Genomic DNA, 57,671 nt, shown 5'->3' with positions numbered 1-57,671 from the left:
GCGAGCTGCTACCGCATACGCAGCCACATAAGCATACCTTTCCACGCCGTAATCGCTTAGTTGCAGGACTCAGCCTCGCGACGATTGTCACTGAAGCAACGATTCAAAGTGGTTCGCTTATTACTGCGCGCCTAACCTCTGAGCAAGGCAAGCAAGTCTTTGCGATTCCAAGTCATATCGATAATAATAATGCTGAAGGCTGTCATCACTTGATACGTGAGGGCGCAACTTTAATTTATCATCCGCAGCAAGTCCTCGAAGATATTAACAGTCAATTAGGGTATCAAAGCCGTAACTACAATTCATCTGATAACGCAGAACTTAATATTGAGCAAGAAAATCTTAGCCAAAGCTCTCATTCTATAAATACAGACAACATCTCTATCGCCGCTGTTGGTCACGCGCCGCAGTCTAACCTCAAATCTTCTTCCAATGCTATCGTTATTCCTGAGCATTTAACGCAGGTTTATGAGCATCTTGACTGGCATGGGCAAGATTTGGATGCATTATTAAGCACTACTAACCTGACGCCACCGCAATTGATTGGGCAACTTATGGAGCTTGAATTGTTAGGGGTTATCAGTGTGCAAGGTGGGCGTTATTTACGGGTCTAGAGTTATGTTTTCTTTACTGTTAAGCTCCTCTATTTGCTAGTTTTTGAGTCTTTAGCCGAAAAGATTTTGGCAGTTTTAAACGCTACTTTTCGAGTCTTTCCGTGTCCTGTGTTATTATAAATGCTTAAATCTCTATCCTCTCGAAGCATTTAAACCATGAAAGAATCCCTGTCATTTATTACTCATTCTGTCGTTCAAGCTGCTCAGTGGCTAAAAGAAGGAGAGTTACTTGCTTATCCAACCGAAAGCGTCTGGGGTATCGGCTGTGATGCTTATGATAAAGCAGCAGTCCAGCGTATTTTAGATATTAAGCAGCGTCCACAAGCAAAGGGCATGATTGTGATTACTGATAGTGCAGAGCGTTTAGCGCCTTTATTAGATGCTTTAAAAGATCGTCAGCGCCAGCAAATCATCAAGAGTTGGCAGGCAGATAGTGACAATATAGCGCTACAATGCAAGCAAGCCCATACATGGTTATTGCCCATTCCGAGCACACTTACCACAACCATTCCTTCTTGGATAACGGGCCAACATCAGACTGTCGCGGTTAGAGTTATCGCCCATCCTACTATTCGTCAGTTGTGCCAGCAGATGGTTAGTGCTGATAACCCATTTGGGTTATTGGTTTCCACAAGTTGCAACCCGTCTGGTCATCAGCCTGCCAGTACCTTTGATGAAGCCTATGCTTATTTCGGCGAGCAAATAAGCTACTTGCAGACTGAAACGTTAGGTTATACGTTACCGAGCCAAATCCGTGATGCCACCACAGGTCTAATCGTTCGTTAGGGGGTAGCAATCATTCAAACAGACAGTATTACTACTTAGTTTCACTATTGACAGAAATAAAAGAATAGCGCACTATGAGTCAAGAAGGTAGTTATAAATTATAGAAAATAGTGAGTAGATATCAATCATGAAACTAAATCCTGTGACCGAAAAGTTTATCTTACATTGGGGCGAAATGGGTTCGCAATGGGGCGTTAATCGTACCATGTCACAAATTCATGCATTGTTATATATCATCGGTAAGCCGTTAGATGCTGAAGAAATTACCGAAACCCTTGGTGTTGCTCGCTCTAATGTCTCAAACAGTATTAGAGAATTACAAAATTGGGGATTGGTACAAAAGGTTTCGATATTGGGCGACAGGCGTGATCATTTTACGACCAATACAGATGTTTGGGAGCTCGCACGTATCATTGTAGTTGAACGCCAAAAGCGTGAGCTGGATCCAACAGTACAGTTTTTACAAGAACTGATGGATAGTCCTGAGTTTGAACATGAAAATAGCGCAGTAAAAGCACGTATTCGTGATACCCAAGAATTCGTTGATACAGTCACCACTTGGTCATCTGAGATGCTTAGACTACCGACTAACGCCCTTAAAAAAGTTTTGAAACTAGGCGCGAGTATAAAAAAGGTCCTAGGGTAATCTAACTATGTAAAAATAAAAATTTTTCAGTATATATTTCTGTTTTGACAGAAATTAATGTAAGTATGTAAGGCTTATATAAACCCCCTTTATTAGCAGTAATGACAAATGGATGTGTGAAATGAAAGCAAATAAAACACATAGTAATAAAAAGCAATCGATCAAAAATGCTGTTAGCTCAGTAGAGTGGCAAGACTTACGCCAACTGACTCGCGGCCAAATTGCTTACAACCTCATTTTGCCTTATCCGTTTTTATTGCTGTCGTGGTGGTTTGCCAGTCAATCTTGGTATGTAATGGCGTGCGTCGCGTCGTATCTATTTTTTGCTGCGGCCTTTCGCCAAGCTCACGATGGCTATCATCATAGCTTAGGTACGGGTAAACGTACGACTACCGCCATATTGCTGTTGCTTAGTGTGCTATTGATGACCAGCTTGCATAGCATTCGAGCTACTCATATGGCGCATCATCGTGACCCTCTAGGCGATAGTGATATTGAAGGCAGTTTGGCAAAAGTGTCATGGTGGCAAGCGATGTTAGGCGGCATAACCTATCGGCTCAATATCTATCGTCAAGGATTGCGTCTAAGCAGCCGTCGCAATCAAAACTTGGCTTGGTTAGAGTTTGGCTTAATTGCATTAGCCGTCTTAGTTGCCCTTGTATTGACCGCGCTTACTATCCCAACTCTTGCTATGTTAGCGCAAGTGTTGATGTATCACCTACTGACCATGATGTTGGCGAATGCTAGTGTTGGAATCATTGCTGTTTGGGGTGTGCATCATGATTGTGATGAAACGATAGCCCGCACTGAGCGTAACCCATTGGTCAATATATTGACTTTTAACTTACTCTATCACGTAGAGCATCATCTATTTCCTGCTGTGCCATCCAATCATTTACCTGAGCTAGCCAAGCGTTTAGATGCAGTAGCGCCACACCTAACCAAGCAGCATGTATTGCCCAATATATCTGCTGTTATGAACTTTATAAATAATAGATGGAACAAACTAAAAGATAATTATCACCATAGCAACGATAAGAACGGGTGTCCTATTCGTAAGCGTTTTGCATAATAGGCAGGCTATATAAAACTGAGATAATTAATTATCTATCAATTATTCATAATGAATTCACCACCCACTACCGTAGCCATATTTATACTAAGTTAATCATTAACTTTTATAGGATAAATATAATGAAAATGAATGACAGGGTTGATGCTTATCCTTATTTACAAGTCATTATCTTATTTGCAGGGATTGGTAGTGTTATTGGTGGGCTAATTGTAGAGTTGTGCGTTTTATTGATATTTAGAAAAGTATACGTACATCTTTTTTAATTGGATTTATGACATCCGAATTTTACATGGGCTCAATTGTCATCTATTTAGGCATAAATTCATGGATGGAAATGGGAGTTTCGTTCGCTTTTATGTTTATCGTAGGTCTGTTCGGCGCTGTGAATGCTACTATCGCCAGCTGTATGGCTTTACCAAAAGTATGTAAAAGTGGTTTTGATATAACATCCGAAAAGGAAGAGGATAGTTACAAAGGATTAATTTTAATTGAATGATAAGCAAAAAATACAGGGAGTAGGGCATGAATATTCTAATCAGCGGTGGCTCAGGATTCTTAGGTAGCGCGTTCAGTGAAGCCATTATCAAGCGCTATCGAAGTGAGAATAAGGAAGTGCATATTACGTGGCTGACCCGTGATAGTAATCAGCCACATCCTATCGATATTAAGATGATGACTTATGATGAGCTGACGAAATCTAATCAGAGCTTTGATGTTATTTTAAATCTAGCGGGCGCAGGGATTGCAGATAAGCGTTGGAGCGCTGCACGTAAAGAACAACTGCTTGCCAGCCGTGTACAGCCTACCGAAGCGCTACTTGCTTTTATAGCGCGTAGTAGCACTAAACCTAAATTATTGGTTAGCGGTTCAGCGATTGGCTGGTATGGCGCTCAAGGTGATAAGCCTTTAATTGAGAGCAGTGATTTTAATACTGATTTTTCGCATAAATTATGTGACGATTGGGAACAGTTGGCATTGAAAGCTACCGATTATGGCGTTCCTGTTGCTATCGTGCGCACCGGTGTCGTTATCCATCCTGAGGGCGGCATGGTTAGTAAGTTATTAACACCCTTTAAAATGGGCGTTGGCGGTCAATTGGCTAATGGTAAGCAAATCATGAGTTGGATCAGCCGTGAAGATTGGGTAAGGGCAGTGTTATTTATCATCGAGCAGCATCTCATGGGTCAGCAGCAAGCTCAGTTAAATAATACGAGCAATACTTTAAACACAGCAAGCGATACGCCAGCCGTGGTCTATAACTTAACCGCGCCTAACCCTGTGACCAATCATACTTTTACCAAGACGCTTGGCGCGTGGCTGCATCGTCCGACGTTTTTTACTTTACCAAAATTTTTATTAAAATTGATGTTTGGTGAGATGTCGACCTTGCTGATTGATGGGCAAAAAGTATTGCCACAAGCGCTACTCAATGCAGATTTTAAATTCAAACAGCCAACCCTTAAGCAGGCTTTAGAGCAGCAGGTATAAACTTATCTGATGGATTGTTTCACATGAAACAATCTATTCCTGAAAAAAACCATTTCTTGAGCATATTCTTTTAAAACCTTTGTCCAGTTTCAATAAAAAATGATGCTGTCTATAACAGGTAAGAATATGGGCGTACTATAAGCCCGTCTTTGTCTGATTCAATTTTATTATGTGGCTTTTTATCATCCTTACCCAGCTGCTCGCGATGATGAGTAGCGTGATATTTTACTGGTTCATCAAACCAAAACAGCGCTTGCCTAAAATTGGCCTAGTCTTAAGCATTTTTGTCATTAATAATGCTTTTCTTATCTACGGACTGAGTGAGTTTTGGCACGAGCGCTTCCATGCCTACTTGGTTGCCAGTATTTTACAAGGCTTTATGTTCTATGCAGGCTTAATAACCGCTGTCATTACCCTAGTTTATCTCTATATCCTAAAGCAAAAATACCATCCAAAGCTCATGAGAGCTGTTGCTGCTGTGGTTTATGCTGGTCTTGTAGGTTTAGCAGTATTTAATGCTTATTCGCCTGTCGTACATCACTTGGAAGTAACGACAGATAAGCCACTCAATAAACCAATGCAGATAGCTTTGGTGTCTGATACTCATTTAGGTAGATGGTTTGGCAATCGGCAGATAGATAAGATGGTGAAGCTGATAGATGCCCAAAGTCCAGATGTGGTGGTTATCGCGGGCGATGTCATGAATGATTCCACTGACTCTTATGACAATACCAATATGCATGAGCATTTATCAAAACTAAGAGCGCCACTCGGTGTCTATGCTACTTTGGGCAATCACGATTATTCAGGTAATCAAGTTGCCATTGCTAAAGCAGTCGAGCGGGCAGGCATTCAGGTGATTGATAATAAAAGTGTCTGGTTGGATGACTCAGTATTGCTGATAGGGCGTTCAGATGAAACCGATCCTGCACGCCCTGCCGCCACAGAGTTACTTAGTGAAGTGAGGGCGTATAAACCGGTGATATTTTTAGAGCATAGCCCGGCCGATTTAGCACAAATCAAAGGTTTGCCCATTGATTTGCATTTATCAGGGCATACCCATGGTGGGCAGATATTTCCTTTAACGACATTGCTAAAATGGTTCACGCCACTGGTTTATGGTGCCAAACAACTAGAAGGCACGCAGTTTTTGGTGACTTCAGGTTATGGTATCGGCGCTGTGCCATTTAGATTGGGTACGCGTTCTGAGATTTGGCTAATTACTTTGACAGGTCAAGCTGATTCATAGTAGCTGATTAATAGTAACTAGCCGTTATGGTTATCCGTGCTTTTTATCTATCTTTTTCCAATTGTCAGTTAATGCTAGCTTTTAGCTTGTTTTAATAGCTACCCGTATTTAGCCCGTAACCCACAGCCATTATTCAGCTATTCACGCAGCCACTAACTCTTGGGTGCTGATGATCTCACGTACAAAGCTAGCAAAACCATTAATAATATGATGCGTTTCTTGTCCAAGCCCTTGATGGACGCTCATAAAATGGATAAATCCATGTGGTGCGCCATAGACAGTATAGGTTTCGACCGCAACACCATGGCTTTCTAACTGCTTAGCATAAGCAAAAGCTTCATCGCGCAAGACATCTAATTCGGCCGCGACGATATAAGTAGGGCAGATATGGCTATTGTCACCGAGCATAGGTGAAGTCAAGATATGTTGGCGCGGTAACGGGCTGTTTTCCAAACACGCGGCATCGAATACCGCCACATCGGCATGATCTAGTAATAAACCCTCGCCATATAATTCCCAGCTAGGATAATCATTTTCAACATCCGTCACAGGATACAGAGGCATTTGCGCCATTGGCGATGGCACGCGCTGCAATATCTCAAAAGTTTTTTGCCCATTAATGCCCAAATCTTGCCATGCTTCTGCCGTTGGGGTGATGACTTGTTGAGCAACCATGGTTGATAACTCGCCGCCCGCACTATCACCTGCCAGTACAATACGCGATGGCAAGGCGCCAAATGCTTGGCAGTTTTCAGCCAACCATCCATAAGCAGCAATACAATCTCGTAGCGCTGTCGGTGCAGGATATTCAGGTGCTAGGCGATAATCAACACTGACCACTGGCCAGCCCGTTTGCTCACAGACGGCATGACAAAATTCATGATGGGTGTCGACATCACCGATACAAAATCCACCGCCATGAAAAAACAGCATCACAGTTTCATCAGGATTGCGTTTCGGTTTCTTTTTAAAGCCAAAGCCTGTTGCACTTACTTGTTTTTGATAGCAACGAATGGTCATGTCGCCATCATCAGCATTGGCAATGGTTTTGTCTGCCCACTCTACGGTATGGCTATCTTTTTTGGTAAAGGGTTTAATACTGTTAAATAAGGTAGAGCTTGGCTGTTGCCAGACGGTTGGCGCTTGCATCGCAACGACGTCGGTCGCAAAGCGTTTGCGCAACTCGACCATGTCTAAAAGGTGTAATGGCGTTTTAAGCTTGCTATTGACTGCAAGGATTAAGCGTAAATGGGCATCAACATGCTCGTATTGCTTAGCGGTCGGTCCATCCAAATAGCCCACTAAGCTTTCTAATACTGATTCTGGTAAGCAGCCGATGCCTTTCATAGCGTAATGCAGTAGGTGCGGCTGATAGCTAGTCATTAGATTATGATAAAGCACCTTATCTTTGATGGATAATGGCTTATCAACACTATCATCAGCGCTGATTGCAATCTCTGCATTCTTTATTGGCAAAGTCTGTAAGTTTTCTGGTTTATGATTGTTTAAAGAGCTATCACGTGCACTTTCAGGCTTTTCTTGAGCCAAAGCGGTCAGGTTAAGTGACCTCACTGCTTTATTAAGTAAGGTGTTGATTGATAATACTGTTGAATTAGGCATAACACCTCCTATAAATGATAGATAATATTTGCAGCCATCATATGATAAGTGGAAATAAAGTTGAGTATTCTTTGGTAATGGTTTAGGAGTGAATAGTAATTTATTTGGAATAACTGACGGTGTTTTGTTGGTTTTGTTAGCGAAATTAACCACTTATTGACGATAAGCGTAAAGGTAATGCGGTCATTTTAGGGCATAGTTGGTAGGTATTATGCCGACATTAATGAATATCGAGAAAAATTCCTTAGATTAGGCTTGAAATTTGCCCTCATCACCTTTATCAAGCAGCTATCAGAAGAGGTTAAAAAAGCGATTGCTAAAAATCCGTGAGTGATAAAAAAGTGAGTGATAACGGCTAGATGATTGTTAAAAGCCGATAAACCTATTAAGTAAGCAATGGAGAAAAACACAGTTTGGCTAGCCAGTAGCCGATTTATTGCGTTTTTCAATCCATCATTATTATGTTAACAACCCCATTAATAATTATATCCCTATTAAGGAGCTATCATGAGCGAGCACAATAATAACCACGAATCTAATGAGCAAAATATGCCACACGACAACGTTTCGCACGATAATGTCGAACACGACGACAGTATTTTAAATGAAACCTTGCAAGAATTTGATCCACAAAATAATTCAGGTGCAGAGAGCACAATTGCAAACGATATCGATTTAGATACGTTTAAAGCGCGTATCGCTGAGCTAGAAAGCGAAGTCAAGCAAGCCAAAGAAGGCACCGCTCGCGCCAATGCCGAAGCGTATAACGCGCAAAAACGCATGGAACAAGAAGCCGATAAAAGCAAAAGATTTGCCCTGCAAAAATTCGCCAAAGAGCTATTAGAAGTAGTCGATAATTTAGAGCGCGCTATCGAAAACGCTCATGCAGATGACCCTGTTACCGAAGGGGTAAGATTGACTCATAAAGCGTTGTTAGACGTGTTGAATAAAAATGGCGTTGAAGTCGTCGAGCCACAAGGCGAGAAATTTAACGCTGATTTGCATGAAGCGGTCGGTATCGATGCCGATGCGCCAGCCGATACAGTAGGTACGGTCTTGCAAAAAGGCTATAGCTTAAACGGTCGTCTGTTGCGCCCAGCGATGGTACGCGTTGGTCAGTAGCAATCAAATATAGAAGATTTAAGGTATTAGTATTTAAAAAATAAGTCTTTAATTGTACTAAACCCTATTATTAATGGGGTTTTACACAAAAAATCACACAAAAGGCAATATTTAGCAGTGGATTGACTTGAAAAAACGAAGCCTTAAACCGATATAAAGCAACAAGTGACCGACTAGATGTCGATAGTTTTCATAATCTAGGGTCTGATGATATATATATTTTTATTTAAAAATAAATTAGGAGCAATTAATTATGGGTAAAGTAATTGGTATTGATTTAGGTACAACTAACTCATGTGTGGCAGTGATGGAAGGTGATAAAGTTAAAATCATCGAAAACGCTGAAGGTACACGTACCACGCCATCGATTGTCGCTTATAAAGATGACGAAATCCTTGTTGGTCAGTCAGCTAAGCGTCAAGCGGTCACCAACCCAAACAACACCCTATTTGCCATTAAGCGTCTGATTGGTCGTCGTTTTGATGACAAAGTCGTGCAAAAAGACATCGGTATGGTGCCTTATAAAATCGCCAAAGCTGATAACGGTGATGCGTGGGTCGAAATCAACGGCAAAAAATTAGCGCCACCACAGGTTTCTGCTGAAATCTTGAAAAAAATGAAAAAAACAGCCGAAGACTATCTTGGTGAAGCCGTTACTGAAGCTGTTGTTACTGTCCCAGCTTACTTTAATGACTCACAACGTCAAGCAACCAAAGACGCCGGTAAAATTGCGGGTCTTGATGTAAAACGTATTATTAACGAGCCAACCGCTGCAGCACTTGCTTATGGTATGGATAAAAAGCAAGGCGATAGCACCGTTGCTGTATATGACTTGGGTGGTGGTACTTTTGACGTATCAATCATCGAAATCGCTGATGTCGATGGCGAACAGCAATTTGAAGTACTAGCAACCAACGGTGATACATTCCTTGGTGGTGAAGACTTTGACTCAGCGCTAATTGACTTTTTAGTAGCCGAATTCAAAAAAGACCAAGACGTCAACCTAAAAGGTGACTCTCTTGCGATGCAGCGTCTCAAAGAAGCGGCAGAAAAAGCGAAAATTGAGCTATCAAGTGCCCAAAGCACGGAAGTGAACTTGCCATATATCACTGCCGATAGCAGTGGTCCTAAGCATTTGGTTGTCACTATCAGCCGCTCAAAACTTGAGAGCTTAACGGAAGAATTGGTACAACGTACCATGGGTCCTTGTAAAACAGCTCTAGAAGATGCTGGTCTAAAAATCGGCGATGTCGATGACGTTATCTTGGTAGGTGGTCAGACTCGTATGCCTCTGGTACAGCAAAAAGTACAAGAGTTCTTCGGTCAAGAGCCACGTAAAGACGTTAACCCTGACGAAGCAGTTGCCGCTGGTGCTGCGATTCAAGGTGCGGTATTGTCTGGTGACAAAACTGACGTCCTATTGCTTGACGTAACGCCATTGACGCTAGGTATCGAAACAATGGGCGGTGTTATGACGCCAATCATTGAGAAAAATACCATGATTCCGACTAAGAAATCACAGGTATTCTCAACGGCAGAAGACAACCAACCAGCAGTCACCATTCAGGTTTATCAAGGTGAGCGTAAAATCGCTAACCAAAATAAACAGCTTGGCCGTTTTGACTTGACCGATATTCCACCAGCACCACGTGGTCTACCACAAATCGAAGTGACTTTTGACATCAACGCTGACGGTATCATGAATATCTCAGCGAAAGATAAAGGTACTGGTAAAGCACAAAGTATCCAAATTAAAGCGGATTCTGGTTTGTCGGACGAAGAAGTCGAACAAATGGTGCGTGATGCCGAAGCGAACGCTGCTGAAGACGAGAAATTCGCTAACTTAGCACAAGTTCGTAACGAAGCAGATGGTCGTATCCATGCGGTACAAAAAGCACTGAAAGACGCCGAAGATAAAGTGACTGAAGATGAAAAATCAACAGTAGAAACGGCTATCTCTGAGCTTGAAGCAGCTGCTAAAGAAGACGATCATGACGAAATCAAAACCAAGCTTGAAGCGTTAGACAATGCCTTCTTGCCAGTTAGCCAAAAGATTTATGCAGATAGTGGTGCAGGCGCAGAAGGTATGGATCCAAACCAGTTCCAACAAGGTGCGGATAATGCTGGCAACAGCAGCCAAGCTGATGACGACGTCGTCGATGCTGAGTTTACTGAAGTAGACGAAGACAAAAAATAAGCCATATTAAGAGCTAAAACTGACGTCTGATTTATCATAAAGAACGCACCTTTCGAGGTGCGTTCTTTTATTTTGCAAACTTAGCTCGGGCTAATGAGTAGGAAGTATTACCCAAAACTGATGGTTGTAACAAAAGATTTCATATATCAGCCTTTGTAACCCGAGTGCTGACAAACACTTGCAAAACTTAACTTTCTTACCATTAAACACTGACAGAGTCTTTGACATAGTTTGTTACTATGTATACATCGTTAGCAAACAAGGCGATATGGCTAAAAAAGCCCACATAAATAAATAACTTGTTTGTCCAAATTGATTTTAAGGAGCTACATATGAAAACTCTACAAAAAACTCTACTTGCACTAGCCGCTGGTTCTTTAGTAAGCATGGGTGCGCAAGCAGCTGTATCTTATGGTAACGGCTATACTGGTCAACCATACGTCGGCGTAAAAGTTGGTCAATTTGACTTAGACGTAGACGGTGCTGATAAGCCAACAGCTTATGGCGTATACGGCGGTTATAACTTTGATCCTAACTTCGGTATTGAAGCTGAATACGTAGGTTCAGATGACGCTGATTACTATAACGGTGATATCGACGCTAAGTCTTATGGCGCATACGGTACTTATCGCTATCAGTTCCCTAACACTGGTTTATATGCCAAAGGTAAGTTAGGTGTGGCTAAAACTAAGGTAGAAGGTAACTATTTAAGTAGTAATAGCAGTCGTAACACCTACTCAGATAGCGATACTAGTCTAGCTGGTGGTGTAGGTCTTGGATATTCAGTGAACCCTAACTTCAGCGTTGAAGCTGAGTATGACAAATTAGGTAGTGATGCTGATCTTATGACCGTTGGTGCACAACTTAAATTCTAATTATTTGAATCTTAAGTTCTTTAATTAGCAATAGCTTGAATAGTTAGTAAAATAAAAAACGATCACTTCGGTGGTCGTTTTTTTATGCGAAAAGAAAAAGTGCTGTAAGCGTCATTAAAAAAACGAGCATTACTAAAATTGTTCTGTTAGTATTGCGCGTTCAACAATAGTCTAACTAATTTGTACGCCTTGTAATACCCATCCAGACTGCATTTTAGTTTATTTAACAGGAACATATATGAATACTTTACAAAAAGCTTTGATCGCATTATCAGTTGGTTCTTTACTGAGTGTGAGTGCTCAAGCAGCAGTTAATTATGCAGGTCAGCCGTATGTTGGTGTTAAAGTTGGTAAGTTTCTGGTAGATACTGATGGTTTAGATGATCCTACTGCTTACGGTATTTATGCGGGTTATAACTTTGATCCTAACTTTGGTGCCGAAATTGAGTATGTAGGCTCTAGTGACACTGATATTGAGACGGGTGTTAGGGGTGTTAATGCTGAATACAACCTTAAAACTTATGGCGCCTACGGCACCTACCGTTATCAATTCCCTAATACTGGTCTATACGCTAAAGGTAAACTGGGATTTGCTAAAGCTGAGATTGATGTTTCTGCCAGCAATGTTTTAGGAGGCTCTGTTAACGAAAGTGATAGCGACAGCGGTCTTGCTGGTGGTATCGGTTTAGGTTATAACTTTAACCCTAACATGAGCCTTGAAGCTGAATATGACTATGTTGCTGAAGATATTGCGCTATTAACTGTTGGTGCACATTTCAAATTCTAGTATGAGTTTAGAGTTTGAGATTTTTAAAGTTAAATCAGTTAAATAAATAAAAAACGATCACTTCGGTGGTCGTTTTTTTATGCGTATAACTTTTAAGGCGCTGTTTGATAACAAAATGTGCTACATTGAAAGCTAGATTGGCAAGAATAGGGAATATGACAATAATGGAAATGCTTTGGATGATTCAACCTTGGCACTGGCTCGTATTAGGCTTTGTGCTGCTGATCGTCGAGATGTTTGTGCCGACGTTTGCCAGCCTTTGGTTTGGGGCAGCCGCTATTATCGTTGCCGCCCTCTTATGGTTAATACCTATCCCTGTCTCCGTCCAAATCATTATTTGGTTGGTACTTTCGGCTATCTTTTTAGTAGCGTGGTTTAAATTTATCAAACCCTTGTCTGTCGATCGCACCAAAGCGGGATTGGGCGGCAGTGTGATTATCGGTGAGACTGGTATGATTATCGTCGCGCCGCAACCTGAGAGAGCTGGTATGGTACGTTTTAGCGTGCCTATCGTTGGTGCTGCTGAGTGGATGTGCCGTACCAGAGGCGAGCAAGTAGCGGTTGGTGATCGGGTGATAGTGACAGATATCGTCGGTAATGAGCTGATTGTCAGTACGATGACCTCGCAAGCGGTCATTAATAAAAATAGTTAAGCAGAATAATAGGGGTGGAACATGGAAAGTTTTAGTATTGTGATGGTGGTATTGATTGCATTGGTGGTATTTACAGTGTTTAAAGGGGTGCGCATTGTCCCACAAGGGTATAAGTGGGTGGTGCAGAGACTGGGTAAATATAGCCAAACCTTAGAGCCGGGACTCAATATTATTATTCCTTATGTTGATAATGTCGCTTATAAAGTCACAACCAAAGACATCGTGCTTGATATTCCCTCACAAGAAGTTATTACCCGAGATAACGTGGTAATTATCGCCAACGCTGTTGCTTATATTAATATTGTCCGTCCTGATAAAGCCGTTTATGGTATCGAGGATTATGAATACGGTATTCGTAATTTGGTACAGACGTCTTTGCGCTCAATCATTGGTGAGATGGATTTGGACAGCGCTTTATCAAGCCGTGATGAAATCAAAACTAAGCTAAAACACGCCATCTCAGAAGATATTGCTGATTGGGGTATTACCCTGAAAACGGTAGAAATCCAAGATATTAACCCTTCGCAGACCATGCAAGCGTCAATGGAAGAACAAGCGGCGGCAGAGCGTTTACGTCGTGCGACCGTGACCCGTGCTGATGGTCAAAAGCAAGCGGCTATCTTAGAGGCTGATGGTCGTTTGGAAGCCTCACGCCGTGATGCTGAAGCGCAAGTGGTATTGGCGAAAGGTTCAGAAGAGTCTATTCGCCTTATTACGGCGGCGATGGGCAAAGAAGAAATGCCGATTGTGTACCTATTGGGTGAGCAATATATTAAGTCGATTCGCCAGTTAGCAGAATCGGATAACGCAAAAATGGTGGTATTACCCGCTGATATTTTAAGCACTATTAAAGGCATGGTTGGCGATAAGCTTAAGGTTTAATCAAACATGTTTTAAGCTGTTATAGAAGTAACTCTTAAAAGTAGCCAACGAGTAAAAATAGTCAGTGAGCGTTTTACGTGCTGGCTATTTTTTTAACTTTAATTTGTCCGTAATCATGTCAGTGATTTTTTAGCGTACGATATTTTTGTTGTTTAATAATAAAAATACGCCTATAAAATAAATGTATAAGGAAAATAATAATGACCACGAAAGATATAAATGCTGTAATTATTGCTATAAATGAATTTGCGCAAGGTAGCCCATTGCCTTATACCGTACTTGATGCGACGCATATTAATGCCGCTTATCCTGAGCAGAAAGTAGAGATTCGTGGCGGCGGCTACGGTTCAGATGCGGCGGCACATCCAACCAATGCCAATCAATTTTATGCCCTTACCGATCGTGGTCCTAATGCCGATTTTGATGGGATTGCTGGTAAGGGTAAGCAGTTTCTTGTGCCAAATTATACGCCGTCTATTGGGTTGTTTGAATTGCAAGCTGGCGGCAAAATTATCAAAGTAAAAGAGCTGCTGCTGAAAGACAGGCAAGGCAATCCCATCTCTGGGTTACCGAATCCAAAGGCACTGGGCGGCACCAATGAAGTACCTTATGACGTCAATGGTCAGCCGATGACCGTTAACCCAAATTTACCTTTTGATGCGGTGACCAATCCGATTAAAACCGATATCAATGGTTTAGATCCTGAAGGGCTAGCGGCGCTGCAAGATGGTAGTTTTTGGGTCAGTGATGAATATGGCCCACACCTTGTGCATTATGATGCCAATGGGATAGAGATAGCCCGTATCAATGCTTTTGCCAATGATGAGCGTAATAATGTAATTATCAATGGTAAGCAGGTTCTGTTACCGACAGAATTTACCAAGCGTCGTGCCAATCGTGGTATGGAAGCATTGACGATGACGCCAGACCAAACAACACTGGTCGGTATCATGGAGTCCTCTATGGACAATCCTGATAAGTCAGGGCGTTTGTCTTCTTTGGTGCGTATGGTGACGATCAATTTGGTTTCGGGACAAATAGCCCAGTATCTATATCGATTAGATAAAGCGGAGCACGTGACTTCTGGCATCGCGGCCTTAAGTAGTCATGAGTTTTATCTGATTGAACATGATCGCAAGTTCCCGCTACAAGATAAGTCAGCGCAAAAACTAATCTACAAAATAGATATCGCGCAAGCAACAGATATCGAAACTATTTTAAATGATGAGAATGTTAAGCAAGATGAAACGCTTGGCTTGCTAGTCAATGGACAAACGCTTGAGCAGTTGATTGCAGTAGACGAAAAAAACTGGCAAATGCTTGAAAACATAAACATTACGCCTGTTAAAAAAGCCTTGGTTGTCGATGTGTTAGCTACTTTAGATTATCCGCATGATAAGCTTGAAGGCTTATGGTTACGGCAAGATGGCTCATTAGGTTTGCTTAATGATGATGATTTTGCCATGACTGATTCAGAGGTCATCAACCCAAAAAGCACGGTTGAGCAAAAGTATCTCGATAAAGATAAAACCATTGAAGATGCCAATCGCTTATATATCGTCATGCCGACTGAATAGAGTAGCGTGATTTTTCGTAACTATTTATTCTTAACTATTTATTCTTACTACAGACAATAAAAAAGACCTCATACAAGTGAGGTCTTTTTTATTGTTAAATATTGACTCAGTGTATTTTAGATGACTTTAGAGAAGCGGTTTTTATGTTTTTTCTCAAGGTATTCATCAAATACCATAGCGACGTTGCGACCTAATAAACGACCTCTGGGTAATACGCGAATACCAGCAGCATCCATATCAATCAAGCGATCCTGTTGCATCTCACCCAACTGTTGGATTTCATCGATAAAGTAGGTAATGGCGTCAATACCAAATTTCTGATTGATATCTCGAAAATCCATATAGTCGTGACAGAGTAAATTCATAATCACGTATTCACGTAAGCGATCTTTAATCGAGGTCTTAATCACATTGACCGCTGGCATGACGGTTGGATTATTACGTGCTGCGTCGATATTATCTTTATATACCTGCAAATCGGTGTGGTTTTGTAAGATATAGCTGCTATTAGCATTAGAGATTTGACTGATTGACGAGACCCCAAAGCCCAATAAATCGCAATCGCCCATGATGGTATAACCCTGAAAATTGCGATGTAATTTGCCTTCGCGCTGGGCGATGGCAAGCTCATCATCAGGTTTGGCAAAATGGTCAATACCAATATATTGATAACCGGCTTCGGTTAAGGTATTGATGGTATTGCCGAGCATCGTAAGTTTGGCGGCTGGCGTCGGTAAGTCCGCTTCTTTAATCTGGCGTTGAGATTTAAAACGCTCAGGCAGATGGGCATAGTTAAATACCGATAAGCGATCGGGTGCCATCTCAATAATGCGGCGTACCGTTGTATCCAAAGTTTCAGGCGTTTGATGCGGTAGGCCGTAAATTAGGTCGACGTTGGTAGAATGAAAGCCCAGCGCACGCGCCTCAGCAAGCACATTTTCAATAAGTTCAGCAGAATTTATACGGTTGACGGCAATTTGTACTTTTTCATCTAAGTCTTGTACGCCCAAACTTACGCGGTTAAAACCCAAGTTGCGTAGTACTGTTAATGTTTCGTCTCCCAGCTCGCGCGGGTCGATTTCAATAGAGTAATCGCCTTGGTCTTCTGGCAAAAATTCAAACTGGGTCTGCAAAAACTCCCACAGTTGTACCAATTCATTATCTTGTAAAAAGGTTGGCGTACCACCACCGAAATGCAGCTGTTTGACCAGTGGTTTTTTGCCGTCTTCTGGTGTTTGTAATAAGCTACGTTTATGCTTAATTTCCGCCATCAAATATTCTAAGTAATCACCAGCATCGCTATTTTTTTTGGTGATGATTTTATTACAAGCACAGTAATAGCAAAGGTGCCGACAAAACGGAATATGAAAATACAGCGATAATGGCGCATGGGCTTCGCGCTCTTGTAGAATCTTAGTCTCGAGTCCTGCTGGCATCGGTGAAAATTCTAAAGCGGTCGGGTAGGAGGTATAGCGCGGCCCAGAACGATTGTATTTATTAATAATCTCTTCATCGAATGCTGGCAGCTGCTTACTGGTGATGCTGCCACGGGTACTGGCATACGGATTGTCCGGCTGCGTCACAGGGCGTACCGTGGTCGGCTGCTCGCTGGCATGAGCGAAAGACGTTTGGTCGCTATTGATATCGGATGGTTCTGACATGCGAGATTCCTCGGTTTAACTGTATAAATCGCCATTTAAGTAATGAGCAGTATAACAAATCATTGGTTATAGTGGCATGGATGGCAAGTTTTCGTATATACCCATAAAGTTGTATTGTTATCTGGAATAAAAAAAGACCTCAGGATTGGCCTAAAGTCTTTTTTATTAAACTTAACGATTTGGCTATGACTACTCTCTTAATTTAATCACCTCACCAACGGCTTTTTGGGAGATTTCGCTGCTGCTGAAAGGCACACGAATCCACTTTTTAGCTGAATAACGATGCGTCTGATCGCGATGATAAGGGCGCGTACTATCCCCTGCTTGTGAATAGGCAAGCAGCGCCTCTACGACAGGACCTTTAGCATCAAAAGTCACCGCTTGCATGTAGGTTGGCCCATTATTAATAATATAATTACCAACCTCATTGACTCCTTCACCTCGGGCAGCGTTAAAGATACCTTCGCTACCATAACCACCATGCATAGGGATACGCTGATTATTCTTGCCAGCATCTAGCACATATTGCAACTCACCTAAGCTGGCATCAAGTGCAATGCCTTTATTTTGGAAATAGGCAATCGCATCGCCCAAGGCTTGGCGAGTTTGTGGCGTAATTTTTAGCTCGCGAGGCGTATTGACAGGGTCTGCCTCGTTAAATGGCACTTCAAATGCGGTATTTGTGTATTCGCTAACACCAGCCTTGCTCCAAAACTCTCTAAACACATGAGCGCCTCGGCTGTCGATATTGTTGCGACGATCCCAATTACTCAGGATGCTACAAGCTTGTTTGGCATCGATAGTTCCGCCACCTGTCAGAGGTAACATAGCGTTGGCGTTACAGTCCGCTAAGACATCATCGAGAACCAACTCGGCAGCATAGCTACGGTTGCCATAAACGACGTCTTGCATATTGTTTAAGGTAAAGGTAGTGCCACCCAAGCCATCTGAGTTATCAAGACGGTCTAATACTTGCTGAAATGCCATGCGTGTACGCAGAGAAAGTGGCACGCCCTCTGGGCTAGTTGCACTAGGGAATGGCGTTAAACGACGACGTAGCAGTGGTGAAAACCCTGTTAAAGGCTCATCTAAGTTGCTCAACCAATAAGTATCGTTTGAGTTAAGCACATAATCGTCACGAATCAAGAAAGGCAGATTTGAGCGTCCAAAAATACCTGCTTGCGGCGAATCGGCATCATTACCCCATTCGCAATCAGCCTTGCTACCATCCAATGCTGGTAGACCAAAACTGACGATAGCTTGTAAATAAGGCTTACCAGCAGTACAGCTATTTAATTTATCTGCGGTGACATGCGGCACGGTTGAGATATCAGCATAAAGCGCTTTACCATAGCGGTCGGTGGCAATGGTATTAACAAATCCTAGCCCAACCATATCTTGCATTTTATCGACCAAATCCTCGACACTGGTGGCTTTATTCATGCTGCGCCATTGGTTTAATGAGCGGGCATTTTCTGCGGCGGCATCACGGATAGTAAAGGCGATATTATTTGCGCCCCAAGGTGGCAGTAAGCCATTGACTTGATTGACGGCTATCATAGGACCAAAATGTGACGAGTAAATAGATCTTACCAGCGTCTTATTATCTGGCAGTTGGATGGTGACGTTATCCTTTTTAATATCACGTTGCTCAACGACGCCTTCACTATTGGTATAGTTGTACTTCATTGGGTCGCCATCTACTAAGCTGAGCTGATACAGGGTAAAACGCTTGGCGGTAGAAACCGTATGGCTCCAAGCGACGTCTTTATTGAAGCCAATGTTAGGGAAAGGCTGTCCTTGCTGTCCTGCTCCCATGACATCAAGCTCACCTGGCATCGTCAAATGAAACTCATAAAAGCGCTGTAGACCATCCCAAGGCTCATGGGGATTGCCATAAAGGATACCGCTTTTGGTGCCAGTGACTTCGCTACCAAAGGCATAAGCGTTGCTGCCGCCATCAGTCACATTGATGGTTTTCATATCAAAATCAAAGCCTGAGGCCAAATCCGCTGCCGACTCTGGCGATAAGTCGCTCTCTGGTTCTATAGAAAGCGTACGCATACGAGAGCTACCCATGATACCTTTTTCGACTGAAGGCGCCGCAGTGGCGATAGGCGTGACAAAGTTTGATAGACCACCGCGCAAATTGGCCTTGCCGTAAAGCGCTAGCAAATCATCGGTCGTGATTTCGCGAACCCATTCAGCACCAGCACAGTCAGGATCGATATTGTCGACGCCTTTATCACGTAAATAGCGGCTATAGCCCGCAGCATAGCCTGCTACCGCATCCAAAACCTCAGGCTCTTGTGCATCTAAAAACTGTTTACGCTTAGCGTCTGAGTTATACCAGGTATAAAAGACATCACTATCAACATCGCCTTGATCACCCAGATAACGCATACTCTCGCCCTTAGCGATTACGATTTCGCGCGCCAGTGAGCAGATATTGTCTTCAGCAAAGGCATAGCCGACGCCATAACCCAAGCCTTTATAATTCTTGGCAGTGATGTGAGGTATCCCAAACTCAGTGCGCTGGATATCCGCCGCATAGCTGTCATCGTTATCTATATTGCCATTAAAATTATCGTTATCCGAACAACCAAACAATCCCAACGAGACTGCCATCGTTAATAGCGTGAGTGTGTGTACACGCCGATTCAGCATATTGATGCTCATAAGCTTACCCATCCATGGTTAATTACGATTTTATAAAGCGTCGACAAAAACCACCATCAAGCTTTATATGTCAATAAATTCCTTTTATTGCCATGCTTTTTTATGCCTTATATTGCATTTATTATGCGTGATGATAGATAAGATAAATTAAAAAGCATTTATCAATCATATAACACTTTCAAACCTCTATGCTAGCGAATAAACCAACGGATTTAATGGCTGATATTTGGCTTAAAGATAGCAATAAATGACCTTTATCTATTTAAATAATAGGCTAGGAACAATACTGTTTAAACAGATTAATAAATAATAAAACACGACATTTGCGCACTGATTAATAATACTCTATTATCGATAAATATCTATATTAGGAAACGCTCATGTCGTTTGCCCAAGTCTATACGCGCTCAGTCGTCGGACTGCATGCCCCGCAGGTGATTATCGAGGTGCATTTATCACAAGGCTTGCCAGCGTTGACCATTGTCGGTTTGCCCGCTGCTGCCGTACGTGAAAGTAAAGATAGGGTGCGCTCGGCGATTTTGAATTCGGGATTTCAATTCCCTAATCGCCGCTTGACGATTAATTTAGCACCAGCAGACTTACCAAAAGATGGTGCAAGGCTAGATTTGCCGATTGCCATCGGTATTTTAGCGGCAAGCGGGCAACTTGAGCCAGAAGTACTATCAGGGTTTGAGTTTATCGGCGAGTTGGCGCTCAATGGCGAGCTGCGGCAGGTAAGTGGTAGCTTGGCGGTTGCACGGGCAATGAAAGCAGAGTCACTAGTGGCAAAGTCTGCAACAGCTGATGAACAAGCGCCGTGCCAGTTACAGCAATTACGGCAATTACGGCAATTAATAGTACCGATTGATAATGGCGCGGAAGCCAGTCGTGTTGAAGGCATTGAGATATTAGGCGCTCAAAGTCTAAAAGCGGTTTGTGACCATTTACAATCGCTAGCCGACCCAAGCGTAACCACCGAGAGACTCGAGATAGTCACGCCCAGTCCGGCGCAGCAGCATATTGGTTATCAGGTAGATTTGGCGGATGTAAAAGGTCAACATCACGCTAGGCGGGCGTTAGAGATTGCCGCCGCCGGTGGTCATTCACTGTTATTTACCGGGGCACCCGGTTCGGGCAAGACGTTAATGGCGTCACGCCTACCGACTATCTTGCCTGATTTGAGTGATGAGGATGCATTAGAAGTCGCCAGTACCTATTCAGTAGCAGACAGCGATTATGATTATGGTACGCGGCCATTTCGCCAAGTTCACCATACGATATCAGCTGTTGCTTTGGTCGGTGGTGGTTCTCGTCCCAAACCTGGCGAGATTACCCTTGCCAATAAGGGCGTATTATTTTTGGACGAATTACCAGAGTTTGACCGTACGGTGTTAGAAGTATTGCGTCAGCCGTTGGAGGCCAAGCAAATCACCATTAGCCGTGCCAACTCGCAGCTTACTTTTCCGGCAAATTTTCAACTAGTGGCGGCGATGAATCCTTGTCCGTGTGGCTATGATGGCGATGGCTCGGGACGATGTCGCTGCCGACCGGAGCAAATTAAGCGCTATCAAGATAAGCTATCAGGGCCACTGCTTGATCGCATTGATTTGCATATTACCGTGCCAGCACTGCCAATAGCTGATTTGCAAAATGCTCAAGCTGGTGAAACCTCGGCACAAGTGCGAATTCGGGTTGCTGCTGCGCATAAACAACAATTAAAACGCCAAAAAAAGGTCAATAACGAGCTGAGTCCTAGCGAGATTGATAAATATATTCAGCTAGGAGAGGGCGAGCGGCAGTTATTACAGCTCGCTCAGCAACGTCTTAATCTATCTGCCCGTGGCTATCATCGTGTATTACGCGTCGCGCGTACCATTGCTGATTTGGCTGATAGTACTGATATTACCAGCGCCCACGTTTCTGAGGCGCTGAGTTATCGTAGTAAGTAGCTTGCGTGATGTTCAATTATTCTTAAAGTTCAATTATTTATAATCTACTTTTTTAAAAGGTATTTAACCAATGCCGCAAAGTCATCAAATGCTGCGGTAGGATTGAGCTCGCGAATATCTTGCCCGTAGTTATAACCATAAGACAGTCCAAGGGTGTCTATATTGGCATTTTGTCCGGCTAATATATCGTTTCTAGAATCACCAATCATCACCGCTTGTGCTGGAGTCACATTCAACGCCTCATAGACATGCAATAGCGGCGCGGGGTCGGGCTTTTTATTGGGTAGACTATCTCCGCCCAGTACTTCAGAAAATAAATCCTGCCAGCCAAAAGACTGCAATATCTTAGGGACAAAACGAATCGGTTTATTGGTCACTAATGCCAACGTATAGCCCGCGGCTTTGAGCTTTTTTAGTCCGCTATCGACATCTGGATAAGCGACGGTTTTGCTACCGCTAATATTTTTATAAGCGTCAAAAAATACCTGCTCGGCGTGATCGGCTTCCTCGACCGTTAACTCACCGTCTAATACTTCTATTTTACCCACCAACGCGCGTTCGACCAGCATTCTTGAGCCATTACCGACCCAGTTACGTATGGTGCTAATCGGATAGGTCTCTTTGCCAAGCGTGGTTAGCATGGCGTTCGTCGCATCAGCCAAATCTGGTACGCTATCAATCAATGTGCCATCAAAGTCAAAAATTAAAAGCTGCTTATCCATTATTTCTCGCCTTTCGGGTTATCACGTCTGTATCTTACTTAGATTTATGTTTTAACCATAGCATAAGAAGCCATTAAAGCGCATGCAAAGCGCGTTTTTGCTCGATTATTTAACCTCTTTATAGCGCTCACGGTGTGCCGCTTTCATCTTTAGATAGGTTTCATTTTTACGGCACTCATCCCATTTTTGTTTAAAAATACGCGCAGATTCTGCTTTGATAGGGTCTTCATTTTGCCGTGGTAATTCTTCGCGTCCATGCGCGCCGCTTTGGCCTTTTTTATCATCGGGCACGGGTCCCTTATACTTTTTGCCGCCTTTATGATTGGCATAGCGGCGGGCGCGGGTATAGCCCATTTGGATAAATTTGCGCGCCATATCCGCACCAACAAAGTCATCAGCTGCCAAATAATCTAAAAACATCTGATAAATACTCTCGCTACTCTCAAGCGCAATATCAGGCGTCGCAAAGCGCCAGTGCGGCAGGATTTCGGACTTATAAGGCTCTACCAATAACACGCCTTGCTCACCGCGACCGACGCGATACAGCTCAGGCTGCGCGCGTAAGTTTAGGTTTTTATAATCCAAATCATAATCAAACTCTCTCATGGCTTTTACCTATTGCAGCTAATTGGTTGTTTTAGTATAGAGAGCATTTGCACTTCAAAAACAGCCTAAAAATGTTATGTATTAGTGTGGGTATCAGATGTTATTGATAGGTATCCCTGTAATGTTTATCAAATTTTAAGCATAAAAAAAGCCCCAAACATAAATGTTCGGGGCTTTTTAGAATTCTTAAACGAATGGTGGCTCGAGGCAGGTTCGAACTGCCGACACACGGATTTTCAATCCGTTGCTCTACCGACTGAGCTATCGAGCCGTCTTCGTTGAGGCGCTATTAAACTAAATATCGGCGTTACTGTCAAGTGGTTTTTGCATAATATGCGATAAAAAGGCATAAATAGTCAAATATAAGCCAAATTCAAGCTTTTAACCTCACATTTAATCCTTAACGCGCAGTAGCTCATACTCGCTCATGATACGATGAATATCGGCATCGACTGGGACAAACTCACGGACGCCTTTTTTCACTTCGGCATCATAGACCAGTTTGATAAATTTAGCATCGATAGCGCGACCTCGATTTTGGGTGTGTACCGTGAGATATTGCAAGCGCTTGGCATCAGTTTGTCCATCATCAAAGCAGGCAACGGCAGCGATAGGCTTGTCATTAAACATACCGACATACAGGGTTTGACCACGCTTAAAGCCTTGCTCAACGAGATGTAGTACTTCTGCGCCACTTGGCTGGTTCTCATCGCTGTCATATAAGGCGTGCAGGCGCTCGGATAGTTCGTTTTCACGCGCAGGCTTTTTAATCAGTGGCGCATCCAAGCTGTTGATGGCGATTGCTTCTAAAGGCATAATCAGTTCCTATAAATAATCGGTTGCTATAAGGTGATACAGCGTGGCATCGAGTGTAGCATTGTAGAGTCGGTGCGGTTCATGATTGATAATACTGAACTCACTATTTTAGCAGAATGACAGGATTTTGTGCGTGGTTTACTGCTTGGTCGTGGCAGTAAATGCTAGGGTTTGCTATGATGAAGATAGACGATGCTTTTTATGCATAAAAGCTAATACTTTGGCTTTTATACGTAAGCTTTTTGAATAAGCATTGAACCCATTTTTAGCTTAGTTTTTTATATTTTTTATTCATTGTTTTATCATTTGCTTTAGACGCTAGTAAGAATGATTTGGGCGCTTTTTCGCCCTATTTTATTGACCGCTTTTCATTTATAGAGAGTAGCCATGACTGCCAATTCTACGACGACAACCAATACCGCCGATACAACTGGGCAAAACCAATCTGCCAATCTAAATTTACATGGTCGCCCAGCCCGTACCGCTACCGTTGAGCGTAATACTGCTGAAACGCAAGTCACTTGCACCGTCAATCTTGATGGAACGGGACAAGGGACTGTAGATACTGGCGTGCCATTTCTAGACCATATGATTGATCAAATCAAGCGTCATGGTTTGTTTGACTTAGACATCAAATGTACCGGCGACACCTTTATCGATGATCACCATAGTGTCGAAGATACAGGTATTACACTTGGGCAAGCATTCAATAAAGCATTGGGTGATAAAAAAGGCATCCGTCGTTACGGGCACTTTTATGCGCCACTCGATGAGTCACTGACGCGCGCGGTTGTCGATTTATCAGGCCGTCCCGGTTTACATATGGACATTCCTTTTACCCGCTCGCATGTTGGTAACTTTGATGTCGATTTATTTAGCGAGTTCTTCTATGGCTTTGTCAACCATTCATGGATGACGGTGCATTTGGATAATCTTAAAGGCAAAAACAGCCATCACCAAATCGAATCTACCTTTAAAGCCTTTGCTCGTGCGCTACGTATGGCTTGCGAATATGATGAGCGTGCGCTGAATACCTTGCCATCGACCAAAGAGGCTTTTTAGATGAGTAGAGCCACAAAGGTTGCACTATTAGATTATGGCATGGGGAATCTGCACTCGGCCAGCAAGGCATTGTCAGCGGTAGGCGCGGAAGTCTCTATTACCAATGACCCAAAAGTGGTCGCGGCGGCTGATAAGATTTTCTTCCCCGGTGTCGGTGCGATGCGCGATTGTATCGCTGGCATGCAGGATGCAGGTATTGACGAGGTCATACGTCAGGCAATATTTAATAAGCCTGTTATGGCCATCTGTGTTGGCATGCAGGCGTTGTTTGAGCAGTCCGCTGAGAATGGTGGTACAAAATGTTTGGGCATCTTAGGTGGCAATGTAGAAGCGTTTGACCCGACGTGGAAGGATGAGCAAGGGGCGACCATTAAAGTGCCGCACATGGGCTGGAATACTATTAACGGTATGGATTTCGAGCATCCATTGTGGAATGGCATCGAGGACAATGCGCATTTTTACTTTGTACATAGTTATTACTGCGCGCCTGCCGACAGCTCGCAAGTGGCGGCCGTTTGTGATTATGGTCAGCCGTTTTGTGCCAGTATTTTGCAAGATAATTTATTTGCGACCCAATTCCATCCAGAAAAAAGCCACACCGCGGGCTTACAGCTGTTAAAGAATTTTGTCGATTGGGATATTTAACCAGTATGCTTTAAATGTTTGATTGGACAGCTTCGATTAAACAGCTTCGATTAAACAGCTTCGATTAAACAGGAAGGTAGGTTAGCAAAGGCATAATCTACCTTTTTTATTTTTAATTTATACTTAGTTGTTTTTTTTATTTATACTCAGCTATCTTCTATCTCTTATACGCGGAATAAAATCGTGGATTTTTATCTCTTCAAAAACGGTGTTGTGGCTGCCACAGGGTTAGACAAAGATGCCTTGCATATTTATGTGGGCATCAGCGTCTACCTATTCAGTTTAATCTTGCTACGTCCAGTTTTTAAAAAATACAGTGTCAGGGCGTTTATCGCTTTAATTATGGTGACCGCCATCGCCTTATTGGGCGAATATTTGGACAATCGCCAGACGATTACTGAGCTGGGTATCACAGCGATAGGCAGCACGGAGCTAAAAGCCAGTATTCATGATTTGATTAATACCTGTCTGCTGTCTTATATAATCTATGGCTTTACCGTATGGACAAAGACGTTTCAATCAATCAATACCGTCAAACCTATGATTAAAAGGCAGAAAAAAACGGACTATTCATAAGTCCGTTTTTTTATTTCTATCATTAACACTTTGCTTAATAAAAACTTTAATAGTTCTGACTATTAGCCTCATCATAAAGCTCGCGCACCACTTCACCAATCACCTTAATACCATCCGTTAAGGTCTGTTCGTCAGCGGCGATACTCATACGGATACATTCATGGGCATGTTGGTAATTACTCACATCGACACCAGGGAAGAAATACTGACTTGGTACAATCAGTGTGCCTTTTTCTTTAAGGCGCTCGTATAGCTCAAGCGTGCTAATTGGCAAGTCTTTAAACCACAACCATAAGAATATCGCGCCCTCGGGCTTATGAATCATCAATGGATAATCACCCAAAGCATCTTTTAAAAGCTTTACCGCTAACGTGGCTTGCTTTTGATAAAAGGGTTTAATCTCATTATCAGCTAACTGCTTGATACGGTCATCGTTAACCAATGGCGTGGCAATCGCTGCGCCAAAGCGGGTCGGTGCTAGATTGACCACCGCATTCATCGCGCTGACTGCTTCGATGACTTTAGCGTCGGCCACGATAATGCCGGTACGCATACCGGGCAAGCCAATTTTAGACAGGCTAAAGCAAAGAATCGTATTGTTATCCCAGTTTAGATGCGCGTCAGAGTAGATAATATTAGGGAAGGGCATACCGTAGGCGTTATCGATGATCAGCGGTATCTCATAACGCTTGGCAATCTCAGATAAATGCGCCATTTCTTCATCGGTCAACACATTGCCCGTTGGATTGGTCGGACGCGAACAGCAAATCGCGCCGATGCGACCTTCTTTTAGCGCTGGCAAGTTCTCTAACGCCTCAAAATCCACACGATATTTAAAGAAACCTGCTTCGCCATCATGAGTCACTTCATCGATATGCGGCAACACGGCTGCAAAATGCTGACCTTCGACATGCACGTCACTATAGCCGATATATTCAGGGGTTAATGGCAGTAGAATTGATTTGTCGATAGACTGGCTTTCTTTATCTTGGCTCTTTTCATCAGCGAACGCCCCACCAAATAAATTAAACAAATAGAAAAAAGCATTCTGTGAACCGTTGGTCAAAGCGATATTTTCTGCGCTCAAATTCCAATCATAATGACGGTTAAAGAAGCCGACCAACGCATCGATAAAGGCGGCGTCACCCTGCGGATTGGAGTAATTTGCCATGCTAATAATTGCGCTACTATTAGCTTCGCCAGCATCGTTATCAACGCCAAGCGCCTTATAAGTCTCTAAAAACAGCTCATTAACGGCATCAATCTTGGCAGGATTACCACCGCCCAGCATATTGACAGGCTGATCGCTTTTTAGCGCATCGCCCAAGTCATCCATCAATTGCGATATACCAGTTGGCTGGGTAAATTTTTGACCGAACTTTGAGAATTTCATAAGGCTACCATGCTGTTTTTGAGGGTTCTATAAGGTAAGGTTTAATCGATAAAGTTGGGCTAGTATAACAAATGGTTGCGATAAAATAAGCAAAGCTAATGGTTGGTATTGGTTTATATGCCAATACGCAATATGAAGCAAAAACGCATTCTAAATGAATAGAAGGCGTTTTAAATTTGGTGTTTTAGGTTCTTGGCGCTAATCCTGCTTTATACTTGGAGTTCGCAGTCTGGAGCGCGCAGCACCTAACCACAGGCGTATTCCAACGTTCAAGCGATCACTCCTATGCAAGTGGCTATAAGCGCCACAGTCCCTTGAGCTATCACCGTAATCATGACTGCAAACTATTATAATACGATAATCAAGAGCAGCATAAAATCCTGTTAATGAAGTCAATATAGTAAGTTATAAATCTCTAATTATTTCATAAATTTCAGGTGTAGTAACGCCACTATCTAAAAACTGAAATAATATAACTTGTAGCTCAGGATTTATTTCAAACTCTTCCTGATTAAGCTTGGAATTTCTATTAGTTTGAATAATACCACTACTAAGCATACGATCAACTAAGTATCCTCCTTTCTTTTTTCTAATTTCTACTGACTTTCTGGGCTTAAAATTACCATTACTATGAAATAGTTTAATAAGACTCTTAAGTGATTTCATGCTTCTATCATCACTTATATGTGAAGGGTTGTCGATAGAGTCTATGATTTCTGAGGTGTTATCTAATAAAAGTATTTTTTTCGAAAGATGGGTTTTTTTTAGTTGAGAACTAGTTTTCTTAGAAGAAGGTATTTTGATAACTCCACTTTCAAAAAGGGTTTTTTCATCAAAAATACAGTTTACAAGTCCATAGTAATCATAAATATAGCAATCCTTAATCGTTAAATTGCTGAAATCAAATACTAGTTTAGGGTTTATTTTCAACTCCCTAATATTGTATAGGTAAAGTTTAGAAACCTCTCCTTTATTATTTGAGAAAATATCTAATAGAGCTTTGTCGAGATCTTTTTGTATATTTAATTTATTCTTAGATTTTAGTATTCCTAAGTACAGTATAAAAAGATTAGAGATGTATTCATAATATTTACTTTTTGCTGATACTTCATTGCTAAGATTTATTAAATCGTTAATATTTTCGCTATTGATTAAAGTAGATACAACTATATCCTCAACATCAGTTTTATAAAGTCGCTTGCCAATGTCTAAGGAAAAATTATTTAAATAGCTAACTCTAGATACTAATAAATCTAATAATTGGATATCTGCAATAGCTTGATTAGAGAACATCTGAGCTATAGATATCTTAAGAAAAAAATCTTTTAAGAAGTCATATCTAATATTAATCAACTTATCATTAGCGTAGTCGATAAAAGCATGGTTCAGAAGTAATGAAATAGTAGTATCGTTAGTTTCGGCTATGAACTCTTGAACGATCAAAGTAAAGTCGGTTTTATTTATTGTTTTATTAATTGTGCTTAGTTTACAAAGTATTTTCATCTGTTCAACAAAGCTAATACCAATTTTCTTAACTTCACGTTTGCACACAGCATATATTAAATAATCTAACATGTTATTTTTTATTAGTCCTAAATCTTTTGCTTCCTCATTTTTAATATCAAAAATATTTTCTATATCTTCGTTTTTAGTCTCATTAGATACTAAATTACTGATAGTATCTAACATAAAAGGGCTATAGTAATTTTCGTTTGATTGATCTATAAGTTTCTGAACAAGATGCATTGATTTTTTTTGTAAGCTTATATTGTTTTTGAAACGACTTTTAAAGAACTGTTCGGTTTGATGTTTATTAAAAGGTTGTATTTCCACATTTTCTATATGAAACTCTTCATTTATTTGATTGAAAGCCTCCTCCCAGATATAATCTCGACAAGTAATAATTATTTTTGTTTTAACAAGATTGAAGCAGTAACTATCGAAAATATTTTTCAAGAAACTTTGTAGTTGAAACTCAATGTTTACACCCGAAATAATTTCATCTAAACCATCTAAAATTATCACAAAGCTACCATTATCTACGGACAGCTTGAATAACTCCTCAGTAAATAAGCCCGTATCTGAAATGCTGGCCTTATAAAGATCGTAAATTGTTGAAACTCTATCTGTTTTCAGCTGATCTAAAAGTACCGAAGAATCTAAAAATAATACGTATTGATCCTCGCTCATTTTTAAATTAGTATTTAGAAAGTTTCTTACAATAGTAGTTTTCCCTACTCCTCCAGGACCAGTTAGAACTATTAAAGGACTATTATCTGAATTGAACCATTTTTTCACAAGTCTAGAAGCTACAATTTGCTTTTCATTACTACCAACTTTAGAAGAGTAATTCTCAATAAAAAATTCTGTATTTTGATAATACTGACTGAACAACATTGGTTCTAGATATTCTTGATACAAATATTTTTTACCAAATTCATCAATAAATTCTATATTACCATCATTCTTAAAAATGCTTTTATAGACACTCTTTATATAACTAATACGTCGTTCAGGAGAAGAATCAGAAGGTTTGTTTATTAGTAATAATAATTTTGTAGAAGGTTTGGTTGTTTTTAAAAACGTAGTATATAGATTTTCTAAAGAACCTTTTAGGTTGGTACTACCTATAAAAGAAATATATATTTTATCACCATTCATGAAGTTTTCTAGTTCATATAATTCAAAATATTTCCTACTGTCATTACTTAATATCGGAAAATCTTTACTCATGGTAAATGTTTTATTTTTATCTAAGTATGATAGTACAGTATTATAAATAGTCGTAGGCTTATGTGTTTCAATAGAAGTAAAGTTTGAACCATATTTTTTCTTTATTTTACTTTCTAACTCTTTTATTTGTGGCTGCGGCATCACTCCTACATTTTCATTACATCCAGTAGAGTTCCCATCATCACCCCTATATAGAACAGTGTTCTTTCTATAATTAACTGTATTGGTCTGAATATCTTTATTTAGATAATATAGCCTATAAGGTTGTTCTATCTTAAATATTAATATATTCTTACCTTCAATTATTTCTAATTCTATACTATATTTAATTTCTGAAAAATCTGTTATAGCGTTAGTTAGTTTTGCATTAATATCTTTCTTTAAAGAAATAAAATCGCACTCGCTTATATTTGAATCTTCAAATAATTCTGTGCTTTCATTAAAGCCTATAATCATGTAGCGAATTTCATCAAAGCAATCTAAATTAGCATTTGTTAGCGCAAGAAAGTCTTTTATAAACTCTCCCCATAAGCGTGTTTTATCGATATTCTTGGCTTGTGGGTCGTTACAATCCCAGTACCAATAACTTTTATATTCTATATTACTGCATTCAGGTTTCTTACATAAATCCTTTATATCCATTTTTATGATCGCTTTTGAATGTGGTTGATGTTATTAATTCTTTAAGTTTGTTTTATTATACTAAGAGATAATATTCCTCAACCTATAATGGATAAAATAGTAAGACTGCTATTTATAAGTCTTATATGAGATGAGGATATATAAAATATAATGACAGCATACATTTCTTTTAGACTGAAAGATAATAGATTTTCAAGTCTCCACTACAACCTTAAATCATCGCCCGAACCCGCGCCATAATCCCGCGTCCAATCACCAATCGCACATAAATAATGGCAACAGCAAACAGCAAACCAACTAACGCCACACCGCCAATACCTAAGCTTGCCCACGGCACACTAAAGCGCAGATTAAACCATTGGGTAATAGCAGCCCATGCACCGATATTAGCGATAATAACCGCAAATAAGGCGGCACTAATGCCAAGTATGCCAAGCTCTAAGATATTGAGCATATATAGGTCGCGCTTTTGCATACCGAGCAGCCTAAATGAAGCACTATCCGCCATGCGATCTTGTGAGGTGGAGAGCAGCGAGCTAATCAAAACCATAATACCCGTCAGCAATGCCAGTAAAGTGAAGACGTAAACCAAACGACTCATTTGTACCACCAACTCTTGGACTTGCTGCGCGATTGCTGTGCCGTCGATGGTCGTTACCGCAGGAAACTCGCGTACTAACTGACCTTGGAGTTTTGGAATATCCTCTGCTGCGACATGAGCGGTAGCAAATTGGATTTGCGGAGCAGCAGATAAAACCGCTGGCTCAAATAAAAAGTAAAAATAGGGGCTGGGTCCTTTCTCATAGCGCGAGCGGATACTGGTGATTTGCCCGACAATCTCAATCCCTTGGATATTAAAGCGCACCTGATCACCCATGCCAACGTTTAGCAAACTTGCTGCAGTATCCAAAATTGATAATGGCGCAACGGTTTGTGCTGAGTCACTATCTGCAGTGTCAATAGGTGCATAAAGCTTGTCATCTGCTAGCGATTCCGTAATAAACTCAGTGTCCATCACCGTATCAGCGTAGCTTAAATTAAAGACGCGTGCAGGGTCATCGAAGCCGTCAGCAGGTTCGATATCTTGTACGGGTACATTATTAGCAGTGACGACGCGGGCACGAATGACAGGATAATAGCTGACAGGTGCAGCAATAATGTTATTAATCTCATCATGCTGGTCGCTTTGAATATCGAGCAAAAACAAATTGGGCGCATCTTCAGGATAAGCATTAATAAACTGGGTATTGATACTATGATTAAGCGTGGTAATCAAAGTTAAGACCGCCACTGATAGCGATAAAGTGACAAAGAATAATGCCGACTGATTGCCTTTACGGGCAAGGTTATGGATAGCAATACGCTGCATCCAGCTGATATTAGAATGCTTAGCAAACTTAGTCAGCAGCCATAACCATCCGCGTGCCAAGAGCCAAAATATCGCTACGAAACCTGTAAGTCCTATCAGTAGCTGCGCACCTAGTATCAGAGAGTTTACTTCATAAGCAAAAAACGCATACAGTCCGATTAGCGTCAGTCCATACCATAATAATGGCAAACGTCGATACCAAGGTAGGTTTTGCGAGTTTGTGCTCGCCCCTTGATTAAGTAAAGTAGCAGGCTTGGTCGTACTTAATGTGCTTAAACCACGTTGAGCGATAAGCAAGGTCAGCACTAAAGCGATAATAATGGTTTTAATGGCGCTGATAGGATTGATGGCTAGACCAACATCAGCTGGTAAGATAGCAATCAGATACGGCTGACCAACTTTCAGTAAGCCAAAACTTAGAGCAATTGCTGCCACACAAGCGATGATAGTGGTGACAATCAACAGCTGATAATAGCTACGTTTTAAGGATTTAAGCGGCTCACCTAATGCCAAGCGAATGGCATTACTAGACTGCTGCTTGGTCACAAAAGCCGTAATGACGCCATACATCGCCACCGCAGATAATAACAGCACGGCGATGACGAGCAGCTTTAAAAACATCAAGACATTGTCAGAGATACGCGAGACAGAGGTATCTGCCGACTCGGCATCAGACAGCTCGATATCAGGATAATTGCTTAGTATTTGCGTCAGCTTATCTCGCTGTACTACCATTAACTCTGGCTCACCGGCCAGCTCAATACGATAGTTTATACGGCTACGCTGTCCCAATAAATTGGTCGCTACAAGCGCATCTTGATGCATCAAAACCCGCCCACCAAAACCAAAGGCGGTCAACGGGCGGTCAGGCTCTTTGGTTAGCACGTCGCTAATAGTGAACTCAGCATCACCAATGGTGATTTGGTCACCGACACTGGCGTTTAAGCTATTCAGGACTTCTGGTGCGACAACGACATTATCAGCGCTTAATTGCTGCCATAACGGTTGCCCTGAAGCAAGCTCAGCTTCTCCGTATAACGGATAAGCCGTAGAGACGGCTTTGACGCTGGCAAGCAAGGTTTGCTCATCGGTCACCACCATCGCGCTAAACTGATAGTCATATACTATTTGTGTATCAGTAACCGTCTCTATCTGTGTTAATACTTCGCTTGGCCAGTCTTGTTTGCTGTTTAATATCAAATCGCCGCCAACGAGCGCGCGCTGATTATCATTGATATAGGTATCAACCGATTGCTGAACAGAGTCGAGCGTCAAATAGGTTGCAAGCGATAACGTGAGCGTCAATAAAAATAATAGCGGATAAATCCAGCGTTGCCACCAACTGCGACTTAAGGCTTGCGCGCCCAATCCTTGTAAACCTAATATTGGTAAATTCAAAATACCGCTAAACAGCTGGCGCATGATACCGCCCGTATAATCTGACTCTTTTGCCATGTTGGTATCAGTCGTAGCAGTAGCATCGATGGCTGAATATTTCTCTGTTTGCTTATTATTCTTTAAGTTATTCATCAAGAAATAATCCGCCCGTCGTGCATGGTAATGACACGATCTGCCATCTCCGCAAGCGCGGCATCATGGGTCACAACGACCAGTGCCGAGCCAACTTGCTGCCGTAAATCTAATAATAGCTGCATCACTTGATTGGCATTTTGCTCATCTAAGTTACCCGTTGGTTCATCGGCAAAGACGATTTTTGGCTGCGAAACCAAGGCGCGCGCAACGGCAGTACGCTGCTGCTCACCGCCTGATAATTGATTGGGTAAGCTATCACGCCGATGCCCCAAATCAACCGCTGCAATCAGCTCATTTACCCGTGCTTTATTCGGACGACGGGCGATATCAAGAGGAAAGGCAATATTTTCTGCTACCGTCAATGTCGGTAATAGATGAAACGACTGAAAGACAAAGCCCATATCGCGTTGACGAATGACGGCAAGCGCATCTTCATCAAGGCTGCTTAACGTTTGTCCCGCTAACTCAACCGAGCCACTATCAGGATAATCTAACGCCGCTAATAGACCTAACAAAGTCGATTTACCGGAGCCAGATTTACCCATAATGACCACAAACTCGCCCGCATTGACATATATGTCTACGTCTTTGATGATAGATAGCTTTTGCTCACCGACTTGCACGGTTTTATTCAGCTTGGAGGCGGTAAGTAGTGCTTTGTTATTGGGTGTAGCGGTCATTGGGTAGTCTCAGTAGGTGTGCTAGATTTCGTTGCCGTATTGGCGTGATTAGCTTCTAACTTTTCAATTTTAGGCTGTAAAATTGGCAAAATATTATCATTAACGATAATGGTATAGCCTTCTTTGGTTGGATGAATCGCATCGGCTTGGTTGAGCTTAGGGTCGCCGCCCACACCATCTAAAAAGAAAGGAATCAGCGTCACATTCATATCTTTAGCCACTCTTGGGTATATCGCGGCAAAGGACTCTACATAGTCCGAGCCAAGGTTGTCATAAATCTGCATGCCACCTAAGATAACCTCGCTACCATTATCCTGCAGGCGTTTAACAGCGGTGCGAATATTGGCTTCGACCGTTGCCACATCGATACCGCGGATGGCATCATTAGCACCAACGGTTAAAATCGTAATATCAGGTTTGGTTTGCAATACCCAATCTAGGCGATTGACAAGCCCCGTACTGGTTTCACCGCTTAAGCCTGAATTGACTACTTTGACATTTTTATAGCCAAGCTCTTGTAAGCGTGCTTCTAGCTGAGCGGGATAATTGGCATCGTTATCAACGCCCAATCCTTCGGTTAATGAATCGCCCAATGCCAATATCGTTAATGGCGCTTGCTGCTGCTCAGTTGCATCTGTTACTTTCTGAGTTTCGTTAGTTTGGGTGCTAGTGCTTTGAGTGCTGGTAGTTTGCGTACTATCATCGGCCGTATTGCTATCAGGCTCTTTTTGACAGCCGCTAACCACAAGGGTAACGCTTAATGCCGCCGCTATTATTAAAGGTTTAGTTAAATAAGAAGAGATATTTATCATGATTTTGCTGTCCTATTTACCTAACCGCTGATACAGAATACCGTATAAAGTATGGGTATTACCTAAGAAACCCCTACCTCTAAGGTAGTGGGTAGTTCATAATCAAACCAGTGTAGCAAACTAAGCTTATGAGCAATATGGCGCGACAGTTAACGATATTGCGCGCCTGTCAGTTGATATTAACGGTAAAAATTAAATTTTCTTACCATCGACCATGACTGGACGGCTGACCATCCAAGCAAAACCCACGTTTACTACCATCAAAACCAACATGATGAATAAAGGCAAATCCCAGCTGTCCGTTGCTTCATGCAACCAGCCGGTACCCAGCGGACCAAAGAACGCAATCAGATAACCGACCGCTTGCGCCATGCCCGACAGCTCGCTTGATTGATTGGCGGTATAGGTCCGCATCGAAAACAGCATCATACTTAAGGTAAAAATCGCTGAACAACCAATGCCCATCAGCGCCGACCATAACCACGCCAAATCAGCTGATAAATAGCTGACCCCTAAAATGCCAATCACGTTTAAGACCGCAGCAAGTACCGCTAGCGCCTGAATAGGACGTCCGCGATTGACCAGCCAGGTTAAGCTTAAAATTGCTACTGGTGCCATAAACTGGAAGACTGAGTTCATCTGCCCCGCGCTTACCGCTGATAATCCTTTACTGAGCCAAATCGAGGGTAAGAAACTGGCAACGGTATAAAAAAGCAGCGATTGCAAGCCCATAAATACTGCAATTTGCCAAGCAAAAGGCGTGCGCCACATAGAGATAGGGGACGGCGCTTGCACCCCTTCAGCAAGCGGTACTATTGGTTGATGATTTGATGAACCCAAACGCAAGCGTAGCAGCACCCAAATCATTAAGGCAAACAAACCTAAAATCGACCAACCACCAAGCGCCCATTGCCAGCCAACTTGCTCAGATAATGGCAGAACAACACCTGCGACAATCCCTGCCGACACCGTCATGGTGAGACTAAATAGACCCGTAATCAACGGAATATGATTTGGTGTGCGCTGCTTGATAACAGGCGCAGCAAGGGTATTGGCAAAACCAATCGCTAACGTTAGCAATAACGTGCCGCCTAAAAAGCCAATCCAAGTGGGGATAAGGCTACGAATAATCATACCCGTTGTTAAGAGGGCAATCATCGCAATCAAGGTGTTTTCAAGGCCAAAACGCTTACCAATCGCTGGCGAAATAAATGCCCCAAGCGCAAAAGTCAGCATCGGCACCGCGCCAAGCCAGCCAATTTGGGTTTCAGAGATATTAAGAGCCCCTTGAACTACCGGCGCAATAGAACCCAGCGCCACAATCGGCGAGCGCATATTGATCGCCAATAAAATCATGGCACATAGCACCAGCCAAAACGTAAAGCGCGAAGAGGGTAGCTTAAAGTTTGACGGCGCACTCGACTGAGACGTGGGAGACTGGGACGGCAAATCAGTTTGCAAATTAGGAGAGGTAGACATAGCAGCACGACTATCAGCATAAGAAAAAGGACACGTCATTAAAAAGCGCTGGCGCACCATCGCTTATAAAATAACACCAGAGTACGTCACTAAGACGGCAATTAAGACGGTAATTAAGGCTAAGACAATATATTAGAATGTACGAGTTTAGGATATAAAAACACTAGCAGAACGCCCGTCATATAAGCTTACTACCCGTTTAATTTAGCAGGGTAAGCTTAGTATATGAGTAATGGTTTTTTGCTTTTGCTTTTGCTTATAAGTCGATTTTGCTTATCAAGCGCTTATGATAGAAATTGGCTTAAAAAACACTCTATACAAAGGCTAAGCGATAAAGGACTAAGCGCACAAAAAAATAGCGTCAGTCCCTGTTAGCTTGCAACGTTAAATTGCAAAGGACTAGACGCCATTATAGGAACAGAGGTTAGCTAAATACTACCAGCATATAGTAACAAATAAGGCGTTTATACAGACTTACCTAGTTGGGCAGCTTTAAGGGCAGTTTCTTGCTGTTGGTCGACCAGTGAATCGCACTTATTGGGATCGTTACCACAGAATGAGCAATGCTCGTCGCCCATCAATTTTGCCACACCGCCGCAAGAACCTCTAAGCGGCTTTTTCTTGACCATATAACCGATGCCCATGAAGATAAAAAACAGCATGAAGACGGTAAAGGTGATAGCAAGCATAGGGAGCAATTGGTTAAGCATAGAGGGAACCTCTCGTTTAAAATATAGGACAGTCATCTAGTCGATAACTTGCTTATAGTATAGCAAAATTTCGCCTGCTCCGTTTGTGCTTAGCAGGCATAGTAAAGCCCATGCTTTTGATATTAGGACTTTTTGTCGGCACGTAAGGCTTTCATCGTAGGGGTTTCTACTACTTGCCAATCATCGATACTGTCGGCCGCTGCACCGAGATTTACATTATCAGCCAAGATAACAAATAAGGCGGCGATATTGTGCTCTTTGGCAGTGGCAAGGGCTTTCTCATAAGGCATCGCGGTCAAAGCAGTTGCCCAAGCATCAGCCAGTGCGACTGTTTCTGCTGCCACAGTCACTGATGGCGCGCCACCAACAATGGGCTCACCCGTTGTTGGGTCAATGGTATGGCTGTAATGCTTACCGTCAAAAACGACGGAATTGCGATAGTTGCCAGAGGTTGCTAGCGACATAGTAGAGCCATTATTAATAGGCTGGCGAATCACTGCCATGGTTTGGCGTGCGCTCACCGTGCTGCCTTCGATGGGTGCATCAATGGCGATTTGCCACGGTTGCTGCTGAGCGCTGACCCCAGAAGTCGCCACTTCGCCGCCAATTTCAACCATGTAATTGCGAATCTGATAGTTATCTCTGAGTACATCGGCAATGACGTCAACACCATAACCTTTAGCGACCGCCGAAAAATCAAGCTCGACGCCATCTTTGGTTTTATAAATGCTTTGCTCTTTTTGTATCACGCTTTTAAAGTCGACCAAGGCTTTAGCTTGTGCAATCTCAAGCGCTGTCGGTGGACTTTGTAAGCGCTCAACCGTCATGGTACTGCCAAAGCCCCATGTTTCAATCAATGGCATTACCGTCGGATCAAAAGCGCCACCTGATAGCTCATAAACTTGCTTAGACGCTTCCAACACATGGCTAAAATCGGCGTCGATAGCAATGGGTGTATCTTTGCCTAACTGATTAAATTTAGAAATAGTAGAGTCTGCTTGATAAGTGGACATGCTGTCATTGATGTCTTGCAAGCGCTTATCGATGGCGGCTTGTATGGCAGATTCATCAGCGCCTTTAGGCAATTGATAACTAATATGGTAGCTGGTACCCATGGTCTCGCCGCTGAGATTGTTATAATCGGTTTTTTGCTGGCAGGCGCTAATACTTAATACAGAGCCGATAGCGATTACGGACAAGAAGGCGGGTTTTATGAATTTGTTAGCAGAAGAAAACGCGGTTAAATTTGTCATATAAGTCATCACAGCTTGATAAAGCGAAGGGGTGAGTGGGGGCGTTAGCTAGTAAAGAATGGTTATTTAAGAACAGTTAATAACTAACTAACTAAGCGCTGCCTATTTTACACCCCTTGTCACCCATAACGCCAATCATCGACTTAAAACCTAATTGCTGAGTTTGTTAGATTTATCTTACTTTCGATTCACGGATGAGCTTATAAAGTTTTGGCGGCGATAAGCGATTGACTTTAGTGGCGAGTTTTTCTTTATTACCAGCAACGATAATATATTCTTCACCTTTAGTCAGTGCTTTGACGACTTGTTTGGCAAATGTAGTCGCGGTCAGTCCTTTATTGGTTGCCTCGTCCATCGTACCCTGCGCGCTACCATCACCCGTTAAGGCATTTATAGAAATATTGGTTTGAATAAATCCTGGGAATATCGTCGCCACCTCGATGCCTTGGTCATGCAATTCAGCGCGTAGACTGTTTGCCCACATATGGATAGCCGCTTTTGCAGCACCATAAGCGCCGCGATATTGGGTCCCAAGTAAACCTGCCACGCTCGATACCATGACAACTTTGCCGCCACCTTGCGCAATCATATCGGGCAATACCAATCTGGTCAGCCGCGTTTGCGCAAAGTAATCTATCTCCATGATTTGGCGTTCGACGTCTTCAGTGGTTTCCATGATAAGCGAACGTTGACTGACGCCGGCATTATTAATCAGCCAATCCACTTTTCCAGTTTGGGCTTTGATTGTTTCATAGGCTTCTTTTGCTTGCTTAGCATCGGCGATATCAAAGGAGACAACGATATGTTTTTTGCTGTTATTACAGCGACTTTTAACCGCTTCTAATTTATCCTTATCACGGCCACTTAAAATAATGCTGGCACCGCGTTTGGCAAAGGCGATAGATAGTGCTTCACCGATACCGCTAGAAGCACCGGTTATCCAAATGGTTAAATCTTTCACTTTGGTTTTCATAAGAATCCTTTCTTGTGCGAATATGTTTTTCATCACATCATCTAATTTATTTAGCCCATAAAAAAAAGAGCCTCCATTGAGACTCTTAATTTAGCATATATTATCTGGGTAATACTGTTTGCTTGATGAACAGGTTTTATCACCCAATTTAATCAAGCAGCTTAACCACCCGCTTGACCACCCACTTAACCACCAAAGTCATCAAGCATGATGTTTTCATCTTCCACGCCCAAGCTGTGTAGCATGTCGATTACCGCCGCGTTCATCATCGGTGGCCCACACATGTAGTATTCACAGTCTTCTGGATTTGGATGGTCTTTGAGATAATTCTCAAGTAGCACGTTATGGATAAAGCCCGTTGGACCTTCCCAATTGTCTTCTGGTAATGGGTCAGACAAGGCCACATGCCACTCAAAGTTATCAAACTCTTCTTCTAGTTGATCATAATCTTCAACGTAGAACATCTCACGAATCGAGCGCGCACCATACCAAAAGCTAATCTTACGGTCGGTATGTAAGCGTTTAAGCTGATCGAAGATGTGCGAGCGCATCGGTGCCATACCCGCACCACCACCGACGAAAATCATTTCAGCGTCAGTCTTTTTGGCAAAGAATTCACCATAGGGCCCCGAAACTGTCACTTTATCGCCAGGTACGAGACTAAATACCCAAGAGGACATTTTGCCGGGTGGAATACCGTCAGGACCACGTGGCGGTGGACTGGCGATACGGATATTAAACTTAATAAGGCCTTTTTCTTCAGGGTAGTTGGCCATCGAATAAGCACGAATCACCGGCTCATCAACTTTTGACACATAGTTGAAGATACCAAATTTTTCCCAGTCTTCGCGATACTCTTCGTCAATCACAAAGTCTTTATAATGCACTTCATGCGGTGGCGCCTCTAACTGTACATAACCACCGGCACGGAAGTTAACTTCTTCGCCATCTGGAATTTTAAGCACCAACTCTTTAATAAAGGTGGCAACGTTATCATTAGAGATAACCTCACATTCCCACTTTTGTACATCAAAGAATTCAGGGTCAATCTCGATTTTCATGTCTTGCTTTACCGCAACCTGACAGGCAAGACGCATGTGGTTACGGATTTCACCTTGGGTAAAGTACCCTTCTTCGGTGGGCAGGATAGATCCGCCCCCTTCAATAACGCGGCAACGACACTGCGCACACGTACCACCGCCACCACAGGCTGAAGATAAGAAAATACCTTCGCTCGCCAGTGTTTGTAGCAGCTTGCCGCCTGCGGGTGTCACGACGTCATTATCGGGATTATCATTAATATGGATAGTAACATCGCCTGAACTGACCAGTCTTGAGCGCGCCGCCAAAATAATGGCAACGAGTCCCATGATGATCAAGGTAAACATAGCAACGCCACCAATCGCCGTAGCGTAATCCATGGTAGGTATCCTTAATCTATGGAGTAGGGGTGCGAAAATACGTCATTGCGTGTTTCCTGAACCCCTACCGAATAAATGAATTAAATAGGTCAAATCGCTAAATAGGCTTTTAAGCGTAGCGGTTTAAATTGACATACCGCCGAAAGACATAAAGCCCAGTGACATCAGACCAACCGTGATAAAGGTAATACCAAGACCACGCAGCGGTGCTGGAATGTCTGAGTATTTTAGCTTTTCACGGATACCCGCCAAGGCGGTAATTGCCAATGCCCAACCGAAGCCTGCGCCAACGCCATAGACGACTGATTCGCCAAAATTATAATCACGCTCAACCATAAACAGTACGCCACCTAAGATGGCACAGTTGACGGTAATCAGGGGTAAGAATACCCCTAGGGCGTTATACAGACTTGGAACGAACTTATCCAAGAACATCTCTAGAATCTGTACCGTGGCAGCAATCAAACCGATATAACTGAGTAGGCCTAAGAAGCTTAAATCGATATCAGGGAAACCTGCCCATGCCAGTGCACCATCTTTTAGGATGAACTGAAACAGCAGATTGTTTAGCGGTACAGTAATCGCCATGACGACGACGACGGCTACCCCAAGACCGATAGCGGTTGAGACCTTTTTTGATACCGCTAAAAAGGTACACATGCCTAAGAAGTAGGCCAGCGCCATATTCTCGATAAAGACCGAGGTTATAAATAAACTGACATAATGTCCCATTAGTGACCGCCCCCTTGTGCCATGCCTTTAGATTGCGGCTTCATTACAAATTCAGCTTCTTCGACCTGTTCTGGTTTCCAGATACGGATAATCACGATAAACAGGGCAATAATAAAGAACGCTGACGGTGGCAATAGCAATAGACCGTTTGGTACGTACCAGCCACCATCGGTAGCGGTTTGCAAAATAGTCATGCCAAACCAGCTGCCTGCGCCCAAAATCTCACGAATACTGGCGACAAATAGCAATACTGCCGAGTAACCAAGACCGTTACCAATACCATCTAAAAAGCTTGGTACTGGCGGATTGCTCATCGCAAATGCTTCAGCACGGCCCATTACGATACAGTTGGTGATAATCAAACCAACGAATACCGACAGACCTTTACTGACATCATAAGCGACCGCTTTTAAGATTTGGTCAACCACAATAACCAATGACGCAATAATCGTCATCTGCACGATAATACGAATGCTTGATGGGATTTGCTTACGGATAATAGAGATAAAGAAGCTCGAAAATGCCGTGACCAAGGTCAACGCCACACTCATTACCAACGCATTCGCCACACTCGTAGTAACTGCCAATGCCGAACAAATACCTAAGATTTGTAGCGCAATAGGGTTATTATCAAAAATAGGCGAGGTTAAAATACCTTTTGTATCAGCCATGTTATGCCTCCTTGCCGTGTGCTGCTGGTACTACTGCGACCAGTTCGGTTACGGGATGCGTCTGCTGTTGATGTAAGTTCTGACCCAGCTTTTTATACGGGCTTTGACTGGCTTTGACTTCTGCACCCGCCAGTGTTTTACCGCTTTCTTCACGCAGCTGGTCTAAATATGGCTTATAGCCTTGCTCACCGAGCCAAAACTGAATCATGTTACTTACGCCGCGACCGGTTAAGGTTGCTCCACTGATACCATCAACCCAGTTATCTTTTGGATTACCGGCTTTGGTCACACCAGTAGCAACAGCGCCGTTTTCGTCATAAGAGTGAATACCGCTCCACATGGCGCGCCACTCAGGCTCCTCGATACGAGCGCCTAGACCTGGGGTTTCTTTGTGCTCATAGAAACTGATACCTTTAATGGTATTCATGTCACTTTCAAGCGTTAAGAAACCATAAATCGTACCCCATAGTCCATAACCTTGAATCGGCAGGACCACCATTTCAGGCTTTCCGGCATCATCACTTTTAACATAGACCTTGGCATATTTAGGAACACGACCGATACCGGCAGGGTCGTTGCTGCCCAAGTCTTCACTTAAGGCTTTGTTCTTGGTCGCTTGACTGGCATCGTAAGCATTACGATCAGGAATACCAGCGGCTTTTAGCGCGTCGTCATCGAGGTAGTTACCTTTACTTAGGTCAACGATTTTTACCTCAAAGTCTTTAAAACGCTCAGCCACATCTTCATTGGTATCTGACGCAGGGTCAAACATACCGGCTGCAACTAAGATGTTTTTGTTACGGTCTAAGCGCGCGTTTTCAACTTGCGCTGGTTTTAAACCAACAGCAGCGGCTGAGACCAATACAGAACACACCAAGCATAGCGTCAGCGCCACACTGATGGTTTTTGCATTATTACTTTTGGGCTTGGACATAGCGAACCCTCCGTGCTGTTTGGCGCTTGATATTTGCTTGCGTCACAAAATAGTCAAATAGTGGCGCAAATAAGTTGGCGAATAAAATGGCAAGCATGATGCCTTCTGGGAAGGCTGGGTTGACGACGCGAATCAATACGGTCATAAAACCAATCAAGATACCATAAGCCCAGCGGCCTTTATTGGTATGCGCAGCTGATACAGGATCGGTTGCCATAAACACCGCACCAAAGGCGAAGCCACCGATAACTAAGTGCCAATAGAACGGCAGTTTCATCATCATATTGTCTTCAGAGCCAATCATGTTAAATACTAGCGATGTGGCAATTAGACCGACCACACAACCTGCCATGATGCGCCATGAGGCAATGCGCGTCCAAAGTAGAACCACTGCACCCATTAAGATAGCCAGTGTTGATACTTCACCGATACTGCCTTGCATATTACCTAAGAAAGCATCAGTCCACGTAATGGCATTGCCATAGACATCAACGAAGTCTTGTGGGACGACGCCAAGTGCAGCCAAACCAAGTGGTGTTGCACCCGAAAAACCATCAACCGCGGTCCATACTGAGTCGCCAGACATATAAGCTGGATAGGCAAAGTATAAGAAAGCACGACCCGAGAGGGCAGGGTTAAGGAAGTTTTTACCCGTACCGCCAAAGACTTCTTTTGCTACGACCACACCAAAGATAATACCTAAGGCAACTTGCCATAAAGGAATATCTGGTGGTAGACAGAGCGCAAATAGGACAGAAGTTACAAAGAAACCTTCGTTGACTTCATGTCCGCGCACCACGGCGAAGATAATCTCACAGAGAATACCGACCCCAAAGGTGACCAGATAAATCGGTAAGAATTGCATCGCCCCGTAGACAAAGCTTGCCCAGATACTGTCTGGGTTGTAGCCTGCCATACTGGTGATAACCGTGCGCCAACCTTCAGGCTGCAAGCCAAGCGTTGCAATCGCCGTTAATGCTTGATGACCGATATTATACATACCCCAAAACATCGCAGGGAAGGTACATAACCAAACGGTAATCATAATACGCTTGAGGTCAATACCGTCGCGTACGTGTGATGATGCGTATGTCGTTGAGCCTGGTTGACGTAAAAACGTATCAAACATCTCAAAGATGGCATAATATTTTTCGTGTTTGCCACCCTTGGTGAAAGACGGCTCCATACGATCGAACATATTGTGTAAAAATTTCATCGTGGTTAGCCCTCCAGCTCAATGCGCGTTAAGTTATCACGCAAAATATCGCCGAATTCATATTTGCCAGGAGATACGAAGGTGCATAATGCCAAATCTTCTTCGTCCAATTCAAGTACGCCCAAATCGACGGCGCTGATGATGTCTTCGACAATCAAGGCACGTAATAGCTGCGTTGGCAGGTAGTCTTGTGGCATGACTTCTTCATAGACACCGATTGGCACCATTGCGCGCGGCGAACCATTGCTTGAGGTGGTAAAGTCGTATTTCTTACTACCAAAGAACTTAGAAATATAGATAGGCAGTTTTGAGAAACGGTTGCTACCGATACTTAAGAAATGGAACGCTGGGCGCTCACGACCTTCGGTTAGCACACTGACTTGATTATGGAAGCGACCAAGATAAGCGGTATTACCAAACACTTTGCGACCTGATAGCACAGAACCTGAAATCACACGGTTCTCACTTGCTTCAAGCTCACCTTTAGTCAATGCTGTGATATCAGCACCGCGTTCGGTGACGATTAAATGCGGGTTTTTAACCGCAGGACCGGCAAGGCTAAGCATACGGCGCGTGTATAAGCGACCGGTGGTAAATAGCTTACCAATGGCAATCACGTCTTGATAGCCAATCGTCCAAACGGTCACACCGCGCATGATAGGATGCAAAAAGTGAATGTGCGTGCCCGCAAGACCGGCTGGATGTTTACCGGCAAAGCTATGATACTCAGTGACATTATTAGCCGCCGTTTTGGCAACTGGCGTCAACTGGGCATCACCGTGATGGCAGACAAAGGTCTTGGGGCTGAGCGTTGATAATACGGCAAGTCCGTCATTAAACGCCTGCAGTTGCTCATTAATCAGCAACATCGGGTCAAACGCTAATGGATTGGTATCCATGGCGGTGACAAAGATGGCGTGAGGACGGGCACCGATTTCAGGAGAACGGCTATAGGGACGCGTACGGAACGCGGTCCATTCACCAGAGGCAAGCAGTTGGGTTTCAACGACTTCAGAATCTAGGTCAGCAAGTTGCTGGGAGTCGTAGCGCTGAAATTCTACTTCTTCACCGTTTGGGTCGACCGCAATCACAAGACTTTCGAACACACGACGCTCACCGCGATTAACGGCGATGACCTTACCAGCAGCAGGGGCGGTGTAGATAACGCCGACACGTTTTTTATCTTCAAAAACGGGCTGACCTTTAGCTACGATGTCGCCTTCTTTGACATTCATCGTGGGCTTCATGCCCACATAATCATAGCCAACAAGTGCCACATGGGCGGGTCTGTGCTCAGATATCTCGCGGGAGGGTTCACCAGTGATGGGTAAATCCAAACCTTTTTTGATGGTAATCATAAGCGAAAACTTAGTCCATAGTCTAAAACGATACCAGACGTCCTGTTTGGTATATCGGCAGCATGAATAACAGCGTCATCAATAAAGTCCTTAATCAAGCCCCAAAAAGGGCGTGAAAAAGCGCTCTAGACATAACACATCATCATAACTACAAGTAAGAGTATTAACGCTGACCTTAGACTCCTTAACAACACGTTAATGTCTTATTCGAATGACCAAAGTGACGACTGGCTACCAAGGTGTACACTAAAACCTTTAAATCTCATGCCATCCTCAACTAGGATGACGTTAGATAAAAGACAGTTTTACCATACGATTTATTAAAATCTTAAAATTTGTCGTATTCAAAATCCTAATAGCTATAAATCCTAATAACGATAAATCAGAACATCTGTTAATCATAGAATCTTTAAATCACAGGATCTGTGTATTTTAAGCAGCGCTATTCATTCGAGTGAATATAAATGAGGAATAAGTGACTTGTTTATGTTTTGTCCAAGCCATCTTTTAGAAAACTATCCAAGCGCTGTTTAACGAACTATGGTTACAGGGTAAACTCAATTGCTTGATAAGCGCAATTTGTAAGCGTAAGCATTAATCTGGTTGTTAACACTTAGCTCATATTTACCTTGTGCTGATTGTAATCGTCGATAGGTAGCAGACGATTAGGTTTTATCGCACAAATACAAATTTACCTAGGATTATACGCTAAACTGACCTAAAATTGCCAGTTGGTAATTGAATTTACCTAATGTTGCTAGTGAATCCACGTGCTAAAACTTATGGTTATGATTGTCGTTTTTTTGCCATTATCCAGCCAAATTTTAAGCAATTTTTATATTTTCTACTGTCATTTTAATATTTAACGAATTTCTCCTAACAGCCGCTTTTAATTTGCTATGCTAAATGACTTTATAAGCAGTCGCTTTTAAGTAGCTATTGATTAAGTAGCTATTGACGCTTGTTTCACTTTTTAATGGTTTTTTTATTGTCCATATCGTTTTTATAAGGAATGCTATATGTGTGCTGTCCCTGTCATTATCCCTGCTATTGATTTAAAAGATGGTAAATGTGTGCGCTTAAAACAAGGTCGTATGGAAGACGATACGGTATTTTCTGATGATCCGGTCGCCATGGCGGCGCGTTGGGTCAATGAAGGCGCGCGTCGCTTGCATTTGGTCGATTTAAATGGCGCATTTGACGGGATTCCAGTACATAAGCAAGTGGTCAATGACATTGCTAAAGCCTTTCCTAAGCTGCCGATTCAATTGGGCGGCGGTGTGCGCAATATGAAAACCATCGAGCAGTATATTAGCGCGGGTCTCACTTACATTATTATTGGTACCAAAGCCGTTGAAGAGCCTGATTTTGTGGCCGAAGCTTGCCGCGAATTTGCCGGACATATCATCGTCGGTATCGATGCCAAAGACGGCATGGTTGCGACACACGGTTGGGCAAACGTGACCGATACTAAAGCGACTGAGCTTGCCAAGCGCTTTGCTGATGTCGGCGTATCGTCAATCGTTTATACCGATATCAACCGCGATGGCATGATGCAAGGCGTCAACGTCGAGCAGACCGTCAACTTAGCGCGTGAAGGCGGCTTACCGGTGATTGCATCAGGCGGCGTCACCGATATGAAAGATATCGAATTGCTAAAACCTTATGGTGATTGCATCGAAGGTATCATCACTGGTCGTGCTATCTATGAAGGCACCTTAGATTTGGGTGAAGCGCAGCTTTATCTGGATGGTAAGTAGTTTTAAATAGCTATATTTGCATAGCATGATTGCAAATGTAGCATAGAGTTAGAATACAAAAGGGATGCTTATGGCAGCGTATTTTGACCAGCCTGAATTACGTAGGCTACGTAGGTCAAGCAAGCTAGGCAAGTCACGCATAATGGTAAAGGCGTGCGGTCAGTTACTGTTGCTCTTAAGCATCGTTTTAAGTATGCCCACTTATGCGGCTGAAAAAAGCAGTACAAGTGAGAATGTTGCACTCACTGATGCGTTTGCTGATAATAATGCCGTTAATAATGAACCAAGCGCTCAGCCGACTACTGTACCAACTATTAATGACCCAGCTATCAACAATCCAGCTACGAGTGATTTAAATAACGGGCTAAATAGTACTATAGCTATCACGCCTGAGATTCCGAATACTTCTGACACTGCACCGCCGACGCCCGTCCAGCTACCACCTGTTATCAGCGGTGAAAGCACCAATAACGCTCAAATCGAAACCACCCCAACACCATTAAAAGACAATGACATTCGTCAACGTATTAGTGGCATTTTTTCCGAAATTGACGGCTTACAAGCAGTTAATGTTAGCGTCAACCAAGGCGTTGTTACCTTAACCGGTGAGACTCCTAATGAGAAAAAAGCCCAGCAAGCCATTAATTTAACCAATCGCTTAACGGACGTGGTGACGGTCGAAGATAGAATCAATCGCACGCTTGATGTGCAAGATAATGTCTCGACCGTTTATCAAAGCCTCAAGGCACAAACCAAAAACTTAGTCAAAGCTTTGCCATTATTACTGGTAGGGATTGTTTTATTTGCCTTGGTCACGTGGTTTGGCAGCTGGTTATCCAATCGCAAGAATATGTGGCAACGCCTTACGCCCAATCCTTTTGTTGCAGAGTTGCTTGCCCAGACCGTTAAAGTCATCTTTATCGTTTTTGGTCTTATTTTAGCGTTAAGTTTGATTGGTGCTGAGACTATCTTGGGCACGCTACTTGGCGGCGCAGGCGTTATTGGTATCGCCGTTGGTTTTGCCGTCAAGGATACGATTGAGAACTATATTGCCTCGCTCATGCTCAGTATTCGTCAACCGTTTCGCGCCCGCGATCATATTTTGATTAATAATCAAGAAGGCATTGTGGTACGCCTGACCTCACGTGCGACGATTTTAATGACCTTAGATGGCAACCAGTTGCGGATTCCCAATGCCGAAGTCTTTAAAGCCACGATTTTAAATTACACCAAAAACCCTGAGCGCCGTTTTACTTTTGAATTAGGCGTAGATGCCAATGATGATCCGCTTGCTGCCATCAAAGTAGGTATCGATGCCATATGTCAGTTGGGTTTCGCTCTAGATAAGCCAAAGGTTACTGCCGTCATCAAAGAAGTTGGTGACTCAAATATTATTTTGCAGTTTCAAGTATGGGTCAATCAATTGGAAGCTGATTTTTCCAAAGCCCGCAGTATCGCCATTCGCGAAACCAAGCATGCGTTGGAAGATGAAGGCTTTAGCTTACCCGAGCCTATTTATCAGCTGCGTTTTAACCATAAGCTAGAAAAAGCGTTTGAGCAGCTCCAAAGCAGTCAAACGAGCGATAAGGCGCAAACGCAAGTAATAGTACCGCCAAATATTGCTAAAGCTTCTGAGACTTCTAGCGCTTCTCAAATATCTAATGAAGCGCAAGCTCCTGAAACCACAATGGAATATAAGGATAAAAAACAAGCCAAAGCGCGGGCAAAACATATCCTGCAAGGTCGGAATGCCGACGAAGTGCTTGATGCGCGTCCTGATGAAAAATTGATGGAAAAGGTCGAGCAAGAAATTGCTGAAAATTCAGATGAGACGGATTTATTGAGTAATAATAGCCCGCAAGAGTAGCCCGCAAGAGTAGCGTTGAAGATTACCTATTAAAAGGTGAGTACCAACTATAAAAGTCGGCATAAAAAATGCAGTGAAACGTCTATCTACATTTTATCGAAATAGACGAGACATTTTTTATGCAAATCAAACATCTGATTATTTTTGCTTTGGCAGGTATTGTTGTTTTATTGGGGTTTAATATGATTAACGGCAGCCAACGTGAAAAAAATAGAGAAGTAATAGCCGCTAGTAATGAAGTAGAACAGGCTAATGCTGATACTAGCAACGTCAATAGCAATACAGCAGATATTGCAAGCCAGCCCTTAGGACAGCAGCCAAAAGCCATTATTGATAAGGCAACCACTCAGATAGCGCAAGCAGAGCAGACGAGCCAACAACGTGCCGAGCAAATGACAGATACACAGTAGTTGTTTTAGTGCCTAAAGTTCTTAGTGATTGGTTTTTTTAGGGTTTAAATAGCCGTTTAATTAAGCGCCAATTAATCGATACATATAAAAAAAAGACTAACGTTAACGTTAGTCTTTTTTTAATCTTAAGTTTTAGAAAGCCTTAGCTTTTCTTGCTAGCGCCTTTACCACGGCTGCTGCTTTTCTTAGCAGACGTTTTGTTAGCCGGAGTTTTGCTAGCCGATGTTTTCTTCGGCTGATCTCGTTTGGTTTGATTCATCTGGCTTGCTTGTAGCTTGGCTTTGAGGTCAAAGTCGATTTGTAGCAGGTCCATATTGACGCCCGCTACTTTTACTTTGACCGAATCACCGAGACCAAATACTGTGCCTCTGTCTTTACCGATAAGCTGTTGTTGCTGCTCATCATAGACAAAGAAATCGTCACCAACGTTTGAGATATGCACTAAACCATCGATATATAAATCGGTCAAGGTCACAAATAGACCGAAGCTCGTCACGGTAGTCACGACGCCATCGAACTCTTCGCCGACATGATCTTTCATATAATGACATTTGAGCCAAGATTCTACATAGCGCGATGCTTTTTCGGCGCGGCGCTCAGTATCTGAGGTTTGCGTGCCCGCACCGTCAAGTGAGAAGTCCATCACTGGCTGCTGACTATTTGTCACTTTTGCTTTAATCGCGCGATGCAGCATTAAGTCAGGATAGCGGCGAATCGGCGAGGTAAAGTGGCTATATTCGTCATAAGCGAGACCAAAGTGCCCGATATTGTCAGGCGCATAGTTCGCTTGCATCATCGAGCGCAGCAGCATGCTATGGATGCTAATCGCGTCAGGACGGTCTTTAGTCGCTTCGATAATCCGCTGATAATCTGCTTGCGTTGGGCTTTCTTCTGGGAAGCTTAGACCAAAGTTTTTTGCATATTCATGGATACGCATCGACTTTTCGCCATCAGGCTTATCATGGTTACGATATAAAACAGGCAGCTCATTTTTCAGCGCAAAGTTTGCCGCACAAGTATTGGCAAGCAGCATGCACTCTTCGATAAGCTTTTGCGCATCACCGCGTGTACGCGGTAAGATGGCTTCGATACCACCTTTTTCATTGAACTTAATATAAGTTTCAACCGTTTCAAACTCCATTGCATGGCGCTCTTCACGCTTTTTCAGCAGTAGCTCATACAGTTGATGTAAGGTATCGACCGATTTTTTGACGTCTTTATTACCAGTTAATGATTCAGGCACGCTGTTATCGTTTGGATCAGCAAGATAAGCGTTCACTTGATTATAAGTCAGACGCGCTTGTGAATGCATAACTCCAGGATAGAACTCATAGCCTGTAACCTTGCCTGCACGCGATATCTTAATATCGGCAACCATACAGAGACGGTCGAGATCAGGGTTCAATGAACACAGACCATTAGACAATACTTCTGGCAACATCGGAATCACGCGATGCGGGAAGTAGACTGACGTGCCGCGCTCATAAGCATCTTTATCGAGTGGCGAGTTTGGCGTGACATAATAACTGACATCAGCAATCGCTACTAAAACACGATAGTTACCGCCCGAGCGTTTTTCTGCGAATACTGCATCATCAAAGTCGCGCGCATCTTCACCATCAATAGTAATTAGCGGTAAATCACGTAAGTCTCTACGACCTTTTAAGTCTTTTTCGGTTGGTTCTTGATAAGCATTGGCTTGTTCAAGTGCCGCTTCACTAAAGTCTGATGGAATATCATAGTTGAGTAAAGTAGTCTCAATAATCAACTCACGGTCATTATCATCTGATAGCACTTCAGTGATTTTACCGGTGGCAAATTCATGCTGGTTCGGCCAATCGATAATATCGACTTTAACCGGCGCACCTTGTTTTGCATTAAACGCTTGAACGTTTTCTTCAGTAACGGTAATCGGCTGATGGTTGTTTGGGCTACCAAGCTCAACACAATAACCATCTTCATCATGCGCCAATGTCCCAATAAAGTTGCTTTGGCGGCGTTCAACGACATCGACAATACGCCCTTCGGTACGACCACGGTTATCTGTTGACGTGCCAACGGCTTCTACCGTATCGCCATTAAAGACCCAGCGCATCTGCTTTTCATGCAAGAATAGGTCAGGCATATCACTTAATAATACAAAGCCAAAACCTTTTGGATGCGCAGTCACCGTACCTGTGACGATATCGTGCTTGGTCACCGTACGATAGTGATAAGGACGCCCGTCACGGTTTACTTGGCCATCACGCGCCATTGCTTTTAGGCGATTGCCCAAAGCATCAAATTGGTCAGGATCATCAATATTAAAGGCTTTTGCCAATTGTTGATGGGTGACTTCGCCATGTTCGTTAATCGTACTGAGTATCAGTTCGCGACTAGGAATAGGGTTTTCATATTTTTGTGCCTCAGTTGAGGCGTTTGGATCGTTCCAACTCATAAATTACCGTATCTATTTTTAAAATTATTAATAAGAGCTATCTTAACACGAACAACGTCGCAATATCTTAGGTCAATTGTCTTATCTGTATCAGATAGCAAGTAGCTGTCAGCTTTTAATAGCCAGCAGCATTCGTCATTCGAAATAAACCAAATATCAAATATCGATATCGACCGTATTTGATTGATTGGTTATTTTTTTACTGTCTAACTCTTTGGATACCTCAAGTACCGTCGTTTGATTCGACTTATCGAGATACTTCTGGGCTTTATCCACTTCAGTCGTCAAGGTATTGACCGTCTGCTTCATATTTTCTAAGGCTTCGATTTTATAATTGCTAATCATATCCATCGTATCATAGACATTATTAAAGGCATTTTGCAGTTTATCAAGCTCAATTGTGCTGCTGGTTGCTTGCTCGTGAATTTCCAAGGACTGACGCTTAAGCATCGCCGACGTTGATTCAATCAAGCTGCTAGTCGTTTTATTTAACGCCGTGATTTGGTCGAGTACCAGTTTTTGATTGGTCATCGCTTGGGCAACGACAACCGCCGTACGTAATGCAGAAATAGTTGTCGTGGTCGCGCGGTCTACGCCTTTAATCAACTCTAAGTTATTTTTACGGATGGTATCAAGGGCTAAGTAGCCTTGGATATTTACCGCCAATTGGGTCAAGAAGTCGGTATTTTTTTGACGCACATAAAACAGCATCTCTTCTTTAATGATACGCGCTTTTTCAGGGTCAGTCGCTTCAACGGCATAAACTTTTTGTTCAAGCTGCTCATCGATTTTTTTACCGACATAGATATATTGGCGAATCGATTGCATCAATTCCCACATATTGACCTTTTCTTGCTCAATCATGGCATTGTCTTTGAGCAGCTCGTCTTTGCCATTATAAAGGCTGGTCACCACCGCGTTGATATGCGATTGCGCTGACTCGTACTGACGGAAATAATCTTGGACTTTGTTGCCAAATGGGATGAGACCAAACAGCTTACGTGAGCTGGTCAGCTCTTTTTTGCTCGGATCTAAATCTTCGACAATCCCGCGCAGCTCAGTCAATGATTTGGCAATAGGGGAGTTATCAAACAAGCTGTTATTGAGACTTTTCGCTGGTAAATCGAGCATACGATTAGACACTTGCGCCGATTCGCGAATCTCTTTATTACCCAAATTATGGATAGATTGTACGTTTTGCTGAAACTCAGAGCTGTGTACTGAGTTATTAATCACATGATCAACAAAGGCGTCGACCTTGGCATCAAGTTCTGGAATCTGGCTTTCATCCAATTTTACCATTTGATCGGCTTCGCTTTTTTGTATTTCTTTCACCGGTTCAGGCGCGGTCAAAGTGATACTTGGCGTCGAGGTATTTTCGGGTGGGGTTAATTCTTGCATGGAATTTCCTATAATAGCTGAAAAGGGCGTTGTTGGTTACCAACGATATTAGCTTTTGATGAGACTCTTAGTTAGTCGTGGTATCGATTGTTTTTATGCCCTTAATGGTTTTATTCGAATTATATTTAAGAGTGATAGCGCTGACCTTTAGATTAACTGGTAATGAAAAGGTTGAGAAGATGGATTTTGTAAACTGCGGTTTATAAAAGGTTTATAAATAATCGTCACTGATTATAGTCAACTTATTATATGCAAGAATAAGCATTTAGGGGGCTAAATATTAAAAAACCACCAATATCCCGTAGCATATTGATGGTTAAGATTATAACTATCTTTATCAACGATCTGTCTATATCAGTTAATTATTTATATTAACTAACAGGCACATCGATTTACAGCCACCACTAGCAGCAATCTATAAGCAGATTACTTTTTCTTAGTAGGCCCAAGCAGCATACCCATTTGACGACCTTCCATCTTTGGATATTGCTCGACGTTTGCAATCTCAGCGGTGTCTTCGATGATGCGATCTAGCTGTTTACGACCAATCTCTTGGTGCGCCATTTCACGACCACGGAAACGGATACTGATTTTAACTTTGTCTTGGTCTTCTAAGAAGCTGACGATTTTTTTCAGTTTTACCTGATAATCGGCTTCTTCAGTACTAGGACGCAACTTCATCTCTTTCAGCTGAGTTTGCTTTTGGTTCTTTTTAGCTTCTTTCGCCTTTTGCTTTTGATCATAGAGGAAATGCTTATAATCCATGATTTTGCATACGGGCGGTTTGGCTTCAGGAACCAATTCGACCAAATCTAGACTGTCCTCACGTGCCGCTTTCATCGCGGTTTCGATATCTACCACGCCCATCTGTTCGCCGTCTTCTTTAACGAGACGGACTTCTTTAGCTGTGATATCTTCGTTGATGTTCAAACGGTTTGACTGTTTAATAGGTATTACTCCTCATCTGTTTTTGGGGTCTGTCGGCCTTTTTTACCAACAGCAGTCTGTACTAATGTAATAAATTCTGCAACGCTCATCACGCCAAGGTTTTCACCTTCGCGAGTACGGACATTGACACTGCCCGATTCGACTTCTTTATCCCCTAATACTAGCATATAGGGAACGCGTTCTAATGTTTTCTCTCGTATCTTAAATCCAATCTTTTCGTTACGCAAGTCGCTAGTGGCTCGTAAACCCGCATTTTTCAGCTGACTGACCACATTTTCACAAGCATCCGCTTGTTTATCAGTGATATTCATCACCGCTACTTGTTGCGGTGCTAACCATACTGGCATCCAACCGGCGTAGTTTTCGATCAAGATACCGATAAAGCGCTCAAACGAACCTAGAATTGCACGGTGCAACATAATAGGGGTTTCGCGCTCATTTTGCTCATTAACAAATTCAGCATCAAGGCGCTCAGGCATATTTGGATCAACCTGAATCGTACCGCACTGCCAGACGCGACCTAAACTGTCTTTCAGACTAAACTCAATCTTCGGACCATAGAACGCGCCTTCACCGGGTAGATATTCCCAATCAAGACCTGAGCTATCTAGTGCATCTGCCAAGGCTTTTTCGGCAAAGTCCCAAGACTCATCGCTACCAACACGTTTTTCAGGACGGGTCGAGAGCTTCATAATAATATTATCAAAACCAAAATCTTCATAAACGGCAAGGGTCAGCTTAATAAAGTCCGCCACTTCTTGCTGAATTTGCGCTTGGGTACAAAAGATATGCGCATCATCTTGGGTAAATCCGCGCACGCGCATCAAACCATGTAATGAGCCTGATGGCTCATTACGATGACATGAGCCAAACTCTGCCATACGTAGTGGCAATTCACGGTAAGATTTTAAACCTTGGTTAAAGACTTGCACGTGACACGGGCAGTTCATCGGTTTTACCGCATAATCGCGGTTTTCACTCGAGGTAGTAAACATATTGGTCGCATAGTTACCCCAATGTCCTGAGCGTTCCCACAAGCTGCGATCGACGATTTGCGGCGTTTTAATTTCTTCATAGCCATTATCATTTTGTACTTTACGCATATATTGCTCAAGTACTTGATAAATCGTCCAACCATTGGCATGCCAAAACACCATACCCGGCGCTTGCTCTTGCATATGGAACAGATTTAACGCTTTACCAATTTTACGGTGATCACGTTTTTCGGCTTCTTCAATACGTTGGATATAGGCTTTTAAATCTTTTTTATCCGCCCACGCCGTACCATAAATACGTTGTAGCTGTTCGTTTTTGGCATCGCCGCGCCAATAAGCGCCTGACATTTTGGTCAGTTTAAATACTTTTAAGAAGCGGGTGTTTGGCACGTGTGGACCACGGCACATATCAACATATTCTTGATGATGATACAGACCAAAGGCTTCTTCGCCCGGCATATCATTAATCAGCTTAAGCTTATAGTCTTCGCCGCGCTCTTCGAATATCTTGATTACTTCATCACGTGGCGTGATTTTTTTGATAACGTCATAATCTTGCTTAATCAGCTCCATCATGCGTTTTTCAATTTTTTCCATGTGCTCAGGGGTAAATGGCGTCTCACTATAGATGTCGTAATAAAAGCCATCTTCAATCACAGGACCAATCACCATTTTTACGTCAGGATATAGCTGCTTAACCGCATGACCTAATAAGTGGGCAGCCGAGTGGCGAATGATATCGACACCGTCAGCGTCTTTTGGCGTCACGATTTCAACTTTGGCATCATGGGCGATAGGGTCGTGCGCATCGACTAACTGACCATCTACGCGCCCAGCGACCGTCGCTTTCGCCAATCCTGCCCCAATACTTTGCGCCACTTCCATGACCGTTGTATTGCCTTCAAAGTTTTTTACGCTACCATCGGGTAAAGTAATCGCTACCATAATCTATTCACCTTTTTGCGTCCGTTGGCAGTGATGATTGCAACCATCAATCATATAACCGTAAGACTGCGTCAATTATATCTAACCGCTATGATATGTTGGATATGTTGTAAGAAATGAGCATTAACTACAAGCACTGCGCTTAAACTTATATAGCATCATATATAGTGTGATAATTATTAAGTCATCTGATAACTGATAATTAACTTACTATGATGTCAAATAAGCACCCTTCTAATAAAGGTAAGCAGACATGCTATGCAGTAATGTCATAAAAGCAGCTATTATAGCAAAAACTGTCTATCAACACTAGATAGTAGGGGTTAGGTCAGCTTCTATATCCAGTTGCTATATAAATGCATATAAGTGAGTTATATAAGTGCACTTAGGACTAATATCAATAGAGATGAATATAGACATCATTAATATCGATTAATAATCGCACTAAATCCTATCTTTATAGGCATAATAAGTTGACATGCAGTTTTTAAATGGCAGATTGAATTGAAAAAGCAGTTAAAAGCAGACGCTAAAGACGGTTTATAGCATAAAATCCTAATGTTTTGATAAATGGTTTTACTCTAAGTTATTGAAAGATATGGCTTGTTTATTATCTTCTAAAATTAATTAAGAAATCTATCGAAAAGCAGTTGACACCCAGCTCAAACCGTCTATAATACGCACCTCATTAAGACGAACTGGAACGACTTAT

The 57,671-nt window shown here is 42.7% G+C and carries 45 protein-coding genes and 1 tRNA gene (1 of these 46 running past the window's edge); 20 read left to right on the top strand and 26 right to left on the bottom strand.

What is annotated here, in order from left to right; genetic code table 11:
* The 6 genes from dprA to PG901_RS04555 all read left to right on the top strand — a co-directional run.
* Positions 1-614, top strand: the end of a protein-coding gene (gene dprA, locus PG901_RS04580) for a DNA-processing protein DprA (protein WP_271133670.1). 643 nt of this gene lie to the left of the window's left edge; 614 of the gene's 1,257 nt are visible here — the last part of the coding sequence; its start codon lies off the left edge, out of view; it ends in the stop codon at positions 612-614.
* Between the two features lie 156 nt (positions 615-770).
* Positions 771-1,400 carry an L-threonylcarbamoyladenylate synthase gene (locus tag PG901_RS04575; protein WP_201629772.1) on the top strand — a complete coding sequence of 210 codons (630 nt, stop codon included), beginning with the start codon at positions 771-773 and terminating at the stop codon, positions 1,398-1,400.
* A gap of 127 nt (positions 1,401-1,527) precedes the next feature.
* Complete coding sequence (locus PG901_RS04570) at positions 1,528-2,046, top strand: GbsR/MarR family transcriptional regulator (RefSeq protein ID WP_271133669.1); 519 nt, start codon at positions 1,528-1,530, stop codon at positions 2,044-2,046.
* Positions 2,047-2,167: 121 nt separating this feature from the next.
* Positions 2,168-3,118 (top strand): fatty acid desaturase family protein, encoded by a 951-nt coding sequence (locus PG901_RS04565; protein ID WP_271133668.1) that lies wholly within the window; start codon positions 2,168-2,170, stop codon positions 3,116-3,118.
* Positions 3,119-3,643: 525 nt separating this feature from the next.
* Entirely contained in the window at positions 3,644-4,609 is a 966-nt protein-coding gene (locus PG901_RS04560) for an epimerase (protein WP_271133667.1), read from the top strand.
* Positions 4,610-4,778: 169 nt separating this feature from the next.
* Positions 4,779-5,858, top strand: coding sequence for a metallophosphoesterase (locus PG901_RS04555; RefSeq protein WP_271133666.1), 1,080 nt, complete (start codon positions 4,779-4,781; stop codon positions 5,856-5,858).
* Positions 5,859-5,999: 141 nt separating this feature from the next.
* Here PG901_RS04555 and PG901_RS04550 read toward each other — a convergent pair whose 3' ends face one another.
* On the bottom strand, positions 6,000-7,478 hold the full coding sequence (locus tag PG901_RS04550; protein WP_271133665.1) for an alpha/beta hydrolase: 1,479 nt from the start codon (positions 7,476-7,478) through the stop codon (positions 6,000-6,002).
* Between the two features lie 507 nt (positions 7,479-7,985).
* Between PG901_RS04550 and grpE the strand changes: the two genes are divergently transcribed.
* The 7 genes from grpE (at position 7,986) to PG901_RS04515 (ending at position 15,571) form a co-directional block, all read left to right on the top strand.
* Positions 7,986-8,600 carry a nucleotide exchange factor GrpE gene (gene grpE / locus PG901_RS04545; protein ID WP_271133664.1) on the top strand — a complete coding sequence of 205 codons (615 nt, stop codon included), beginning with the start codon at positions 7,986-7,988 and terminating at the stop codon, positions 8,598-8,600.
* A 253-nt stretch (positions 8,601-8,853) separates the two neighbouring features.
* Positions 8,854-10,797 carry a molecular chaperone DnaK gene (gene dnaK, locus PG901_RS04540; protein ID WP_201629796.1) on the top strand — a complete coding sequence of 648 codons (1,944 nt, stop codon included), beginning with the start codon at positions 8,854-8,856 and terminating at the stop codon, positions 10,795-10,797.
* Positions 10,798-11,129: 332 nt separating this feature from the next.
* Positions 11,130-11,672, top strand: coding sequence for a porin family protein (locus PG901_RS04535; RefSeq protein WP_201563866.1), 543 nt, complete (start codon positions 11,130-11,132; stop codon positions 11,670-11,672).
* 238 nt (positions 11,673-11,910) lie between these two features.
* Complete coding sequence (locus PG901_RS04530) at positions 11,911-12,459, top strand: porin family protein (protein WP_201629798.1); 549 nt, start codon at positions 11,911-11,913, stop codon at positions 12,457-12,459.
* Positions 12,460-12,629: 170 nt separating this feature from the next.
* Positions 12,630-13,112, top strand: coding sequence for an NfeD family protein (locus tag PG901_RS04525; protein ID WP_442966850.1), 483 nt, complete (start codon positions 12,630-12,632; stop codon positions 13,110-13,112).
* 21 nt (positions 13,113-13,133) lie between these two features.
* The gene (locus PG901_RS04520; protein WP_201563875.1) at positions 13,134-13,994 is read left to right on the top strand and encodes an SPFH domain-containing protein; all 861 of its coding nucleotides are present in this window, start codon (positions 13,134-13,136) and stop codon (positions 13,992-13,994) included.
* 200 nt (positions 13,995-14,194) lie between these two features.
* On the top strand, positions 14,195-15,571 hold the full coding sequence (locus PG901_RS04515) for an esterase-like activity of phytase family protein (RefSeq protein ID WP_201629800.1): 1,377 nt from the start codon (positions 14,195-14,197) through the stop codon (positions 15,569-15,571).
* Between the two features lie 116 nt (positions 15,572-15,687).
* Here PG901_RS04515 and hemN read toward each other — a convergent pair whose 3' ends face one another.
* Positions 15,688-17,232 (bottom strand): oxygen-independent coproporphyrinogen III oxidase, encoded by a 1,545-nt coding sequence (gene hemN / locus PG901_RS04510; RefSeq protein WP_271133663.1) that lies wholly within the window; start codon positions 17,230-17,232, stop codon positions 15,688-15,690.
* 189 nt (positions 17,233-17,421) lie between these two features.
* Positions 17,422-19,911, bottom strand: a complete 2,490-nt coding sequence (locus PG901_RS04505) for a penicillin acylase family protein (RefSeq protein ID WP_271133662.1) — start codon at positions 19,909-19,911, stop codon at positions 17,422-17,424.
* 380 nt (positions 19,912-20,291) lie between these two features.
* Here PG901_RS04505 and PG901_RS04500 point away from each other — a divergent pair, with 380 nt between their 5' ends.
* Positions 20,292-21,860, top strand: coding sequence for a YifB family Mg chelatase-like AAA ATPase (locus PG901_RS04500; RefSeq protein ID WP_271133661.1), 1,569 nt, complete (start codon positions 20,292-20,294; stop codon positions 21,858-21,860).
* A 44-nt stretch (positions 21,861-21,904) separates the two neighbouring features.
* Here PG901_RS04500 and PG901_RS04495 read toward each other — a convergent pair whose 3' ends face one another.
* From PG901_RS04495 to PG901_RS04480, 4 genes are all read right to left on the bottom strand, one after another.
* The gene (locus tag PG901_RS04495; RefSeq protein ID WP_271133660.1) at positions 21,905-22,582 is read right to left on the bottom strand and encodes a phosphoglycolate phosphatase; all 678 of its coding nucleotides are present in this window, start codon (positions 22,580-22,582) and stop codon (positions 21,905-21,907) included.
* A gap of 105 nt (positions 22,583-22,687) precedes the next feature.
* Complete coding sequence (locus tag PG901_RS04490) at positions 22,688-23,188, bottom strand: DUF4385 domain-containing protein (protein WP_271133659.1); 501 nt, start codon at positions 23,186-23,188, stop codon at positions 22,688-22,690.
* Positions 23,189-23,383: 195 nt separating this feature from the next.
* Positions 23,384-23,459, bottom strand: a tRNA-Phe gene (locus tag PG901_RS04485).
* A 122-nt stretch (positions 23,460-23,581) separates the two neighbouring features.
* On the bottom strand, positions 23,582-24,004 hold the full coding sequence (locus tag PG901_RS04480; RefSeq protein WP_201620161.1) for a hypothetical protein: 423 nt from the start codon (positions 24,002-24,004) through the stop codon (positions 23,582-23,584).
* Positions 24,005-24,391: 387 nt separating this feature from the next.
* Between PG901_RS04480 and hisB the strand changes: the two genes are divergently transcribed.
* The 3 genes from hisB to PG901_RS04465 all read left to right on the top strand — a co-directional run bounded on the left by hisB (position 24,392) and on the right by PG901_RS04465 (position 26,287).
* The gene (gene hisB / locus PG901_RS04475) at positions 24,392-25,066 is read left to right on the top strand and encodes an imidazoleglycerol-phosphate dehydratase HisB (RefSeq protein WP_271133658.1); all 675 of its coding nucleotides are present in this window, start codon (positions 24,392-24,394) and stop codon (positions 25,064-25,066) included.
* A complete protein-coding gene (gene hisH, locus PG901_RS04470) occupies positions 25,067-25,711 on the top strand; it encodes an imidazole glycerol phosphate synthase subunit HisH (protein ID WP_271133657.1) in 645 nt (214 codons plus the stop codon). It begins immediately after the preceding gene.
* A gap of 183 nt (positions 25,712-25,894) precedes the next feature.
* The gene (locus PG901_RS04465) at positions 25,895-26,287 is read left to right on the top strand and encodes a hypothetical protein (RefSeq protein ID WP_271133656.1); all 393 of its coding nucleotides are present in this window, start codon (positions 25,895-25,897) and stop codon (positions 26,285-26,287) included.
* Between the two features lie 46 nt (positions 26,288-26,333).
* On the opposite strand, the gene PG901_RS04460 is transcribed toward PG901_RS04465, so the two are convergent.
* The 15 genes from PG901_RS04460 to PG901_RS04390 form a co-directional block, all read right to left on the bottom strand.
* Positions 26,334-27,680, bottom strand: coding sequence for a valine--pyruvate transaminase (locus tag PG901_RS04460; RefSeq protein WP_271133655.1), 1,347 nt, complete (start codon positions 27,678-27,680; stop codon positions 26,334-26,336).
* 405 nt (positions 27,681-28,085) lie between these two features.
* The gene (locus PG901_RS04455) at positions 28,086-31,055 is read right to left on the bottom strand and encodes an NACHT domain-containing protein (RefSeq protein ID WP_271133654.1); all 2,970 of its coding nucleotides are present in this window, start codon (positions 31,053-31,055) and stop codon (positions 28,086-28,088) included.
* 211 nt (positions 31,056-31,266) lie between these two features.
* Positions 31,267-33,954, bottom strand: a complete 2,688-nt coding sequence (locus tag PG901_RS04450; protein ID WP_442966849.1) for an ABC transporter permease — start codon at positions 33,952-33,954, stop codon at positions 31,267-31,269.
* On the bottom strand, positions 33,954-34,637 hold the full coding sequence (locus PG901_RS04445) for an ABC transporter ATP-binding protein (RefSeq protein ID WP_271133653.1): 684 nt from the start codon (positions 34,635-34,637) through the stop codon (positions 33,954-33,956). Before PG901_RS04445 ends, PG901_RS04450 begins: the two co-directional genes overlap by 1 nt.
* Positions 34,634-35,449 carry an arylesterase gene (locus PG901_RS04440; protein WP_271133652.1) on the bottom strand — a complete coding sequence of 272 codons (816 nt, stop codon included), beginning with the start codon at positions 35,447-35,449 and terminating at the stop codon, positions 34,634-34,636. The genes PG901_RS04445 and PG901_RS04440 overlap by 4 nt, the downstream gene beginning before the upstream one ends.
* Positions 35,450-35,641: 192 nt before the next feature.
* Positions 35,642-36,967 (bottom strand): MFS transporter, encoded by a 1,326-nt coding sequence (locus PG901_RS04435; RefSeq protein ID WP_333780661.1) that lies wholly within the window; start codon positions 36,965-36,967, stop codon positions 35,642-35,644.
* 425 nt (positions 36,968-37,392) lie between these two features.
* Positions 37,393-37,638 (bottom strand): (Na+)-NQR maturation NqrM, encoded by a 246-nt coding sequence (gene nqrM / locus PG901_RS04430; protein WP_201563905.1) that lies wholly within the window; start codon positions 37,636-37,638, stop codon positions 37,393-37,395.
* 122 nt (positions 37,639-37,760) lie between these two features.
* Positions 37,761-38,891, bottom strand: coding sequence for an FAD:protein FMN transferase (locus tag PG901_RS04425; RefSeq protein WP_271133650.1), 1,131 nt, complete (start codon positions 38,889-38,891; stop codon positions 37,761-37,763).
* A gap of 172 nt (positions 38,892-39,063) precedes the next feature.
* Complete coding sequence (locus PG901_RS04420) at positions 39,064-39,864, bottom strand: SDR family NAD(P)-dependent oxidoreductase (protein ID WP_271133649.1); 801 nt, start codon at positions 39,862-39,864, stop codon at positions 39,064-39,066.
* A 185-nt stretch (positions 39,865-40,049) separates the two neighbouring features.
* Positions 40,050-41,285, bottom strand: coding sequence for an NADH:ubiquinone reductase (Na(+)-transporting) subunit F (nqrF, locus tag PG901_RS04415; protein WP_201625644.1), 1,236 nt, complete (start codon positions 41,283-41,285; stop codon positions 40,050-40,052).
* 123 nt (positions 41,286-41,408) lie between these two features.
* Positions 41,409-42,017 carry an NADH:ubiquinone reductase (Na(+)-transporting) subunit E gene (nqrE, locus tag PG901_RS04410; RefSeq protein WP_011281361.1) on the bottom strand — a complete coding sequence of 203 codons (609 nt, stop codon included), beginning with the start codon at positions 42,015-42,017 and terminating at the stop codon, positions 41,409-41,411.
* Positions 42,017-42,688, bottom strand: a complete 672-nt coding sequence (locus tag PG901_RS04405) for an NADH:ubiquinone reductase (Na(+)-transporting) subunit D (protein ID WP_201563913.1) — start codon at positions 42,686-42,688, stop codon at positions 42,017-42,019. Before PG901_RS04405 ends, nqrE begins: the two co-directional genes overlap by 1 nt.
* 1 nt (position 42,689) lies before the next feature.
* Entirely contained in the window at positions 42,690-43,622 is a 933-nt protein-coding gene (locus PG901_RS04400; RefSeq protein WP_271133648.1) for a Na(+)-translocating NADH-quinone reductase subunit C, read from the bottom strand.
* Entirely contained in the window at positions 43,603-44,838 is a 1,236-nt protein-coding gene (locus tag PG901_RS04395; RefSeq protein WP_271133647.1) for an NADH:ubiquinone reductase (Na(+)-transporting) subunit B, read from the bottom strand. The genes PG901_RS04400 and PG901_RS04395 overlap by 20 nt, the downstream gene beginning before the upstream one ends.
* Before the next feature lie 5 nt (positions 44,839-44,843).
* Positions 44,844-46,196, bottom strand: coding sequence for a Na(+)-translocating NADH-quinone reductase subunit A (locus PG901_RS04390; RefSeq protein WP_201563919.1), 1,353 nt, complete (start codon positions 46,194-46,196; stop codon positions 44,844-44,846).
* Between the two features lie 1,019 nt (positions 46,197-47,215).
* Here PG901_RS04390 and hisA point away from each other — a divergent pair.
* The 3 genes from hisA to PG901_RS04375 all read left to right on the top strand — a co-directional run bounded on the left by hisA (position 47,216) and on the right by PG901_RS04375 (position 50,233).
* Positions 47,216-47,956 (top strand): 1-(5-phosphoribosyl)-5-[(5-phosphoribosylamino)methylideneamino]imidazole-4-carboxamide isomerase, encoded by a 741-nt coding sequence (gene hisA, locus PG901_RS04385; protein ID WP_183619188.1) that lies wholly within the window; start codon positions 47,216-47,218, stop codon positions 47,954-47,956.
* A gap of 193 nt (positions 47,957-48,149) precedes the next feature.
* Positions 48,150-49,823: a mechanosensitive ion channel domain-containing protein gene (locus PG901_RS04380; protein WP_271133646.1), complete on the top strand. Its 1,674-nt coding sequence runs from the start codon at positions 48,150-48,152 to the stop codon at positions 49,821-49,823.
* Between the two features lie 119 nt (positions 49,824-49,942).
* Entirely contained in the window at positions 49,943-50,233 is a 291-nt protein-coding gene (locus tag PG901_RS04375) for a hypothetical protein (RefSeq protein WP_271133645.1), read from the top strand.
* Between the two features lie 142 nt (positions 50,234-50,375).
* Here the strand turns inward: PG901_RS04375 and rnr are convergent, their stop codons facing one another.
* From rnr to thrS, 4 genes are all read right to left on the bottom strand, one after another.
* Positions 50,376-52,670, bottom strand: coding sequence for a ribonuclease R (gene rnr, locus PG901_RS04370; protein ID WP_271133644.1), 2,295 nt, complete (start codon positions 52,668-52,670; stop codon positions 50,376-50,378).
* Positions 52,671-52,826: 156 nt separating this feature from the next.
* Positions 52,827-54,071 (bottom strand): toxic anion resistance protein, encoded by a 1,245-nt coding sequence (locus PG901_RS04365; RefSeq protein WP_201563925.1) that lies wholly within the window; start codon positions 54,069-54,071, stop codon positions 52,827-52,829.
* Positions 54,072-54,497: 426 nt separating this feature from the next.
* Complete coding sequence (infC, locus tag PG901_RS04360; RefSeq protein ID WP_045447656.1) at positions 54,498-55,001, bottom strand: translation initiation factor IF-3; 504 nt, start codon at positions 54,999-55,001, stop codon at positions 54,498-54,500.
* Between the two features lie 23 nt (positions 55,002-55,024).
* Positions 55,025-56,959: a threonine--tRNA ligase gene (gene thrS / locus PG901_RS04355; protein WP_201563927.1), complete on the bottom strand. Its 1,935-nt coding sequence runs from the start codon at positions 56,957-56,959 to the stop codon at positions 55,025-55,027.
* Positions 56,960-57,671: the final 712 nt, after the last annotated feature.

The organism is Psychrobacter sp. ANT_H3 (assembly GCF_027919975.1).
GTDB lineage: Bacteria > Pseudomonadota > Gammaproteobacteria > Pseudomonadales > Moraxellaceae > Psychrobacter > Psychrobacter maritimus.
Note: the sequence above shows the minus strand (reverse complement) of the source record. Positions and strands in the feature narration are given on the sequence as shown.

What these genes read in the sequence shown, in the direction of transcription:
- PG901_RS04520 (WP_201563875.1), top strand. Translation starts at nt 13,134, where the DNA reads ATGGAAAGTTTTAGTATTGTGATGGTGGTATTGATTGCATTGGTGGTA.
- PG901_RS04420 (WP_271133649.1), bottom strand. Translation starts at nt 39,864, where the DNA reads ATGAAAACCAAAGTGAAAGATTTAACCATTTGGATAACCGGTGCTTCT.
- PG901_RS04400 (WP_271133648.1), bottom strand. Translation starts at nt 43,622, where the DNA reads ATGTCCAAGCCCAAAAGTAATAATGCAAAAACCATCAGTGTGGCGCTG.
- PG901_RS04395 (WP_271133647.1), bottom strand. Translation starts at nt 44,838, where the DNA reads ATGAAATTTTTACACAATATGTTCGATCGTATGGAGCCGTCTTTCACC.
- PG901_RS04495 (WP_271133660.1), bottom strand. Translation starts at nt 22,582, where the DNA reads ATGGATAAGCAGCTTTTAATTTTTGACTTTGATGGCACATTGATTGAT.
- PG901_RS04435 (WP_333780661.1), bottom strand. Translation starts at nt 36,967, where the DNA reads ATGACGTGTCCTTTTTCTTATGCTGATAGTCGTGCTGCTATGTCTACC.
- hemN (WP_271133663.1), bottom strand. Translation starts at nt 17,232, where the DNA reads ATGTCAGAACCATCCGATATCAATAGCGACCAAACGTCTTTCGCTCAT.
- hisA (WP_183619188.1), top strand. Translation starts at nt 47,216, where the DNA reads ATGTGTGCTGTCCCTGTCATTATCCCTGCTATTGATTTAAAAGATGGT.
- PG901_RS04440 (WP_271133652.1), bottom strand. Translation starts at nt 35,449, where the DNA reads ATGATAAATATCTCTTCTTATTTAACTAAACCTTTAATAATAGCGGCG.
- PG901_RS04425 (WP_271133650.1), bottom strand. Translation starts at nt 38,891, where the DNA reads ATGACAAATTTAACCGCGTTTTCTTCTGCTAACAAATTCATAAAACCC.
- PG901_RS04365 (WP_201563925.1), bottom strand. Translation starts at nt 54,071, where the DNA reads ATGCAAGAATTAACCCCACCCGAAAATACCTCGACGCCAAGTATCACT.
- grpE (WP_271133664.1), top strand. Translation starts at nt 7,986, where the DNA reads ATGAGCGAGCACAATAATAACCACGAATCTAATGAGCAAAATATGCCA.
- PG901_RS04515 (WP_201629800.1), top strand. Translation starts at nt 14,195, where the DNA reads ATGACCACGAAAGATATAAATGCTGTAATTATTGCTATAAATGAATTT.
- PG901_RS04565 (WP_271133668.1), top strand. Translation starts at nt 2,168, where the DNA reads ATGAAAGCAAATAAAACACATAGTAATAAAAAGCAATCGATCAAAAAT.
- PG901_RS04405 (WP_201563913.1), bottom strand. Translation starts at nt 42,688, where the DNA reads ATGGCTGATACAAAAGGTATTTTAACCTCGCCTATTTTTGATAATAAC.
- PG901_RS04460 (WP_271133655.1), bottom strand. Translation starts at nt 27,680, where the DNA reads ATGAAATTCTCAAAGTTCGGTCAAAAATTTACCCAGCCAACTGGTATA.
- PG901_RS04455 (WP_271133654.1), bottom strand. Translation starts at nt 31,055, where the DNA reads ATGGATATAAAGGATTTATGTAAGAAACCTGAATGCAGTAATATAGAA.
- nqrF (WP_201625644.1), bottom strand. Translation starts at nt 41,285, where the DNA reads ATGGATTACGCTACGGCGATTGGTGGCGTTGCTATGTTTACCTTGATC.
- PG901_RS04500 (WP_271133661.1), top strand. Translation starts at nt 20,292, where the DNA reads ATGTCGTTTGCCCAAGTCTATACGCGCTCAGTCGTCGGACTGCATGCC.
- PG901_RS04525 (WP_442966850.1), top strand. Translation starts at nt 12,630, where the DNA reads ATGCTTTGGATGATTCAACCTTGGCACTGGCTCGTATTAGGCTTTGTG.
- nqrE (WP_011281361.1), bottom strand. Translation starts at nt 42,017, where the DNA reads ATGGGACATTATGTCAGTTTATTTATAACCTCGGTCTTTATCGAGAAT.
- PG901_RS04450 (WP_442966849.1), bottom strand. Translation starts at nt 33,954, where the DNA reads ATGAATAACTTAAAGAATAATAAGCAAACAGAGAAATATTCAGCCATC.
- PG901_RS04530 (WP_201629798.1), top strand. Translation starts at nt 11,911, where the DNA reads ATGAATACTTTACAAAAAGCTTTGATCGCATTATCAGTTGGTTCTTTA.
- PG901_RS04390 (WP_201563919.1), bottom strand. Translation starts at nt 46,196, where the DNA reads ATGATTACCATCAAAAAAGGTTTGGATTTACCCATCACTGGTGAACCC.
- PG901_RS04445 (WP_271133653.1), bottom strand. Translation starts at nt 34,637, where the DNA reads ATGACCGCTACACCCAATAACAAAGCACTACTTACCGCCTCCAAGCTG.
- PG901_RS04575 (WP_201629772.1), top strand. Translation starts at nt 771, where the DNA reads ATGAAAGAATCCCTGTCATTTATTACTCATTCTGTCGTTCAAGCTGCT.
- PG901_RS04560 (WP_271133667.1), top strand. Translation starts at nt 3,644, where the DNA reads ATGAATATTCTAATCAGCGGTGGCTCAGGATTCTTAGGTAGCGCGTTC.
- PG901_RS04380 (WP_271133646.1), top strand. Translation starts at nt 48,150, where the DNA reads ATGCCCACTTATGCGGCTGAAAAAAGCAGTACAAGTGAGAATGTTGCA.
- PG901_RS04555 (WP_271133666.1), top strand. Translation starts at nt 4,779, where the DNA reads ATGTGGCTTTTTATCATCCTTACCCAGCTGCTCGCGATGATGAGTAGC.
- rnr (WP_271133644.1), bottom strand. Translation starts at nt 52,670, where the DNA reads ATGAGTTGGAACGATCCAAACGCCTCAACTGAGGCACAAAAATATGAA.
- PG901_RS04490 (WP_271133659.1), bottom strand. Translation starts at nt 23,188, where the DNA reads ATGAGAGAGTTTGATTATGATTTGGATTATAAAAACCTAAACTTACGC.
- PG901_RS04535 (WP_201563866.1), top strand. Translation starts at nt 11,130, where the DNA reads ATGAAAACTCTACAAAAAACTCTACTTGCACTAGCCGCTGGTTCTTTA.
- PG901_RS04375 (WP_271133645.1), top strand. Translation starts at nt 49,943, where the DNA reads ATGCAAATCAAACATCTGATTATTTTTGCTTTGGCAGGTATTGTTGTT.
- nqrM (WP_201563905.1), bottom strand. Translation starts at nt 37,638, where the DNA reads ATGCTTAACCAATTGCTCCCTATGCTTGCTATCACCTTTACCGTCTTC.
- hisH (WP_271133657.1), top strand. Translation starts at nt 25,067, where the DNA reads ATGAGTAGAGCCACAAAGGTTGCACTATTAGATTATGGCATGGGGAAT.
- thrS (WP_201563927.1), bottom strand. Translation starts at nt 56,959, where the DNA reads ATGGTAGCGATTACTTTACCCGATGGTAGCGTAAAAAACTTTGAAGGC.
- PG901_RS04505 (WP_271133662.1), bottom strand. Translation starts at nt 19,911, where the DNA reads ATGAGCATCAATATGCTGAATCGGCGTGTACACACACTCACGCTATTA.
- PG901_RS04480 (WP_201620161.1), bottom strand. Translation starts at nt 24,004, where the DNA reads ATGCCTTTAGAAGCAATCGCCATCAACAGCTTGGATGCGCCACTGATT.
- dnaK (WP_201629796.1), top strand. Translation starts at nt 8,854, where the DNA reads ATGGGTAAAGTAATTGGTATTGATTTAGGTACAACTAACTCATGTGTG.
- PG901_RS04550 (WP_271133665.1), bottom strand. Translation starts at nt 7,478, where the DNA reads ATGCCTAATTCAACAGTATTATCAATCAACACCTTACTTAATAAAGCA.
- hisB (WP_271133658.1), top strand. Translation starts at nt 24,392, where the DNA reads ATGACTGCCAATTCTACGACGACAACCAATACCGCCGATACAACTGGG.
- PG901_RS04570 (WP_271133669.1), top strand. Translation starts at nt 1,528, where the DNA reads ATGAAACTAAATCCTGTGACCGAAAAGTTTATCTTACATTGGGGCGAA.